General features: G+C 71.9%; 50 protein-coding genes (1 of these 50 running past the window's edge). 16 read left to right on the top strand and 34 right to left on the bottom strand.

Translation table 11 applies throughout. The features are described from left to right. Positions 1 to 119: 119 nt before the first annotated feature. Positions 120 to 506, bottom strand: a complete 387-nt coding sequence (locus tag ACIBH4_RS22870) for a helix-turn-helix domain-containing protein (protein ID WP_362511250.1) — start codon at positions 504 to 506, stop codon at positions 120 to 122. A 153-nt stretch (positions 507 to 659) separates the two neighbouring features. On the opposite strand from ACIBH4_RS22870, the gene ACIBH4_RS22865 reads away from it, so the two are divergent. Continuing rightward, positions 660 to 1,295 (top strand): NAD(P)H-binding protein, encoded by a 636-nt coding sequence (locus tag ACIBH4_RS22865; RefSeq protein ID WP_362511253.1) that lies wholly within the window; start codon positions 660 to 662, stop codon positions 1,293 to 1,295. Positions 1,296 to 1,384: 89 nt separating this feature from the next. On the opposite strand, the gene ACIBH4_RS22860 is transcribed toward ACIBH4_RS22865, so the two are convergent. Next, complete coding sequence (locus tag ACIBH4_RS22860; RefSeq protein ID WP_362511256.1) at positions 1,385 to 2,308, bottom strand: FAD binding domain-containing protein; 924 nt, start codon at positions 2,306 to 2,308, stop codon at positions 1,385 to 1,387. Between the two features lie 109 nt (positions 2,309 to 2,417). Then, positions 2,418 to 4,931, bottom strand: a complete 2,514-nt coding sequence (locus ACIBH4_RS22855; protein WP_362765415.1) for a molybdopterin-dependent oxidoreductase — start codon at positions 4,929 to 4,931, stop codon at positions 2,418 to 2,420. Positions 4,932 to 5,026: 95 nt separating this feature from the next. On the opposite strand from ACIBH4_RS22855, the gene ACIBH4_RS22850 reads away from it, so the two are divergent. Further along, positions 5,027 to 5,566, top strand: a complete 540-nt coding sequence (locus ACIBH4_RS22850) for a TetR/AcrR family transcriptional regulator (RefSeq protein WP_362511262.1) — start codon at positions 5,027 to 5,029, stop codon at positions 5,564 to 5,566. A 37-nt stretch (positions 5,567 to 5,603) separates the two neighbouring features. Here ACIBH4_RS22850 and ACIBH4_RS22845 read toward each other — a convergent pair whose 3' ends face one another. The 3 genes from ACIBH4_RS22845 to ACIBH4_RS22835 form a co-directional block, all read right to left on the bottom strand. Beyond that, positions 5,604 to 7,127, bottom strand: coding sequence for an SDR family oxidoreductase (locus ACIBH4_RS22845; RefSeq protein WP_362511266.1), 1,524 nt, complete (start codon positions 7,125 to 7,127; stop codon positions 5,604 to 5,606). A gap of 166 nt (positions 7,128 to 7,293) precedes the next feature. Beyond that, complete coding sequence (locus ACIBH4_RS22840; RefSeq protein WP_362511676.1) at positions 7,294 to 8,175, bottom strand: helix-turn-helix transcriptional regulator; 882 nt, start codon at positions 8,173 to 8,175, stop codon at positions 7,294 to 7,296. Positions 8,176 to 8,357: 182 nt separating this feature from the next. Beyond that, positions 8,358 to 8,594: a DUF397 domain-containing protein gene (locus ACIBH4_RS22835; protein ID WP_362511269.1), complete on the bottom strand. Its 237-nt coding sequence runs from the start codon at positions 8,592 to 8,594 to the stop codon at positions 8,358 to 8,360. 229 nt (positions 8,595 to 8,823) lie between these two features. Between ACIBH4_RS22835 and ACIBH4_RS22830 the strand changes: the two genes are divergently transcribed. From ACIBH4_RS22830 to ACIBH4_RS22820, 3 genes are all read left to right on the top strand, one after another. Beyond that, positions 8,824 to 9,327: an ATP-binding protein gene (locus ACIBH4_RS22830; protein WP_362511678.1), complete on the top strand. Its 504-nt coding sequence runs from the start codon at positions 8,824 to 8,826 to the stop codon at positions 9,325 to 9,327. Positions 9,328 to 9,467: 140 nt separating this feature from the next. Next, positions 9,468 to 10,283: an SAM-dependent methyltransferase gene (locus ACIBH4_RS22825; protein WP_362511272.1), complete on the top strand. Its 816-nt coding sequence runs from the start codon at positions 9,468 to 9,470 to the stop codon at positions 10,281 to 10,283. Between the two features lie 106 nt (positions 10,284 to 10,389). Beyond that, entirely contained in the window at positions 10,390 to 11,208 is an 819-nt protein-coding gene (locus tag ACIBH4_RS22820) for an SAM-dependent methyltransferase (protein WP_362511275.1), read from the top strand. Positions 11,209 to 11,278: 70 nt separating this feature from the next. Here ACIBH4_RS22820 and ACIBH4_RS22815 read toward each other — a convergent pair whose 3' ends face one another. Further along, positions 11,279 to 12,919 carry an ATP-dependent DNA helicase RecQ gene (locus ACIBH4_RS22815; protein WP_362511278.1) on the bottom strand — a complete coding sequence of 547 codons (1,641 nt, stop codon included), beginning with the start codon at positions 12,917 to 12,919 and terminating at the stop codon, positions 11,279 to 11,281. 393 nt (positions 12,920 to 13,312) lie between these two features. Then, a complete protein-coding gene (locus ACIBH4_RS22810; RefSeq protein ID WP_362511281.1) occupies positions 13,313 to 13,951 on the bottom strand; it encodes a fasciclin domain-containing protein in 639 nt (212 codons plus the stop codon). 213 nt (positions 13,952 to 14,164) lie between these two features. Between ACIBH4_RS22810 and ACIBH4_RS22805 the strand changes: the two genes are divergently transcribed. Further along, positions 14,165 to 14,626 carry a PPOX class F420-dependent oxidoreductase gene (locus tag ACIBH4_RS22805; RefSeq protein ID WP_362511284.1) on the top strand — a complete coding sequence of 154 codons (462 nt, stop codon included), beginning with the start codon at positions 14,165 to 14,167 and terminating at the stop codon, positions 14,624 to 14,626. Positions 14,627 to 14,676: 50 nt separating this feature from the next. On the opposite strand, the gene ACIBH4_RS22800 is transcribed toward ACIBH4_RS22805, so the two are convergent. Then, positions 14,677 to 15,900, bottom strand: a complete 1,224-nt coding sequence (locus ACIBH4_RS22800; RefSeq protein ID WP_362511286.1) for an NAD(P)/FAD-dependent oxidoreductase — start codon at positions 15,898 to 15,900, stop codon at positions 14,677 to 14,679. Positions 15,901 to 16,035: 135 nt separating this feature from the next. Beyond that, positions 16,036 to 16,671 carry a hypothetical protein gene (locus ACIBH4_RS22795; protein ID WP_362511289.1) on the bottom strand — a complete coding sequence of 212 codons (636 nt, stop codon included), beginning with the start codon at positions 16,669 to 16,671 and terminating at the stop codon, positions 16,036 to 16,038. 17 nt (positions 16,672 to 16,688) lie between these two features. On the opposite strand from ACIBH4_RS22795, the gene ACIBH4_RS22790 reads away from it, so the two are divergent. Continuing rightward, positions 16,689 to 16,904: a hypothetical protein gene (locus ACIBH4_RS22790; protein ID WP_362511293.1), complete on the top strand. Its 216-nt coding sequence runs from the start codon at positions 16,689 to 16,691 to the stop codon at positions 16,902 to 16,904. A 223-nt stretch (positions 16,905 to 17,127) separates the two neighbouring features. Here ACIBH4_RS22790 and ACIBH4_RS22785 read toward each other — a convergent pair whose 3' ends face one another. The 3 genes from ACIBH4_RS22785 to ACIBH4_RS22775 are packed head-to-tail and all read right to left on the bottom strand — an operon-like array spanning position 17,128 to position 19,985. Further along, positions 17,128 to 18,231: a Gfo/Idh/MocA family oxidoreductase gene (locus tag ACIBH4_RS22785; RefSeq protein WP_362511296.1), complete on the bottom strand. Its 1,104-nt coding sequence runs from the start codon at positions 18,229 to 18,231 to the stop codon at positions 17,128 to 17,130. Next, entirely contained in the window at positions 18,228 to 18,977 is a 750-nt protein-coding gene (locus ACIBH4_RS22780; protein WP_362511299.1) for a sugar phosphate isomerase/epimerase, read from the bottom strand. Before ACIBH4_RS22780 ends, ACIBH4_RS22785 begins: the two co-directional genes overlap by 4 nt. A gap of 60 nt (positions 18,978 to 19,037) precedes the next feature. After that, complete coding sequence (locus ACIBH4_RS22775) at positions 19,038 to 19,985, bottom strand: ROK family protein (RefSeq protein ID WP_362511302.1); 948 nt, start codon at positions 19,983 to 19,985, stop codon at positions 19,038 to 19,040. 282 nt (positions 19,986 to 20,267) lie between these two features. Between ACIBH4_RS22775 and pgm the strand changes: the two genes are divergently transcribed. Continuing rightward, positions 20,268 to 21,905 (top strand): phosphoglucomutase (alpha-D-glucose-1,6-bisphosphate-dependent), encoded by a 1,638-nt coding sequence (pgm, locus tag ACIBH4_RS22770; RefSeq protein WP_362765418.1) that lies wholly within the window; start codon positions 20,268 to 20,270, stop codon positions 21,903 to 21,905. Between the two features lie 96 nt (positions 21,906 to 22,001). Here pgm and ACIBH4_RS22765 read toward each other — a convergent pair whose 3' ends face one another. The 5 genes from ACIBH4_RS22765 to ACIBH4_RS22745 form a co-directional block, all read right to left on the bottom strand. After that, positions 22,002 to 22,877, bottom strand: coding sequence for a diacylglycerol kinase family protein (locus tag ACIBH4_RS22765; RefSeq protein ID WP_362511309.1), 876 nt, complete (start codon positions 22,875 to 22,877; stop codon positions 22,002 to 22,004). Between the two features lie 23 nt (positions 22,878 to 22,900). Continuing rightward, a complete protein-coding gene (locus tag ACIBH4_RS22760) occupies positions 22,901 to 23,449 on the bottom strand; it encodes a hypothetical protein (protein ID WP_362511312.1) in 549 nt (182 codons plus the stop codon). A 159-nt stretch (positions 23,450 to 23,608) separates the two neighbouring features. Continuing rightward, entirely contained in the window at positions 23,609 to 24,163 is a 555-nt protein-coding gene (locus tag ACIBH4_RS22755; RefSeq protein WP_362765421.1) for an NAD(P)H-dependent oxidoreductase, read from the bottom strand. A gap of 377 nt (positions 24,164 to 24,540) precedes the next feature. Next, complete coding sequence (locus ACIBH4_RS22750) at positions 24,541 to 25,233, bottom strand: DsbA family protein (protein ID WP_362511318.1); 693 nt, start codon at positions 25,231 to 25,233, stop codon at positions 24,541 to 24,543. 240 nt (positions 25,234 to 25,473) lie between these two features. After that, entirely contained in the window at positions 25,474 to 26,850 is a 1,377-nt protein-coding gene (locus ACIBH4_RS22745) for an FAD/NAD(P)-binding protein (protein WP_362511321.1), read from the bottom strand. Positions 26,851 to 27,127: 277 nt separating this feature from the next. Between ACIBH4_RS22745 and ACIBH4_RS22740 the strand changes: the two genes are divergently transcribed. Both ACIBH4_RS22740 and ACIBH4_RS22735 read left to right on the top strand, forming a co-directional pair. After that, on the top strand, positions 27,128 to 28,633 hold the full coding sequence (locus tag ACIBH4_RS22740) for a glycoside hydrolase family 3 N-terminal domain-containing protein (protein ID WP_362765424.1): 1,506 nt from the start codon (positions 27,128 to 27,130) through the stop codon (positions 28,631 to 28,633). 27 nt (positions 28,634 to 28,660) lie between these two features. After that, positions 28,661 to 29,560, top strand: coding sequence for a MurR/RpiR family transcriptional regulator (locus ACIBH4_RS22735; RefSeq protein WP_362511327.1), 900 nt, complete (start codon positions 28,661 to 28,663; stop codon positions 29,558 to 29,560). 172 nt (positions 29,561 to 29,732) lie between these two features. Here the strand turns inward: ACIBH4_RS22735 and ACIBH4_RS22730 are convergent, their stop codons facing one another. Beyond that, complete coding sequence (locus tag ACIBH4_RS22730; RefSeq protein ID WP_362765426.1) at positions 29,733 to 30,830, bottom strand: serine hydrolase domain-containing protein; 1,098 nt, start codon at positions 30,828 to 30,830, stop codon at positions 29,733 to 29,735. Positions 30,831 to 30,896: 66 nt separating this feature from the next. Between ACIBH4_RS22730 and ACIBH4_RS22725 the strand changes: the two genes are divergently transcribed. Then, the gene (locus ACIBH4_RS22725) at positions 30,897 to 31,388 is read left to right on the top strand and encodes a MarR family winged helix-turn-helix transcriptional regulator (protein ID WP_362511333.1); all 492 of its coding nucleotides are present in this window, start codon (positions 30,897 to 30,899) and stop codon (positions 31,386 to 31,388) included. 65 nt (positions 31,389 to 31,453) lie between these two features. Here the strand turns inward: ACIBH4_RS22725 and ACIBH4_RS22720 are convergent, their stop codons facing one another. From ACIBH4_RS22720 to ACIBH4_RS22685, 8 genes are all read right to left on the bottom strand, one after another. Continuing rightward, positions 31,454 to 32,536, bottom strand: coding sequence for a serine hydrolase domain-containing protein (locus ACIBH4_RS22720; protein WP_362511336.1), 1,083 nt, complete (start codon positions 32,534 to 32,536; stop codon positions 31,454 to 31,456). Positions 32,537 to 32,643: 107 nt separating this feature from the next. Next, the gene (gene murQ / locus ACIBH4_RS22715; protein WP_362511339.1) at positions 32,644 to 33,570 is read right to left on the bottom strand and encodes an N-acetylmuramic acid 6-phosphate etherase; all 927 of its coding nucleotides are present in this window, start codon (positions 33,568 to 33,570) and stop codon (positions 32,644 to 32,646) included. A 127-nt stretch (positions 33,571 to 33,697) separates the two neighbouring features. Beyond that, positions 33,698 to 34,639, bottom strand: a complete 942-nt coding sequence (locus tag ACIBH4_RS22710) for a GNAT family N-acetyltransferase (RefSeq protein WP_362511342.1) — start codon at positions 34,637 to 34,639, stop codon at positions 33,698 to 33,700. An 83-nt stretch (positions 34,640 to 34,722) separates the two neighbouring features. After that, positions 34,723 to 35,733 carry an ABC transporter ATP-binding protein gene (locus ACIBH4_RS22705; protein WP_362511345.1) on the bottom strand — a complete coding sequence of 337 codons (1,011 nt, stop codon included), beginning with the start codon at positions 35,731 to 35,733 and terminating at the stop codon, positions 34,723 to 34,725. Next, entirely contained in the window at positions 35,730 to 37,097 is a 1,368-nt protein-coding gene (locus ACIBH4_RS22700) for an ABC transporter ATP-binding protein (protein ID WP_362511349.1), read from the bottom strand. The genes ACIBH4_RS22705 and ACIBH4_RS22700 overlap by 4 nt, the downstream gene beginning before the upstream one ends. Before the next feature lie 4 nt (positions 37,098 to 37,101). After that, on the bottom strand, positions 37,102 to 38,046 hold the full coding sequence (locus tag ACIBH4_RS22695) for an ABC transporter permease (RefSeq protein WP_362511352.1): 945 nt from the start codon (positions 38,044 to 38,046) through the stop codon (positions 37,102 to 37,104). Positions 38,047 to 38,140: 94 nt separating this feature from the next. After that, complete coding sequence (locus ACIBH4_RS22690) at positions 38,141 to 39,148, bottom strand: ABC transporter permease (RefSeq protein ID WP_362511355.1); 1,008 nt, start codon at positions 39,146 to 39,148, stop codon at positions 38,141 to 38,143. Continuing rightward, positions 39,145 to 40,962 carry an ABC transporter substrate-binding protein gene (locus ACIBH4_RS22685; protein WP_362511357.1) on the bottom strand — a complete coding sequence of 606 codons (1,818 nt, stop codon included), beginning with the start codon at positions 40,960 to 40,962 and terminating at the stop codon, positions 39,145 to 39,147. Before ACIBH4_RS22685 ends, ACIBH4_RS22690 begins: the two co-directional genes overlap by 4 nt. Before the next feature lie 463 nt (positions 40,963 to 41,425). On the opposite strand from ACIBH4_RS22685, the gene ACIBH4_RS22680 reads away from it, so the two are divergent. After that, entirely contained in the window at positions 41,426 to 42,514 is a 1,089-nt protein-coding gene (locus ACIBH4_RS22680; RefSeq protein WP_362511360.1) for a cellulose binding domain-containing protein, read from the top strand. 101 nt (positions 42,515 to 42,615) lie between these two features. On the opposite strand, the gene ACIBH4_RS22675 is transcribed toward ACIBH4_RS22680, so the two are convergent. After that, positions 42,616 to 42,900 (bottom strand): ferritin-like domain-containing protein, encoded by a 285-nt coding sequence (locus ACIBH4_RS22675; RefSeq protein WP_362511363.1) that lies wholly within the window; start codon positions 42,898 to 42,900, stop codon positions 42,616 to 42,618. Between ACIBH4_RS22675 and ACIBH4_RS22670 the strand changes: the two genes are divergently transcribed. Both ACIBH4_RS22670 and ACIBH4_RS22665 read left to right on the top strand, forming a co-directional pair. Beyond that, on the top strand, positions 42,899 to 43,945 hold the full coding sequence (locus tag ACIBH4_RS22670; RefSeq protein WP_362511366.1) for a YihY/virulence factor BrkB family protein: 1,047 nt from the start codon (positions 42,899 to 42,901) through the stop codon (positions 43,943 to 43,945). The two genes, ACIBH4_RS22675 and ACIBH4_RS22670, sit on opposite strands and share 2 nt — an antisense overlap. Before the next feature lie 279 nt (positions 43,946 to 44,224). Beyond that, positions 44,225 to 46,324: a tetratricopeptide repeat protein gene (locus ACIBH4_RS22665; RefSeq protein WP_362511369.1), complete on the top strand. Its 2,100-nt coding sequence runs from the start codon at positions 44,225 to 44,227 to the stop codon at positions 46,322 to 46,324. 35 nt (positions 46,325 to 46,359) lie between these two features. Here ACIBH4_RS22665 and ACIBH4_RS22660 read toward each other — a convergent pair whose 3' ends face one another. Continuing rightward, complete coding sequence (locus tag ACIBH4_RS22660; RefSeq protein ID WP_362511372.1) at positions 46,360 to 47,220, bottom strand: hypothetical protein; 861 nt, start codon at positions 47,218 to 47,220, stop codon at positions 46,360 to 46,362. A 396-nt stretch (positions 47,221 to 47,616) separates the two neighbouring features. Here ACIBH4_RS22660 and ACIBH4_RS22655 point away from each other — a divergent pair, with 396 nt between their 5' ends. Continuing rightward, on the top strand, positions 47,617 to 48,630 hold the full coding sequence (locus tag ACIBH4_RS22655; RefSeq protein ID WP_362511375.1) for a LacI family DNA-binding transcriptional regulator: 1,014 nt from the start codon (positions 47,617 to 47,619) through the stop codon (positions 48,628 to 48,630). Between the two features lie 261 nt (positions 48,631 to 48,891). On the opposite strand, the gene ACIBH4_RS22650 is transcribed toward ACIBH4_RS22655, so the two are convergent. After that, complete coding sequence (locus ACIBH4_RS22650; protein ID WP_362511378.1) at positions 48,892 to 49,710, bottom strand: transposase; 819 nt, start codon at positions 49,708 to 49,710, stop codon at positions 48,892 to 48,894. A gap of 245 nt (positions 49,711 to 49,955) precedes the next feature. Between ACIBH4_RS22650 and ACIBH4_RS22645 the strand changes: the two genes are divergently transcribed. Then, positions 49,956 to 50,663: a neutral zinc metallopeptidase gene (locus ACIBH4_RS22645; RefSeq protein WP_362511381.1), complete on the top strand. Its 708-nt coding sequence runs from the start codon at positions 49,956 to 49,958 to the stop codon at positions 50,661 to 50,663. A 282-nt stretch (positions 50,664 to 50,945) separates the two neighbouring features. Here the strand turns inward: ACIBH4_RS22645 and ACIBH4_RS22640 are convergent, their stop codons facing one another. From ACIBH4_RS22640 to ACIBH4_RS22625, 4 genes are all read right to left on the bottom strand, one after another. Then, the gene (locus tag ACIBH4_RS22640; protein ID WP_362511384.1) at positions 50,946 to 51,857 is read right to left on the bottom strand and encodes a tetratricopeptide repeat protein; all 912 of its coding nucleotides are present in this window, start codon (positions 51,855 to 51,857) and stop codon (positions 50,946 to 50,948) included. A gap of 217 nt (positions 51,858 to 52,074) precedes the next feature. Beyond that, positions 52,075 to 53,490, bottom strand: a complete 1,416-nt coding sequence (locus ACIBH4_RS22635; protein ID WP_362511387.1) for a hypothetical protein — start codon at positions 53,488 to 53,490, stop codon at positions 52,075 to 52,077. Between the two features lie 259 nt (positions 53,491 to 53,749). Continuing rightward, complete coding sequence (locus tag ACIBH4_RS22630) at positions 53,750 to 53,890, bottom strand: hypothetical protein (protein ID WP_350946273.1); 141 nt, start codon at positions 53,888 to 53,890, stop codon at positions 53,750 to 53,752. Positions 53,891 to 54,087: 197 nt separating this feature from the next. Continuing rightward, positions 54,088 to 56,345 carry the 3' portion of an AAA family ATPase gene (locus ACIBH4_RS22625; protein WP_362511391.1) on the bottom strand. It continues 502 nt past the right edge of the window, so 2,258 of the gene's 2,760 nt are visible here — the last part of the coding sequence; the start codon falls outside the window, past its right edge; its stop codon occupies positions 54,088 to 54,090.

Below are 56,345 nucleotides of genomic sequence, written 5' to 3'. Positions count from 1 at the left end.
GTCCCGCTCATGATGCCGTTCCAGGAGTGGCCCATCCTGGCGTCGTGCCTCCGGGACGCTTCCCGGAGGCACCGACCTCGCCTGCCCGCGCCACCGGCCCCCCTGGATCCGCCGGGCACCTACCCCGTACGGCCGAGCCCGTACGGCGGAGCGGCGGAGGACGCCTCTCGGGCGTCGAGGAGCTCCTCCCAGTGCTCCTGCGCCCAGGCGCACGCGGCGTTCATCGGTTCGAGCAGGCTGCGGCCGAGCGGCGTCAGCGCGTACTCGACCCTCTGCGCGGGATGGGCGGTGCGCACGATCAGGCCATCGCGCGCGAGTGTCCGGAGCGACCGCGTGAGCACCTTCGCGGTGATGCCGCGCAGGGGGATGCGAAGCTCGGAGAACCGCCGCGGCCCGTCCTCGAGACAGCGGATGATCATCCCTGCCCATTTGTCACCGAAACGGATGGGCGTGAGATCGGACGGGCAGACCGGGTCGAACATATCCGGATCGAGGGGCTCTGTCACCGCTCCACCGTAGCCGGGGATCCCGTCGGGGAACACCGCCGACCGTCACACCGAACCACCCGGTGGCCGGGTATCCCGATGGTAACCAGCTGCCCGGTTACCCTCCCGGCAGCGGCCGGCGATCAGGTCCGGCCCTGGACGCGAGGGGTGCGAATGAGCAGGATCATCGTCTTCGGTGCCGGCGGCAGGGGCGGCCGGGCGGCCGTCCACGAGGCTCTCCGGCGTGGTCACCAGGTCACCGCGGTCGTGCGTGACCCGGCCGGGCACAGTGACCTGGCGACGGACGGCGTACGGCTCGTCGCCGGCGACGTCACGGACGCGAACGGCGTCGCGCGGCTCGCCGAGGGTCACGACGCCGCGATCAGCTCCGTCTACGACGCGGGCGCGGCGCACGAGGTCTTCTTCGCCGACGCCGCCCGCGCCCTGCTCGACGGGCTGACGAGGACGGGAGTGACCAGGCTGCTGGTGGTCGGCCTGGCGTCGGTGCTGGAGACCGCCTCGGGGACGCTCCTCATGGACACGCCCGGCTACCCGCAGGAGTACCGGTCGTTCTACCTGGGGCACGCGGCCGGAAACGAGGTGCTGCGCACCGCCCCCGCCGCGCTCGACTGGCTGGTCGTCAGCCCGGCCGGTGACTTCGACCACCGCGGCACCCGTACCGGCCGCTACCGCGTGGCCCCCGCCGAGGCGGCCGGCCGCATCTCCTACGCCGACTTCGCGATCGCGCTGCTCGACGAGATCGACGCCCCCAAGCACCACCGCACGCACCTCGGCGTCGAGGCGGCCTGACGGAAGAGGAGGTCGTCGAGCGTACGGGGGGAGGCGTCCCACCGGCGCCACCGCCGCGCCCGGACGGCACGGAGGGGCGCCGGCCCCACTCAGCGGGTCTCGCCGGTTCCGCTCGCGCGTTCCAGGACCTCCAGGACGGTCCCTGCGAGCAGCGCGATCTTGTAGTGGTTGCGGGCCGCCGGAGCGCACCGGGCGGCCGCCAGTCCGGCCGCCCGGTCGAGGGGCTCGCCCGCCATGAGTGCCTCCTCGACCTCGGGCAGGCGTACGGGGACGCGGGCGACACCTCCCACGGCCACCCTGGCGAAGGTGATCCTCCCGCCGTCGGCGCCCAGCCGCGCCGCGGCCTCCACCAGCGGCCACTCGGCCTCGGACCTGCCGATCGCGCGGTGGTAGGCGGCCCGCTCCCCGGGAACGGGCGGCGGCAGGACGACGGAGGTGAGGATCTCCCCCGGGTCAAGCAGGTGGTCCCGGGAGGGGTCGGAGCCGTCTCCGTACAGGTCGGCGATGGGGAACGGGGCCCTGCCGTGCGTCTCGGCGGAGGCGTCGCAGGCGAGCAGGGCCACCGCCAGCGACGACGGGTGCGGCGCGACGCACGGGCCGCTGTCGAGGATCGCGGCGTTCGGGGAGAGCCCGGCGCGGGCCGGGCAGTGGTCGCCGCCGTTCTGGTGGCAGGAGAAGGCCGGGTTGCGGAAGTACGCGCAGCGGTTGCGCTGCAGCAGGTTGCCCCCGACGGTGGCCACCTCCCGGATCTGGGGTGTGGCCAGACCTGCCGCCGTCAGCGCCAGGCAGGGGTGGGCGGCGCCGAGGCGCGCGTCGCGGGCCACCCGCGAGACCGTGGTGAGCGCGCCGATCCTGACGGAGCCGTCCGGCTGCCAGGTCACGCCGGACAGATCGGGCAGGCCTCGCAGGTCCACGTGCGGTCCGGCCGCCCGGCGGCCCATCAGGTCGGTGCCTCCGGCGCGGAACTCGCCCCCGCGCCGTACGGCTTCGCCGAGGTCGGTGAGTACGGTCATCGAACGCCTTCCAGTGTGGGGATCCGGGGGGTGTGCTCCAGGGAGGTGGCCGTCGGCCGCCCCCTCCCGGGATCCGGGTACGGGTCCGGCCACGTCCGCGCGGAGGGGGTCAACGGGTGATCCCTTCGAGGAGCCGGTCGGGACGAATGGGCAGGTCGTGGGGGCGCCAGCCGGTGGCGTTGTGGACGGCGTTGCCCACCGAGGCGGCCACGCCGACCGTGGAGATCTCTCCGACCCCGACGCCGTTGCCGTTGACGTGGTCCCACCCGTCGCGGTGGAAGTGCACGGTGATCTCGGGGGTGTCGCCGATGCCGGGGATGCGGTAGTCGTCGAGGTTGGCGGTCAGCACGTTTCCGGTGACCGGGTCGACCAGCCGCTCCTCGTACAGGGCGTAGCCGATGCCCTGCACGACACCGCCCTCGCACTGGCTGCGCGCCGGCCGCTCGGCGTAGATGTGACCCGCCGCGATCCCGGCCCACACCCGAAGCGGCCTGACGGTGCCGAGGCGGGTGTCGACCTCGACCTCGGTGACGTGGACGGAACCGCTGAACCCCCGGCCGATCGCCATGCCGCTCATCGGGAAGGGGGTGACGTAGCCGCGCCGGTCGCGGCGGCGCCCGCCCACGACCCTGGCGCCGTCGGTCATGCCCAGCTTCCGCAGGCGCCGCGCGGCGTCGCGCGCGGCGGGGGCCACCGAGGCCGTGGTGCGGCTGCCGATCGAGGGCGGCCCGTGCACGGTGCCCGTCCTGCCGATCTCGACGCGGACGCGCTCGGCGGGCAGTCCGAGCTCCTCGCACACGACGCCGGCGATGACGGTGCGGACACCGGTCCCGATGTCCTGGGTCGCGGTCGAGGCCACGACCACGTCACCCTCGACGCGCAGCTCCACCTCCGTGGCGGGGTCGACCATGTAGAGCCAGTTGGCGGCGGCCACCCCGACGCCCCGGCGGAAACGCCCCGTCTGGGAGCCGGTGGGCGGCCTGGACGTCCACTCGGGCAGGGCCGCGGCCAGGTCGTAGAGCGCGTGCCGTTTGCGGTTGCCGTCCCAGCGGCGCCGCAGCGCGATCGGGTCCTCGCCCCTGCGGTGGGCGGCCTCGTCCACCGCCTGCTCCAGCGCCCAGAGCATGGGGGGTGCCCCCGGCCCGCGGAACGGGGTGCCCGGCGGCTCGTTGGTGACCACGTCGTAGTCGCGGAGCCTGCGGGGCGCGGTGCCGTACACGAGGCGGGCCATCAGCGCGACGGCCGACCCGATGGCCACGCCGCCGTGCCCGTGGACGTCCATGGTGAGGGCGGCGAGGTCGCCCCGGTCGTCGGTGAGCAGTTCGACGGTGGTGCGGGTGCCTGGGCGGTTGCCCGCGTCGGTGAGCTCCTCGGCTCGGCTGAGCACCACGCGCACCGGCGCACCATGGGCCCGGGCGAGCTCGACGGCGGCGATCGTCTCGACGGTGACGCCGACCTTGGCCCCGAAACCGCCTCCGACGTGGTCGGCGACGATGTGGACCCGCTCGACCGGCAGGTCCCACCGCTTGGCGGCCTGCTCGGCGGCGATGGTCACGGTCTGGGTGGACAGGTGCAGGTGCAGGTCGCCCTCGGCGTCCCAGTGGGCGACGCAGGCGTGCGGTTCCAGCGGGGTGTGGACCTGCACGGCGGTGGTGAACGTGCCGGTCACCAGGCGGGGGTCGGCGTCGCGCCTGGCGGCCTCGATCCGCTTGGCGGCGGTGCGCCCGCGCCAGCTCGCCCTGGTGAAGGGACCGCGCACGTTGCCGTTCCAGGCACCGGGCAGTTCCATCCCCTCACTGGAGCTGGGGACGTGCTTTCTGGACTCCTCGTCGTAGACGGGCGGGGCGTCCGGCGCGTCGTCGAGCGCGGCGGGCCTCGGGTCGTAGCCGATCTCGGCGGCCTCCGCGATCGCCAGTGCCTCGCGGCGGGTGGGGGCGGCGACGGCGGCGACGGGCTGGCCCGCGTAGCGGACGGTGCGGTCGGGCGGCAGCAGGTCGACCACGTGGGCTGCGTCCACCGTGACCGAGGTGACGCGGGCGTGTGCCCTCCTGGAACGGATGACCACGCCTTCCAGCTGGCCTTCGAGGCGCACGTCGGTCGTGTAGCGAGCGCGGCCCGCGACCTTGTCCATCGCCTCCACCCTGGCGGGTGTCCCCGCGGCGCCGTCGTGTTCTCCCCGGCAGGCGGCGGCGATCGCGGCGTAGATGCCCTCGTACGCGCCACACCTGCACAGGTGACCGGCGAGGGCCGCGGCGATCCGCTCGCGCGGTGGCGCGACGTCGCCGTGCTCGGCGCGCCAGGCGTCGACGAAGGCCGCGCCCTCGACCGCGAACCCGGGCGTGCAGTAACCGCACTGCAGGCCGTCGTGGACGGCGAGGGCCCGCTGGACGGGGTGGTCGAGCCCTTCCGCGGTGGTGATCTCGCGATCCTCCAGCGCGGCGGACGGCAGCAGGCAGCTCGCCTGGGGCACGCCGTCCACCATGACCGTGCACGCGCCGCAGACCCCGGTACGGCAGGCGGCCTTGGCGCCGGTGAGGCCGAGACCGTCGCGCAGGACGTCCACGGCGGCGTCGTCGGGGCCGGCCTCCGCCGTGGCGGGCAGCCCGTTTACCGTTATCTTCATAACTCTCCAGTTGACGTCGTCAACATTATGTTGACAGTGTCAACCAGATACGTTGACGTTGTCAACACAGCCTGCCCGGAAAGGGGATCCACGTGGTGGACGGCACCAGGACCCGCCTGGTCGAGAGCGCGCTGAGACTACTGCGCGAGGAGGGCCTCGACGCCGTGACGCTACGCGCCGTCGGCGACCTGGCCGGCCTGTCCCGTACGGCCCCCTACCGGCACTTCGCCGACAAGACCGCCCTGCTCGCGGCGCTCGCCGTCCGGGTCATCGCCGATCTCAGCGCGCACGTCGCCGCCGCGGTCCTGGCGGCCGAGGCCCCGCGCGACCGGCTGCGGGCCTTCTACCTGAGCTACGTCGAGTACGCCGTCGCGCACCCCGAGGAATACCGGCTGGTGTTCGCCTCGGAGTTCGTCGTCGGGCACCACCCGGATCTGGAGACGGCGATCGACCAGGTGATGACCGCGCTCGGCATGGAGGGACCCTGGGAGGGGCCGGTGCCCAAGGCCAGGGTGATGGCCCTGTTCTCGACCGCCCACGGCCTCGCGGAACTCGCGGTGGCGGGACAGTTCTCCCACAAGGGGATCGGATACTCCGATGTCGTCGACGTCCTCGTGGATCCCGGCGAACGGTGACGAGCGGCCGCGGATGGCCAGAGGGGGGCAGAGAGGGTCAGAGAGGGACGGCGTCCCTCGGGTCGCCGTCACGGGGAGCACCGGCCGGGGAGGGCCGCGAGACGGACCGGCCGCCGCGCTCGGCGGCCCTCGCCACGTTGCGCAGCATCGGCCCGAAGACCAGGCTGTGGAAGGGCGCGACCGACCACCAGTAGAGGTGCCCGGCCAGACCGCGAGGGTGGAAGATCGCCCGCTGACCGTAGACGGTCTCACCCCGGTACGTGAGCACCCGCATCTCCAGCCAGGCGAGGCCGGGCAGGCGCATCTCCGCGCGCAACCGCAGCAGGCGCCCCGGCTCGATCTCCTCGACCCGCCAGAAGTCGACGGAGTCGCCCACCCAGAGCCGCCGGGGGTCGCGACGCCCCCTGCGCAGGCCCACGCCACCGACCAGCCGGTCGAGCAGACCGCGCAGGCTCCAGGCCAGGGGCAGGGAGTACCAGCCCACCTCGCCGCCGACGGACTCGATCACCGCCCACAGAGCCTCGGGGGAGGCGTCGACCCGACGGGCCCGCGCGTCGACGTACAGGCTGCCGCCCGCCCAGTCGGGGTCGGTGGGCAGCGGGTCACTCGGCGCCCCGGGGGTGGAGGCCGAGGACCAGCGGGTGACGACCTTGGCCTCCTTGACGCGCTGGAGGGCGAGTTCGACCGCCCGCCTCAGCCCGATCAGCCCGCCTGGCGGGTCCTCGACGTAGCGGGCGATGTCGTGCTCGCCGCAGACGGCCTCGTTGCGCAGCGACTCCACCAGCGGGCGGGCCAGGCTCGCCGGGACCGGGGTGACCAGCCCCACCCAGTGGCTGGAGAGGCCGGGGCTCAACAGCGGGACCGGGATGATCAGCCTGCGGGGCAGCCCGGCGACCTCCGCGTAGACCCGCATCATGTCGGCGTAGGTGAGCACGTCCGGGCCGCCGATGTCGAAGGAACGGTTCACCTCCTCCTCGACGGAGGCCCAGGCCACGAGGTAGCGCAGCACGTCGCGGATCGCGATGGGCTGCGTTCTGGTGCCCACCCACCGCGGCGTCGTCATCACGGGCAGCCGCTCGGTGAGATGACGCAGCATCTCGAAGGAGGCGGAGCCCGATCCGATGATGACCGCGGCCCGCAGCACCACCGCGGGCACCGAGGAGCGCAGGAAGATCTCCCCCACCTCGACGCGGGAGCGCATGTGCGGCGAGAGCCTCTCGTCCGGCGCGAGGCCGCCGAGATAGACGACCCGGCGAACCCCGGCGCGCTCGCACGCGGCGGCGAAGGTGGTGGCCGCCTCGCGGTCGGCGGCGGCGAAGCCGCTCCCCCCTCCCATCGTGTGGATCAGGTAGTAGACCACATCGATGCCCTCCAGGGCCTTCGCCGCCTGCTCGGCGTCGGCCGCGTCGGCCTGGGCGACCTCGACCCGGGAGACCCAGGGCTGGTCGCGCAGGCGGCCTGCCGACCTCACCATGCAGCGGACCTCGTGCCCCGCGTCCAGCAGTTCGGGAACGAGCCGCCCGCCGATGTATCCGGTCGCGCCGGTCACGAGACATCTCATGCGTACATTTTCGTACGGCGCCGCCCGGCGGTTGCGGCCGGACCCTTTCATGTGCCGCGCACGGGCTCACGGCCACGCGTTCACCGCGCCTTCGGCCCGCCGTTCCCCGGCCGACGTTTCCAGCCCACCGTTCCCCCGCCGCCGTTCCGTACCCGCCGTTTCCGGCTCAGAGCCTCCGCTGGAACTCCTCGCGGATCTCCAGGAGGATCTCACGGGTGCGCGTGGCCGGCTCGGCCTCGATGCACAGGCGCTCCATGACCTCCAGGTAGCTGTCGACGTCGTCGCGCTTCTCCAGGTAGACGGCGCTGGTGAGCTGCTCCATGTAGACGATGTCCGGCAGGTCGGGCTGGGAGAAGCGCAGGATGCTGAAGGGGCCCCCGGCCGCGGCGTGGCCGCCGACGCTGAAGGGCACGATCTGGACGGTCACGTTGGGCAGTTCGAGCGCGCGCAGGATGTGGTCGATCTGCTCGCACATCGCCTCGGCCCCGCCGAGGGGTCGGCGCAGCACGGCCTCGTCCAGCACGGCCCACAGATGGGGCGGGTCCGGGCGGTGCAGCAGTCGCTGGCGTGCCATGCGCAGTTTCACCCTGCGGTCCAGCTCCTCGGGGGAGGCCGAGGGGAAGCCCAGCCGGACGACGGCCCGCGCGTAGCCCTCGCTCTGCAGCAGGCCGGGCACGAACTGGACCTCGTAGTTGCGGATGCCGCTGGCCGACTCCTCCAGGCCCACGTACGTCTCGAACCAGGGAGGCAGCACGTCGTTGTAGTTGTGCCACCAGCCGGCGAGGTTGGCCTTCTCTACGAGGGAGAGGAACGGCTCACGATCGGCGTCGCTCGTCACCCCGTACAGGGTGAGCAGGTCGGCCACGTCCCTGATCCGGAAGCTGACCCTGCCGAGCTCCATGCGGCTGACCTTGGAGTGCGAGGCGCGGATGGAGTGCCCCGCCTCCTCCAGTGTGATGCCCCGCTGCTCGCGCAGGCGGCGGAGCTGTGCGCCCAGGACGATCCGCAGCACGGTGGAGCTACCCCGCGGTGCGGCCATGGAGGTCATGGAGGCCGCAGAGGGTGGACCGACCGGCCGGCCGTCGGCGCTTGGTGTGATCATCTGCAGTCCTTCGGGCGCGGAACGCGATCCTGCGCCCACTCTTTGTGGCGATCGCGAGCCTTCACGGTACTCCGCTCGCCGCGCTCAGACCATAGAAGATTTTATCTTTCAATCACAGTGGCGGATCTTCAATTGATCAGGTCGTCGAACTCCCCGCTCTTCACCCCGCGGACGAAGTCGTCGGCCTCGCGGCGGGTGTAGATCAGTGCGGGGCCTTCGGGGTCGCGGGAGTTGCGCATCGCGACCCTGCCGTCGGGCAGTTCCGCGAGTTCCACACAGTTGCCGCTGGGGTTGCTGAAGTGGCTCTTGCGCCACACGACACCGTGCATCAGGGCGGCCGACATGCCGTTGTACAGCTGGTTCATCCTCGCCTCTCACCGATTAGGGAGGGAAACAACACTCCGAGTGTAGGGCTTTTTGTGCAGATGCACGTGCATCTGTACTTGCCTATGCACATTACGGAGGGCAAGATGGCAGACGGATCAACCTCGCCACACGATCGTCCCCTCCCCAAGGTCGCCGATGACTGGTTACCGAAGACACGAAGCCACACCCATCCGAGCTGAGATCGGAGGGTGGGAACGGTGGTTGTCGATGCTTAATCACCTGCTCCCCCCGAGCGGCCTGCCCCCCTGGGCCGGTAGGGAGGACCACGTCGGCCAGTTACAGATGGCCGTCCGCAGCCTCCGCTACGACTCGTGCGCGGCGCGGACCGCCCGCGAGTTCACCACCAAAGCGCTGAGGACCTGGGAGCTGGAGCCGCTGATCGACGACACCGGCATCGTGGTCTCCGAACTCGTGACCAACGCCGTACGCCACGGCACGCGAGGTGTCGCGCACGCCCGCTCCTTCCCCGAGGTCAGGGTGATCCTCTGCCACACCGAGCGCTCGGTGCTGTGCGCGGTCACCGACCCCAGTGACCAGGGCCCCTGCCTGCGCGAGCCCGACTACGAGGCGGAGAACGGCCGGGGACTCCAGTTGGTCGACGGTGTCAGCGAGACGTGGGGCTGGGCGCCGCTGGAGAGCCGGGGCAAGGCGGTGTGGGCGGCCTTCGCCCTGCCCTCGGCAGGAGAACGCCACCTGGAAGCCTGCCACTGACGACACGCGAGAGCCCGTCACCGACGGTCGAGTGCCGGGAAAGTTACCCGAGTGGAAGGAGGCTCAGACAGAAAACACATCACCCTGTGGGCAGAAGGTCGATAATGTCCGCTGGAACCGCATGCCGGACGGAGGACACCATGGCGTCGTCACAACCTGAGCGCCTCAGGTTCGATCCCACGATCCCGAACGCGGGCCGGATATCCGACTACTTCCTGGGCGGCAAGGACAACTTCGCCAGCGACCGGACCGCCGCGCAGGTGGCGCTCTCCATCGCCCCCGAACTCCCTGCCATGTCGCGGGAAGGGCGCAGATTCCTCGACCGCGTCGTGCGCTTCCTGGTCGAGGCCGGCATCCGCCAGTTCGTCGACATCGGCTGCGGCCTGCCGACCCAGGGCAGCGTGCACCAGATCCTGCGCGGCATCGCGCCCGAGGCGCGGGTCGTCTACGTCGACAACGACCCGATGGTCGTCGTCCACGCCCAGGCCCTCCTGAAGGACGACAGCCCGGCCGTCGTCGTCGAGGCGGACATGCGCGACCCCGAGCGGCTCCTGGCACATCCCGGCCTCACCGACCTGATCGACCTCGACGAGCCCGTGGCGATCCTGCTCTTCTCGGTCCTGACCGACCTCTCCGACGACGTCGAGGCGATGCAGGCCGTCGTCGCCCTGCAGAAGGCCGTCGCACCGGGCAGCTACATGGCCCTCTCCCACGCGGTCTCCGATCTGTGCCCGGACAGGACCGCGCGGCTCGCCACCCTCTTCCAGGACAGCGGGTCGATCACCGGTCCCCGCCGTGCGAACCTGCGCACCAAGGCCGAGGTCGAACTCTTCCTCGACGGGCTGAAGCCGGTCGAACCGGGCGTCGTCTACATTCCCGAATGGCGGCCGGAGGGCGCGATGCCCCACCGGCCGGATGCCGTCTGGGTCGTCGGCGGAGTCGCGCGAAAAGAGTAGGCTTTTTTGGGAAACCGTCGAGTTTTGCCGGCATTCATGGCGCCTCGGCATCTGTTCACGCGACGCGCGATTCTCTAATGTCGCAGGCAACAGCGGAGGTGAGAACTTGAACGACACGTCCCGGCGGCCGGGGGCAGGCCTGGACACCAGCGTTCCCAACATCGCCAGAATGAACGACTACTTCCTCGGCGGGAAGGACAACTTCGCCGCCGACCGCAAGGCGGCCGAGGAAGTGCTCGCCATCGCGCCCGAGATCAGGACCATGACGCACGAGGCCCAGGCCTTCCTGCGCCGGATGGTGCGATATCTCGTCGAGCGAGGCATGACCCAGTTCGTCGTCATCGGCGCCGGTCTGCCCAGCCGCCGCAACGTCCACCAGGTGGCCCAGGAGATCGCGCCCGACACGCGCGTGGTCTACGTCTCCAACGACCCCGTGGTGCTCTCCCACGCCCGCGCCACGCTCGCCACCAACCCGTACACCACCGCCGTCGAGGGTGACGTCCTGCACCCCCGCGAGCTGCTCACCGACCCGGAACTACTGCGTCTGGTCGACCTGGAGCTACCGGTGGCCGTCCTGATCCTGTCGGCCCTGCAGTTCATCCCCGACGAGGACGACCCGCACAAGAGCGTGGCCATCCTTCGCGACGCGGTGCCGGTCGGCAGCCACTTCGGCATCGGCCACGTCGTCTTCGACACGCGACCGGAGGCCAAGGGCCCGCTGGTCGAGATCTTCCAGCGGGTCCTCGGCCGCACCGAGGACGCCTCTCGGCGGAGCGATCAGGTGCTGCGCTTCTTCGACGGGCTGGAACTGGTCGACCCCGGCCTGGTCTACATACGCCACTGGCACCCCGACAACCCGCTCACCGCGCAGGGCCGCGACAGGACGTGGACGATGGGCGGGGTGGCCCGCAAGGTCAAGGACTGACGAGCACCGCCCCCCGCACGCGACCGGCGGATCCCTCCCGCCCGCCTCCAGGAGATTCCGACAGGAGGACCTAACCCGCGACCAGGAGGTCGTCGCGTTCCACGGCCTCCAGCGAGAGCGTCTTGTAGCCGACCTCGTCGAACAGCACGGTGATCCGGTCGCTCTCCCTGCTCATCACCATCCCCGGCCCCCAGGCGCTGTGCCGCACCCTGGCGTGCATCGCGAAGGGCCCCTCGTCCGCGGCCTCCGGCTCCTGGGGCAGGCCCGCACGGCAGGTGTCGCAGGCCTCGCAGCCGTGCTCGCGCGGCTCGCCGAAGTATTCGAGCAGGAAGCGGCGGCGGCAGCCCGTGGTCTCCGCGTACGCGCGCATCATGTCGATCCTGGAGTCGTCGATGCGACGCCGGGTGTCGTCCAGCTCGACGGCGCGCGCCGTGGCCGCCTCGGGCTCGGGACCGCCGGACACCCGGCGCAGGTCGCCCTCGCCGGTGACCTCGATCGCGTTCGCCCGCTCCAGCAGGTTGACCAGCCGGGTGAGCCGGGTGGCGCCGACGTCGAGCAGGGCCCGCATCTCGCCCGCGGGTACGGTGCCGCCGTGCTCGTACACCAGCGTGGCGACCCGCAGCAGCAGCTCCTCGTCGGCACGTCCCCCGGCGAAGAACCTGCGCAGCCCGAGGTCCTCGGAACGGTAGAAGAGCACCGCGGCGGCGGGCTCGCCGTCCCGCCCGGCCCGGCCGATCTCCTGGTAGTAGGAGTCCGGCGACTCCGGCGGGGCGGCGTGCAGCACGAACCGCACGTCCGGCTTGTCGATGCCCATGCCGAACGCCGAGGTCGCGACCACGACGTCCAGCTCGTCGTCGCGGAACATCTCGTGGATCCTGTGCCGCTCGGCCGCCTTCATCCCCGCGTGGTACGCCTCGGCCCTGCGACCGGCCTCGCGCAGCGCGGTGGCGTACTCCTCGGCGGCGCGGCGGGTGGCGACGTAGACCAGCCCGAGTCCTGAGCGGGACGCCGCGTCCTCCACCAGCGCCCGCCTCAGGTCCTCCTGGGTGACGAAGCGGCGCACCTGTAGGTCGATGTTGGGCCGGTCGAAACCCCGCACGATCTGGCGGACGTTCCTCAGGCCGAGGGCGGTGACGATCTCGTCGCGTACCGCGGGGGCGGCCGTGGCGGTCAGCGCCACCACCGGCGGATGCCCCAGCTGCTCGATGACCTGGCCCAGCCTCAGGTAGTCGGGCCGGAAGTCGTGGCCCCACGCCGACACACAGTGCGCCTCGTCCACGGCGATCAGCGAGGGACGCGCGGCGCGCAGCCGCTCGACCGTCTCCGGCTTCGCGAGTTGCTCGGGTGAGAGGAAGACGAACTCGGCCGCGCCCGCGCGTACGGCCTCCAGGGACGCCTCGCCACCGGACTGGGCGGAGTTGACCGCGACCGCCCCGCCCGCGTCGGCCTCGGCCAGCCCGGCGACCTGGTCACGCTGGAGGGCGATGAGCGGCGAGACGACGACGGTGGGCCCGTCGAGCAGCAGTGCCGGCACCTGGTAGACGGCCGACTTACCGCTGCCGGTGGGCATGACCACGAGGGCGTCGCCCCCGGCGAGCAGGTGACGCATGGCGTCGAGCTGCCCGGGGCGCAGGTCACGCCAGCCGAAGACCTTGCGGGCCACGGCACGCAGCTTCCGCGCCCTCGGCCCGAACCTGTCCTTGATGCTCATGCCCTCCGCCTTCCCGCCGTGTGACGGCCAGGTACCCGCGGATCGGGGCACTAGTCGCGCGATGCCCCGTTGATCGAAGGAGGGCGCGGGAGGGACGGTAAGCGGGAGACGCCGATAAGGGGCGCCCCATCGCGGGCACCCCTCCCTCGGCCGGATCGCGGCCCGGCTGTCAGCCGTCAGGTCACGGCTCGGCCCACCGGGTCACCCCGGTCCGCCGTGTCAGGCCACCACGCCTGCCGCGTCGCGGCTCGGCCGGCCTGCCGGGTCACCGCGGGCCAGGTCGCGGTTCGGAGCGCCGGGGCACGGAGGCCGCCGGCATCGTGAACGGCCGTCGCGGTCGTCGTGACCGCGACGGCCGTCACGACCGCCGCGTGTTCACCGCTTTCGCCGCGGTCACTTCGGCATGAGCACCGTGTCGACGAGGTAGACGACGGCGTTGGAGGTCTGGATGTTGCCGCAGAGGACCTTGGCGTCGTCGACGGTGAAGTCCTCACCGGAGCCCGTGACGGTCAGCGTCCCTCCCTGCATCGTGGTCAGCGTGCCGGTCGTCAGGTCCTGGGGGGTCTTCTTCCCCTCGACGACGTGGTGGGTCAGGACCTTGGTCAGCTCCGCCTTGTCGGCCAGGAGCTTGTCGAGCTTGTCCTTCGGAATCTTGGCGAACGCCTCGTTGGTGGGTGCGAACACCGTGATGTCCTTGGCGGAGTTGAGTGTCTCGGTCAGGCCGGCCTGCTCGATCGCCTGGGCCAGCGTGGACAGGGAGGGGTTGGAGGCGGCGGCGGTGGCGACCGGCTGCGAGGCCATCGCGCTGAGGCTGCCCTCGCCCTCGGCGGGCAGGGACGCGCACCCGGGGCCGAACGGCTCCGTCATCATGCCCGAGGGCTCGGGCGAGGCGCCCTCGGTGGGCATGGTCGAGTCTGTCGGGACCGGTGTGGGAGAGGTGATCCACCCGGGGGCGGCGACCGCCTGCGCGGCGGGGGCCGCGGTCAGGGCGAGTACGGTCAGGGCCGATGCCAGAAGAGACTTCTGCTTCACGGTTTTCTCCTTGATTGGGCGGATGAGCCATCCGGGTCCGTCGGCGGGTTCCCGAGCCACTCATGTCCTGTATTGGAGATCAATTCCCTGAGATTTGAGGCTAAATGCCCCACTAGAGGACTCTTGACCACATATCTCCCGAGAGAGATAGCTATTTTCCGCTCGACAGGGCGTTAATCAAGGCCCTCCGCATCCCCCCGTAGAGTGGGAATCATGAGCCCGAAGATCGCAACCAACGAGGTCGTCTCCCGCGACCGGCTGCTGGATTTCCTCCGTGGCCGCCACCGTGCGCTGGTCATCACCGCGCGGCGCGACGGCAGGCCACAGGCGTCCCCGGTGACCTGCGGCGTCGACGCCGAGGGCCGCATCGTGGTGTCCACCTACCCCGAGCGCGCCAAGACCTCCAACGCCCGCCGCGACCCGCGGGTGAGCGTCGTGGTCCTGTCGGACGACTTCGACGGCCCCTGGGTGCAGGTGGACGGCACGGCCGAGGTCCTCGACCTGCCGGAGGCCCTCGAACCGCTGGTCGACTACTACCGGTCCATCTCGGGTGAGCACCCCGACTGGGACGAGTATCGAGCGGCGATGACACGGCAGGGCAAGTCGCTGTTGCGCGTCACCCCGGAGCGCTGGGGCCCCATCGCCACCGGCGGCTTCCCCGCCCGGTTGGCCTGAGGGGCCTGGCGCCCGGACCGGTCCGCCGGCCAGGAGACGACCTCCAAGGATCACCCCAGGTCGGCCAGGACGGCGTCGGCCGCCCTGCGCCCCGAGACCAGGGCTCCCTGCTGCGAGCCGGTGTCGCGGTGGTCTCCGCAGACGTAGCGGCCCGGCGCGAAGCGCACCGGGCGTCGCAACGAGAACGGCGGCACCATCGCGGGCAGCGCCTCCTTGACGGCGTACGTCGCCAGATGGTCCCAGTTCGAGGTGTCCGTCCCGTAGATCTGTGAAAGCCGTGCCCTGACCCGGGGCTCGTCCGCGTCGGAGAGGACTCCCAGCACCGACGTGGAGACCAACGCCCGGCCCGGCGGCGCGTACGCGGGCGCGGCGTCGCTGATGACCAGGGTGTCGGTGATGTGGCCCTCCGCGTCGACGATCTGCGTGGGGTCGTCCATGGGCGAGCGGGAGGCCACGTGGTAGAAGGTCGTCACCGAGCGCATCGCCGGAGTCTCCAGCCCCGGATAGAGTGCGGCGGCCATGGCGGGATCGGTGGCCACCACCACCGCGCGGGCCTGGATCGTCTCGCCCCCGGCCGTCTCCACCCCCTCCTCGGTCACGGCGAGGACCGGGGTCTCCAGCGCGAGCGCCCCCGGAGGAAGGCGTCCGGCGAGCTGTCGGGTGATCTCTCCCATGCCGAGCGCGGGCACCCCGACCGTTCCCCGGGCGAAGGCGCGCCAGATGAGGTGGAAGAAACGGCTGGAGGTCTCCAGTTCCCGCTCCAGGACGACACCGGAAAGGAACGGGCGGATCAGTTTCTCGACCATCCTCGGTGAGACGCCCCAGTGCCGCAGTTCCTCGCGCGTGGTGCGTTCGCGCCCGTCGCGCAACCGGCTCACCGGCAGCAGGAGGTCCCGTGCGGTCAGCGCCGCCAGGGCCGCCTTGTCACGCGGGGAGCCCACGTCGGCGAGGAGCCCGCTGAGCGCCTGGCCCGGATGGCGCCAGGGCAGCATGAACCGCTCCCGCCGCCCCCTCTCGAAGGAGATCAGGCCGGACGGGATCGGGCGCAGGTCCAGAGCCCCGACGTCGAGGACCCGCGCGGCCTCCGGGTAGGCGGTGTTGAAGACCTGGAAGCCGCGGTCCAGCCGGAAGCCGTCCACGACGTCGGTGCGCACCCGGCCGCCCGCCTCGTCCGCCGCCTCGACGACGCGGACCTCCATCCCCGCCGAACGCAGCCGCAGGGCGCATGCCAGACCGGCGAGACCCGCACCGACGATCACCACCGTGTCCGGCATGACGCACCCCCTCAAGGCGACGGCGGCACGAAACCTCAGGGGTCCGTGGAACCCCTCGGGTGAGGGAATCCGCCATCCTTGTCTTCGAGCGGCGGGTGCCGGGGGTTGCGCCCGCCGATCCGTTCGTCGTACGACCTACCCCAGCTTCACGGTGATCTCTCCCCCGAGCCGGAAACCTCCGGTCAGTTCCAGGTCGTCACCGCTCCAGAAACGGCCGGGGTCGTACCAGTTCGGCCGCCGCCCTCCGGGCAGCAGTCCCATGGCCTCGTAGGTGACCGCGACGACCTCCGCGCAGTAGGCGCTCTCCAGGGCGCTCTCCTCGGCGCCCCGCTTGAAGATCTTGGGCACCCGCCCCTTCATCCAGCGGCCGGCGAGCCTGGCCGTCGAAGGGAAGGGCGTGCCGTCCAGCCGGGCGACGGTGCGCAGGACGGCGTCCTCCATCTCGCGGGGTGCCTGCGGCTCCAGCTGCCTCAGCCAGCCGCGCTGGCCGTATCTGGTGGCCCAGACCGTCACCGCCTCGCGCAGGTCGTGCAGCTGGACGCCGCGCTGGTGGGTTCCCGACCACAGGTCGGGCAGGGAGCGACCCAGTTCGGCGTGCCACATCAGGGGCGGCATGTCGTCGATGACGACCGACATGCCGACGTGGTTGACGGGGCTGTTCGTCATGGTCTGGATCGCTCGATCGGGCACCGTTCGACCGCGGAACAGCCACACGTCGCCGGTGCGGGTCAGGTTGACGGCCTCATCGAGGCTGATGCTCTTGCCGGACATTCCGATAGCGTAGGCACATGCGATGGTGGAAGATACTCGGTCTGGCGGGTGTGGCGGGCGTCGCGGCCACGGGGGTCGTGATCGCGCGGGCCGAGCGCCGCCGGCAGGCGTACACCCCGGAAGAGATCCGCGCCCGCCTTCGCGCCCGCCTGGAGGAGTCCCCCGGTGAGCTCTCCCGGGATTCCTCCGAGCCGGTCCCCAGGGCCGTCGGCCCCGCCGACCAGGCGCCCTGACTCCGAGCCCTGTCCTGACGGCCCCCTTCCCGCCGACCGGACCGGACACCTGGAGCCCCGGCAGCGACGCGCCTGAGTCGCTGCCGTGCCCCAGGTGTCCGGCAGCGGCTCGGGCGCGTCATGCGAGGGCGAACCGTCGTCGCCGTCGCCCCTGAGGGCCGTTTCCCGGGCGAGTCGCGCGCGGGGGCGGGCCGCGAGACGGCCCGCCCCCGCCCTGCGGCCGTCAGTCGAAACGGATCGCGGCCGGGTCCCATCCCTCGGGCAGCGGTACGGGCACCGGGCAGGTGCTGCCGACCTCCACGAACTCGCCCCGCTCCGCGGACTCCGCGATGGCGATCATCGTGTCGAGGACGTGCAGGCCGAGCTCGCCGGTGGTCCGGTGCGGCCTTCCCTCGCGGATGGCCTGGGCCATGTCGAGCACGCCCAGGCCGCGACCGGCCTCGGTGCCCTTGATGGGAACCGGCGTCCACTCCTCGTCGGCGGCCCGGCGCAGCCGGACCTCACCGCCGAAGGTGTTGGGATCGGGCACCTCCATGGTCGCCTCGGTACCGGTGATCTCGACGAACCCGGTGCGGCCCAGCGGCGAGTCGAAGCTGAAGACGAGCGTGGCGGCCTGCCCCGCGGCGAACTCCAGGAGCGCGGTCGTGTGGGTGGGCACCGCCACGGGAACACGCGTCCCCGCCTTGGGGCCGGAGCCGACGACCCGCTCGTCCCTCGCCCTGCGGCTGACCGCGGCCACCCGCGCCACCGGGCCGAAGAGGGTCACCAGGGTCGTCAGGTAGTAGGGACCCATGTCGAACAACGGCCCGGCCCCGGGCTGGAAGAAGAACTCGGGGTTTGGGTGCCAGACCTCGGGACCCGGTGTCTGGAACAGGGTGAGGGCGGTGAGCGGGGTGCCGATGGCCCCCTCGGAGACGAGCCTGGCCGCGGTCTGCAGCCCCGCGCCCAGGAAGGTGTCGGGGGCGCTGCCCAGGAGCACCCCCGCCGCGGTGGCGGCCTCGACGAGCCGCGCGCCGGACTCCCTGTCCACGGTGAACGGCTTCTCGTTGTAGACGTGTCGCCCGGCCAGGACGGCGGCGAGCGCCACCTCGGCATGCGCGGCCGGGATCGTGAGGTTGACCACCAGTTCCACGTCGGGGTGCGAGATCGCTTCCTGCGGGGAGGTCGCCACCGGCACGCCGTAGCGCGCGGCGACCTCCTCGGCGCGGGCCAGGTCCAGGTCGGCGCACGCCACCACGCGCACGCCGGGGAAGGAGGTGAGGTTACCCAGGTACTGGTGGCTGATGTTGCCGCACCCGACGATCGCCACCCCGAGCGGGCCGGTCATGCGCTCACCCGCCCGGCGGCGACGAGACCGGTCAGGTAGACGTGACTGTCGTCCAGCGCCTGGAGCATGTCGGTGGCGCAGTGGTCGAGCTCCACGATCCGCACCGCGTCCGGCGCGGTGTTCAGCGCGTCCACGATGGGCACCTGGCCGGCGCCGACCGCGGTCATCGGGCCCTCCTGGGTGGCGGGGCCGTCCTTGACGTGCAGGTGGCTCACCCGCTCGCCCAGCCGGGTCAGCAGCCCCGAGGGGTCGACCCCGCCGGTCGCCGCCCAGTAGAGGTCGACCTCCAGCAGCACCGAGGGGTCCAGCAGTTCCGCCAGCACCTCCAGCGCGGGACGGCCGTCCACCCGTTGCTCCAGTTCCCACCAGTGGTTGTGGTATCCGAGCCGTAGCCCGTGGTCGGCGGCCTCACGGGCCGCCTCGCCGATGTTCCTCGCCGCCAGCTCGACCCCCTCCCTGTCGGCGAACCACTCGGCGGGGGCGGCGGGCACGATGACGGTCCGCGCGCCGACCGCGACGGCCCCGGCGAGCGAGGACGCGCGCCGCTCGTCGAGGAGCGGGGCGTGAACGCTGCACACCGAGAGCCCGGCCTCCTCCAGATCCTCGCGAAGACCTCCCGGATCGAGATGCGCGTCGAACGGCTCGACCGCGTCGTACCCCATGCCGGCGATGCGGCGCAGCACGGCGCGGCGATCGACGGCCGCCTGTTCGCGTACGGAGTACAGCTGGACGGCGAGTGAGCTCATCAGTTCTCCTTAGGCGTGGAGGACACCTTCGCCTGCGGGCGAAGGAGAGAACGCGGCTTCCTACCCCGCGACGGGGAGTACCAGGGCCGCGGCGCCGTACAGGCCGGCGTCGCGTTCCAGGGAGGTCCGTTCGACGGTCAGGCGGCGCAGGAAGGCGAGGCCCGCCCGTTTGGCGACCGCCTGGCGCAGCGGGGCGAGCAGGGTCTCTCCCGACCCGGACACGCCGCCCCCGATGACGACGTCGTCGATGTCGAAGAGCGCCGCCGTGGTGAGGATCGCCACGGCCAGCGCGTCGGCGGCCCGCTGGAAGGCCAGCTGGGCGGCGGGCACCCCGCGCGCGGCGTCGGCCGAGAGCGCGCGGGCGTCCGGATGCGCGCCGGGAGCGCTCCAGCCGTTCGCCAGCGCCCAGCGGACCATGCTCGGGCCGCTCGCGATCGTCTCCAGGCAACCGGTCGCCCCGCAGGGGCAGAGCTCTCCGTCGCGGTCCACGATGATGTGCCCGATGTGTCCGGCGTTTCCTGTGGGTCCCACGTACGGCGTCCCGTCGAGGACGAGGCCCCCGCCCACACCGGTGGACACCACGATGCCCAGCAGGGCGCGGGAGCGCGAGTGCCCGCCCCGCCACCACTCCCCCAGTGCCATGCACTGCGCGTCCCCCGCGAGCGCGACGGGAAGGCCGGGAAGGAGCTCGCTCACCGCACCGACCAGGGGGAAGCCTCGCCAGGCGGGGATGTTGACCGGGCTGACCGTACCGGCGACGGCGTCGAGGGGGCCCGCGGAGCCGATCCCGATCCCGACCGGATCCCCGGCGCCGGTGTCGTCGACGCCACCGGCGGTGTCTGCGGGGCGGATGTCCCGGGTACCACGGATGTCGTGGACGAGCGAGACCAGTGTCGCCTCGGGGTCCCGGCCGACCGGCACCTCCACCCTGCGTGTCACGGTCCCGTCCGGCCTGACCAGCGCCGCGGCGAACTTGGTGCCCCCGATGTCGATCGCGAGAGCGGTCACCGGCCGGCCCGCCCGGCATGCCGGAGCGCGGCTGGAGGGCAGATGACCATCGGTGCCACCGCGCGGCTGTGCAAGGGGATCCTCCGGTGATCGATGACACAAAGGGTACTTTTCCCAAGTGACCGGGCAAACAGGCTGAAGGTACGACGGCAATGACAACGTTGTCAACGGTATGCGGGGAGCACAGAGCCACCGGTTCACCCCAAGCCCTCATGAGTTGTGCAGCCTTATCCGATTTAAGGGCAGATACGGTTAGCCCAGGTGTGATGTGAGGAGACTGCGATGACGCACGAACACGCGGGACAGCCCGCCAGGCCGTCCGATCTGGTCGACGTGGCCCGCCTGGTGACCTCTTACTACGCCCTGCATCCCGACCCGGGTGAGATCGGCCAGCGGGTGGCGTTCGGGACGTCGGGACACCGGGGCTCCTCGCTGAACGTCGCCTTCAACGAGGACCACATCCTCGCGACCAGCCAGGCCATCGTGGAGTACCGGGCCGCGCAGGGGGTCGACGGCCCGCTGTTCCTGGGCGCCGACAGCCACGCGCTGTCGGAACCGGCCAGTGTGTCGGCGCTGGAGGTCTTCGCGGCCAACGGGGTGACAGTCATGATCGACAGCCGGGACGGCTACACCCCGACCCCCGCGGTCTCCCACGCGATCCTGGCCCACAACCGGGGACGTTCCTCGGCGCGTGCCGACGGCGTGGTGGTGACCCCCTCGCACAACCCGCCCGGCGACGGCGGCTTCAAGTACAACCCGCCGCACGGCGGCCCCGCCGACACCGACGCCACCTCCTGGATCCAGGACAGGGCCAACGCGCTGATCGCCGACGGGCTGAAGGAGGTCAGGCGGGTCCCGTACACCCGGGCGCTGGCCGCCGACACGACCGGCCGGTACGACTTCCTCGGCCACTACGTGGACGACCTGCCCTCGGTGCTGGATCTCGACGCTGTCCGGGAGGCGGGGGTGCGCGTCGGCGCCGACCCGCTGGGCGGGGCGAGCGTCGCGTACTGGGGGGAGATCGCCGAGCGGCACCGGCTGGACCTGACGGTGATCAACCCGCTCACCGACCCGACGTGGCGGTTCATGACGCTGGACTGGGACGGCAAGATCCGGATGGACTGCTCGTCGCCGTACGCGATGGCCTCGCTCATCGCCAACCGTGACGCCTTCGACGTCTCCACGGGCAACGACGCCGACGCCGACCGGCACGGCATCGTCACGCCCGACGGGGGGCTGATGAACCCCAACCACTACCTCGCCGTGGCGATCTCCTACCTCTACTCCCACCGGCCAGGCTGGCCCGCCGGTGCCGGGGTCGGCAAGACGCTGGTGAGCAGCGGCATGATCGACCGGGTGGCCGCCGACCTGGGCAGGCCGCTGATGGAGGTCCCCGTCGGGTTCAAGTGGTTCGTGCCGGGCCTGCTGGACGGCTCGCTGGGCTTCGGTGGCGAGGAGAGCGCCGGGGCGTCGTTCCTGCGACGCGACGGCTCGGTGTGGACCACCGACAAGGACGGCCTCATTCTGGCGCTGCTCGCCTCGGAGATCATCGCGACCACGGGCCGTTCACCGAGCGAGCACTACGGCGACCTGGTGTCCAGGTTCGGCGACCCCGCCTACGCCCGCGTCGACGCCCCCGCGACCCGGGAGGAGAAGGCGGTGCTCGCCAGGCTCTCGGCCGAACAGGTCACCGCGGGCAGCCTCGCCGGCGAGGAGATCACCCAGGTGCTGACCTCGGCCCCCGGCAACGGCGCGGCCCTCGGCGGGCTCAAGGTCTCCACCGAGAACGCCTGGTTCGCCGCCCGCCCCTCGGGCACCGAGGACGTGTACAAGATCTACGCCGAGTCCTTCAAGGGCCCCGAGCACCTGAAGCGGGTGCAGCAGGAGGCGCGCGACCTGGTCTCGGCTTCCCTGGGCTGACGGCGACGACGCACGCCCGGCGGGTGCGCCCGAGGGCAGGCACCCGCCGGGCGGCCCGCTCCCGGCGGGTGTCCTTGGACGAAAGCGGGCGCGGCCTCAGGTGAACATGCGCCAGGCGGCGGGCAGGACCGTCCAACGGCGCCGGGTGATCCGTCCCGTCAGCTCGCCGTCGGCGTTCACCGGGACGGAGTCGCCCTCCACGGTCACCTCCCTGCCACGGATGGTGATCACGTCGCGCAGGCCGGGATGGGTTCCCCTGCGAAGCCGGAGGGCGTAGGCGAGCCTGTCCAGCGGTCCGGTCGTCAGCGAGACGACGACGTCGGCCATGCCGTCGTCAGGCCTGGCCCGGGGAGCCAGCGGGGTGCCGCCGCCGATGGTGAGGCCGTTGCCGATCCCCACCATGAGCACCCGGCGCCCATCGCCGACGGAGCGGCCGTCCACCGTGACGCGCAGCCGCCAGCCGGGGCTTCGCACACCGGCGAGCAGCGCTCCCGCCGCGTAGGCGAGCCGCCCGAGCACCGGCTTGAGCGGCGTCGCGTCCTCGGACGCCTCGGCGCCGATGCCGAGGTGGACCATGTTGACGACGACCCCGTCCTCGTCGTCCACCAGCAGGTCGAGTGGCTGGGGCCGGCCCGCGAGCACGACGCGGGCGGCGACCGGCGGGTCCAGCGGGACGCCCAGGCCGCGAGCGAAGTCGTTGCCGGTGCCCAGCGGGACGAGCCCCACCGTGCGGGCCTCCAGTTCGCCGCGCCGGTGCAGGGCGGCGACCACCACGTGCAACGTGCCGTCGCCGCCCAGCACGACCACGTCCCTGCCCGGACAGGAGTCGAGCATCTCGTCCAGGTCCTTCTTCCCTGCGGGCGCCTCGATCACGTCGGCGCCACCGCCGCGCAGCGTTTCGAGTGCGGCGGTCCTGGCCTTCTCGTCGGCGCTCCCCGCGCTCTCGTTGTAGATCGCCAGCAGCTGGGCCATGTCGTTCCTCCACGTGGTCGTCCCTACGGCTCCTGCCCACCGGAGCCCCGATCACGCGGGTCCCGCCCCATCCGCCACCAGCGCAGGGACACCCACAACCCGGTCGCGACACCGATCAACACGGCCAGGACGTACACCGCGCGGATCGTCTCCTGTGAGGTGTAGCCGTTACCCGCCACGAGGATCGCCATGAGCAGCGCGGCCAGCAGTCCCACTCCCACACCCCCGGCGATACCGAGCAGCCCCACCTTCAGCGCGCGTGACAGACGGCCGCCGGGAGGCCGGGGCACCGGCGTCATGACGGCCATGATGCGGCCCACGACGAGGGCGGGATCGTCGTCGACCCCGCCGGCGACGAGCTGGACGGTCACCCCGCCGCGCTCGGGCTCGCTCAGGCAGATCCATTGGCGCTCGTCGAGGAAGACGGTGGCGCCTCCCGCACCGGGAACGGTCAGCCACAGGAACGGCGTGCCCTCGGGAAACGTCCTGACGCCGTGTCTGGCCGTCGGCGCGTGCACGTCGAGCGCCGCGCCGAGAGCCCGCAGCGCCACCTCCTGGCCGGATCTCCCCACGGCTGCCTCCCTTCCTCGTCCCTGTGTGGCGCGACCGGGCGCTCGCCTTCCGGCGGGGCGCCCCCGGGCCGAGGGGCGCCCGGAGGATCTGAGCCGTACGGCGGATCCCGGGGACCGGGCCCGGCTCCCGGCAGGGCCCGGCGAGCGGTCAGGCGGACCTCACACGGTGGACCTGCCGAAAGAACCGGTCTCGGCGAGGGAGAGGGAGCAGACCTCGTCCAGCACGTCGCGAAGCCGGGCCCGGTAGTCCTGGTCGGCGAGCCTGCCGTCGGCGTCGAACGGGACGGGGGTCGTGGAGACGGCCAGTTCCGCGCCCCGGACCACCGCGCCCGCCGCACCGAGCGCCCTGCGCAGCTGGATCTGCGTCCACATTCCCTCGTGGGCGCGCGGGCAGGCGGTCACCACACCCGCCGGCTTGCCCATCAGGACCGCGCCACCCCGCGCGGAGACGATCCAGTCGAGCGTGTGTCCCAGCTGCGCCGGGAGCGCACTGTGCGCCGGCGCGGTGATCAGCACGCCGTCCGCGGCGGAGAGGCGGTGCCACAGATCGGACACCGGCCGCGGGAGCCCGCCCTCCTCGAAGGGCGGCACCTGCTCCAGGCCCCGCCAGATCTCGAAGTCCACCGTCGCGGGCAGTTCCCGTGCCGCCGCCTCCAGGAGCCTCCAGACGTACGCCCCCGGGCGAAGGCTTCCCGCGATCCCAACGATCCTCATTCCCGGCCCCATCCTGTCGCCGTAAGGCGACGTTACGAGTGAGAGAGGTTCCGCCCTCGGTCACGCGGTCGCGGCCGTCAGCGGGGCGCTCCCTCGAACTCACCGACACAAACCGCTACTCGACATCACCGTGACGCGAAGAGGGAGGTCCGCTCGTGGTACGGGTCGAGCCGCCCCGCTCACGAACCCCGGAACGGCGATCACGCTTCCGCGAACCAGCGCGGCGACGGCGGTGCCGGCGAACCTCACACTCCATCACACTCGGGGCCTGCCCTCAGTGCAGGGGGACGAACATGATCAAGCGTATCCTTCGCGAAAAAGCAGGTTATTTCTCTGTCAAGGGCGGCGAGGGCGCTGGAGGAAAGGCCTGTCCCGCGCTATGGAGCCCCCGGGTAGGTGCGGGGAGCCGCCCGGTCGGTGACCCGCTTGAGCTCGAAGAACGCCTCCTCGGTGGCGAGCACCCTGAACGCGTCCCAGAGCCGCCCGGCCCGCTCGCCGGTCGGGACCTCGCTGACGACGGGGCCGAACTGGCCTGCGTGCCCGTTCACCGAGATGGTCGGGACGCCGATCAGCGCCTGGTTCCGCTCCCCCGCCGGCACCAGGGAGTGCGAGGCGTGGATCGCCTCGTCCCAGGTGTCGTCGCTCCTCGCGGCGAGCAGTTCTGAGGGCAGCCCGGCGTCGGCCAGCGCGGCGGCGATCACCGGCTCCAGCGACTCCATCGCGGCCCGCAGACTCGCGAGACCGCCGTCGGGCGTCGTGTCGCGGGTGCGCCGGAACAGGCCGTCCTCGCCGTGGTAACGGGTGCCGAGCGCGGTGTAGAGCTCACCGACGGCGGCGTCCCCGGCCGCCGCGCGTGCCGCTGCGAACACCCGTATGGTGCCCCGGCCGAGCTCGACGATCTCGCGGTACTCCTGGGGCATGTCCTGCTTCTCGTTGAGCACCGCCAGGCTCATCTCCCGCCAGTTGATCCTGATGGGGCGCACCTCGCGCACCTCCAGAATCCAGCGGGAGGTGATCCAGGCCCAGGGGCAGCCGGGATCGAACCAGAAGTCGACCAGATCCTCACTCATCGGAATCCTCTTTCCGTGGAAGTTCCTCACAGCATCGGACCTCAACCACGCTGAAGGTCAAGTTCGCCGACCGCACCGGGGCACGAGCCGTCGTCGCCGGCGTTCCCTGGGGCCGGATGCCGGCATCCCGCCCGTCCTGTGCCGCGCACGTGCCACCGATCACCCCTGGAGGTGGGCCCGCCACGCCGGATCAGCCGTGACCGCCGACCCGCCACGACGCGGCACCCGCGGGGGGCGGGGCTAACCGGCCGACGCGGCGCGCCGGGTGGCGGGGGCGATCGCCGCCACCAGACGCGGTGCGAGGGCCGCCGCCTGGGCGCGGATCTCCGGGATCGCCGTCGTCTCGTACAGGCTTCCGCGCAGCAGGGGGCCGAGCGTGAAGATCCTGTCATCCGGGTCTCCCGACGCGTCCAGGACCGCGCCGCCGGGATCGGCGTCCAACCCGAGCCGCAGCCGGTCCGGCCGGACCACGCCGTCGGCGACGAGGCGGGCGAGGAGGGGATCACCGGCGATGTCGGCGCCGGGCCCTGTGGCGTTGACCAGCCAGCCGACGTCGAGTTCGCGGACGGCGCCGTCGGTGCTCACCTGGGCGCGCAGCCCGCGAGGGCCGGAGGTGGCCCGGACCAGCCGGCCGCGGAGCAGGTGAAGGCGACCGCCGGCTCTGAGGTCGGCGATCCTGGCGGCCGTGGGGGGAGGGATCCGGTGGCGGTGAACCTCCCAGTGGCGGGCGGCCAGGCCCAGGAACCGCCTCTGGTCGTCAGGGGTGAGCCGGGCCCACAGTCTCTGGGCCTGTGGCCGCAGGCCGTCGACCACGCCGTACCAGTCGCCCCCGTTGTCCCGTACGGCCAGACGCACGGCGCGGAGCAGGTCACCGATCCTCAGCGGCCCGTCCGGGACCGGCGTCGGGACCGGTGGCGGCACGGGCCGGGGGTGCGGGCGCGGCAGCAGCGCGTGCCGCGACACCGCGTAGACCACGGTCTCCGGGTGTGCCCGGGTCACGCTGACCGCCACGTCCACCATGGTCAGCCCGGTCCCCAGCACGAGCACCGGCGCGCCGTCGCGGATCTCCGAGAGCGCGTCCGGCGCCCACGGGTCGGCGACGTAGCCGGGGCTTTTCTCGTCCACGATCGGCGGCCTGGCGGACTGCGCGCGGTTGCCCAGGGCGAGGACGACGGCCTCGGCGTCGATCCCGCCGCCGTCCGCCAGGTGGACCCGCACCCCCCGCTCCCTGGTCAGGGCGCTCACCGTGCCCTTCACCCTGCGCACCACACGGACGGGCCACTCCTCGGCGTCGGCCAGCAGGTCGCGAAGGTAGCGCCCGTACGTCTGTCTGGGCAGGTAGTCGGAGTCGGAGACGTCCAGCCCGTCGTCGAGGGCCCAGCGCAGGAAATGGCCGGGGTCGTCGTCCAGCCCGCTCATCTTGTTCGCGCAGGCGTTGAGGAGGTGGTGCGGATCGGTGGTCGAGTACGCCTGTCCCAGCGCGTACCGCCCGTACTGGTCGATCAGCACGACCTCCAGCGGCGTGTTCCGTGCCCGCGCCTCGCGGAGCAGGTGGACCGCCGCCAGCGTGCCGCTCGCGCCGCCGCCCACGACGGCGACCGATGGGTAACCTGACACGCGGTCCAGCATAACCCACTATTCCTACAGGGTATACGGGATAGCGAGAACACCGGCCACCTCATTCGCGATCTTGACGATTCCGGCGGCGAACACGACCCCGGGGCCACCGAGCCCTCCCTTCCGCCCTGGTGGGACGCGGGAGCGCGCACGGATGACAGAAAACTACTTTTGGGGCGTTGGAAATGAAGGAAATCATCATTGCTGTGTAGCCTGCCTTGAGACACCTTCCTCCGCCCATCCGCCACCCGACGCCTACCTCGATCAAGGTGACCGCATGCCCCATCGCAGCCCCGACCTGGCCCGGCTGGCCATGACCGTCCTCCAGCCGGGGTTCGATGGCACCGAGCCGCCCGGGTGGCTGCTGCGCGCGCTCGGCGAGGAGGGCCTCGGCGGAACCGTGCTGTTCGCCCGCAACCTCACCGGCCTCGGCCACACCGCCGATCTGGTCGCCCGGCTGCGCGCGGAGAACCCCGCCACGGTGATCGCGGTGGACGAGGAGGGCGGGTCCGTCACCCGCCTGCAGGCCTCGCGGGGCAGCTCGTGGCCGGGCAACCAGGCACTGGGCGTGGGCGACGACGTCGAGGCGACCCGGCTCGTCGCCCAGGAGATCGGCCGCCTCCTCGCCTCGGCCGACATCACCCTCGACTACGCCCCGGTGGCGGACGTCAACGCCAACCCGGTCAATCCGGTGATCGGCGTCCGCTCCTTCGGAGCCGATGCGGAGCTGGTCTCCCGGCACACCGCGGCCTGGATCTCCGGGCTTCAGGGGACCGGGGTCGCCGCCTGCGCCAAGCACTTCCCCGGCCACGGCGACACCCACACCGACTCCCACCACGCCCTGCCGACCCTGCACGCCTCCCCGCGTCTCCTCGCCGAGCGCGATCTTCCGCCCTTCCGCACGGCGGTGGCCGCGGGGGTGAGGGCCGTCATGTGCGGGCACCTGCTGATCCCCGCCCTCGACCCGGAGAATCCCGCGACGCTGAGCCGGAGGATCGTCACCGGCCTGCTCCGCGAGGAGATGGGATTCACCGGCATGATCGTCACCGACGCCATCGAGATGCGCGCCGTCGCGGCCCTCCATCCGCCAGGGGAGATCGCGGTCCGCGCCCTGGCGGCCGGAGCCGACGCGATCTGCGCGGGCATCTCCTCCCCCGGGGGCGAGAACGTCCACGAGCTGCGCGACGCCATCGTGGACGCCGTACGGGAGGGCAGGCTCGGCGAGGACCGGCTGGCCGAGGCCGCCTCCCGCGTCCTCGCCCTGTCCGGCTGGTACGCCTCGGACGCCGCCGCGCGGGCGCGGGCGGCGGGCATCGCCGCCAGGGACGCGGGGGGCGAGGGCGAGGAGCTCGGCCTGCGAACCGCTCGGGCGGCCATCCGCGTGACCTCCACGGCCGCTGCGGCCGTGCTCTCCGGGCCGCCGCTGGTCGTCGACATCGCCCCCCGGCTGAGCGAGGCGGTCGAGCCGGGCACGCTCACCGGTCTCATCGGCGCCTTCGCCGAGTTGCTGCCCGGCACCGTCGGCCACGTCGTCACCGTGGAGGCACCCGAGCTGCCCGACCTGGGTGACGAGAGCCGGCCGCTGGTGATGGTGGTGCACGACGCCGGGCGCCACCCCTGGGTCGGCGAGCTGCTGGCGCGGGCCGTCGCGCTGCGCCCCGACACCGTGGTGATCGAGACCGGGATGCCCGGAGACCCCACAGGAGCCGTGTACGTGACCACGAACGGCATCTCCCGGGCTTCGGCCCGCGCCGTGGCCCGCTGGTTGACCGGTGACCAATAGGCTGATTTATGACATGAAAGGCGCTTAATGAACGTCCTCGACGGCCCCACCCCCGTGAACCTGGTGGCCACGGTGAGGGCTGTCCTCCCCTCCCTCACCCCCGCCGCCCAGTCCATCGCGCGTCTCATCCTCGACGACCCCGGCGTCGTGGCCCGCAGCACCATCACCGAGTTCAGCGCGGCCTCCGGTACGAGCGAGGCCACGATCGTGCGCACCGCGAGGGCCCTGGGCTTCGCCGGATACTCGCAGCTGCGCTTCGCCCTGGCCGCGGCGGTGGCCAGGAACGAACCCGAGCGGCTGGTTCCCGGCGACCTCGGCCCCGACGACCCGCTGACCGACGTGATCGCGAAGGTGGCGAGGGCCGAGTCGGAGGCGCTGGCCGACACCGCGGCCCAGCTCAACCCCGACCGGCTGGGCCTGGTGGTGGAGGCGATGGCCGGGGCCCGCAGGGTCGACGTCTACGGGGTCGGCGCCTCCGGGCTCGTCGCGGTCGACATGGCGCAGAAGCTGATGCGGATCGGCCTGCCGGGTCACGCCTACACCGACGCGCACCTCGCGCTGACCAGCGCGGCACTGGTGCGAGACGACGACGTCGCGGTGGCGGTGAGCTGCACCGGCGAGACCCCGGACGTGCTCGCGCCCGTGCGCGTCGCGCGGCGCGCGGGCGCCACCACGGTGGCGATCACCAACAACCCGCGCTCCTCCCTGGCCGAGCTCGCCGACCACGTCCTGGTCTCGGCGGGCAGGGAGACCGCCTTCCGGCCGGGCGCCCTGGCCAGCCGGATCAGCCAGCTCCTCATCGTCGACTGCATCTTCGTCGGCGTCGCCCAGCGCACCTTCGAGACCTCCGACGCGGCCCTGAGGGCCACCAGAGACGCCATCGACGGCTTCAGGACCGACTACCGCCGCCGGAACAGGCCCTCCTAGCCCGTCCCGGCTTCGCAGGGGGCCGGCCCAGATTCGGATCACTCCCGGCCGCTTCTCCTCGTTTCACCTCACGAGGACGCGGGCCCGCCCGGTGCCACCCGGTCACGGCAGGGCACGGCGCGCGGTGATCTCACCGGCTCCGGGCCCATCCCCCCGCGCTCGGACGCCCCGATCACAGGCAGTCGTAGAGCGCCTCCAGGATCGGGGGCCAGCGAGGGTCGGGGCCGGCGGGGGCGATGATCGTGCGGCTCGGCGTGTAGCCGAACCCGACACCGGCCACCGGATCGGCGAAGGCGAGCGAGCCGCCCGACCCGCTGTGCCCGAACGCCTCCGCCCGGGGCGCGAAGGGACGCACCTCGTTGGGGAGCATGTATCCCAGGCCGAAGCGGGTCCGGCCGCGCAGGACCTCGTCGAACCCGTCGCTGTGCGCCGTCGTGGCGCGCGCCAGCATCCCGGGGGCGAGGAGATCGCCCGACAGGAGCCCGCCGTACAGGGTCGCCAGGGCTCTGGCGGAGGCGTGGCCGTTGGCGGCGGGGATCTGGGCGGCGCGCCAGCGCCCGGTGTTCGGCAGGCCGGGTACGAGCTGGTCCGCCGGATTGAGGAACGCCTTGGCGGTGACCGAGGCGGGGTCCGTCATCGCCTCGGCCAGCGGGGAATCCGTGGGCGTGGGCGGGCCTTCCGGCGGGAGCACGAACGCCGCCCGGTGCGCGTCCTTCCGGGGAAGCCCAATCGAGAGGTCGGGAACGCCGAGCTCTCCGGAGACCAGGTCCCGGATCTCTCTGCCGGTGACCCGGCGGAGCAGTTCGCCGACCAGCCAGCCGAACGTGACCGCGTGGTATCCGTGCCGCTCTCCCGGTGTCCACCATGGTTCCTCGACGGCCAGCGCGCCCGCCATGGCGTCCCAGTCGTAGAGGCTTCCCGGTGGCAGCGGCGAGCGGACCGCGGGCAACCCGGCGCGGTGGGAGAGCAGTTGGGCGACGGTGGCCTCCGAAGCGAACTCGGGCCAGTAGCGTGCCACGGGCGCGTCGAGGTCGAGAAGCCCGCGCTGCGCGCACAGCAGGGCCACGGTCGCGACGACGCCCTTGGAGACCGAGAAGACGTTGACGACCGTGTCGCGGCGCCATGGGTGAACGCCGCCCTCGTCGACCGTACCGAACCAGACGTCCACGACAGGACGGCCGCCCGCGGTGACGGCCAGGGCGGCGCCTCCGGGACCGAGCCCCTCCCTGAGCGCCTCGACGACCGGGGCGAACGCGGGATCGCAGAACATGATCTCCTCCTTCGATTACTAAACCTTAGTTGCGCAACCATGGTTGAGTATTGGATGGTGGGCCGCGTGACGTCAAGCCCGGTCGACCCCGGCGCAGCCGGGGACCTCTCCCTGCTCTTCACCGCCCTGGCCGCCGCCTGCGACGCCGAGGTGCGCGGGCGCATGGCCGCGGCGGGCCACACCGAGGTACGCACCGTCCACGGCTACGTCTTCCAGCACCTGCTGGGCGGCCCGGCCCGCGTCAGCGACCTGGCGGGACTGCTCGGCATGACACCGCAGGGCGCGTCCAAGGTGGTGACGGAAATGGAGCGGATCGGCTACCTCACCCGCAGGGCCGATCCGGAGGACCAGCGGGCACGCATCGTCGAACTGACCGGGCACGGCAGGGACGCCGTCGAGGCAGGCCGTGCGGCGCGCGCCGCCGTCACCGCCGAGCTTCGCGCGGTCCTGGGCGAGACGGCGACGGACGAGCTGGTGTCGTCCCTCGACCGGCTGGCCGACCACACGGGCGCCATGCGCGAGCTCCTCGCCCGCCGCCTCAGGCCCCGCCACGCGTGAGTCCTCGCAGCCCCGTCCCGCGGGAGTCGTCCCTGCCCGCGAGCCCCGCGCTTCGTCACGGGAGCTCAGGACAGGCGCAGGGCCTCGGCGGCGACCGCGTGGCGCAGGTCACGGATGCCAGCGCGGCCACGCAGGGGGTGGACGTTGTTGGTCAGCAGGACGACGGTGAGGGCGCGTTCGGGATCGACGACGAGCGAGGTGCCGGTGAAGCCTGAGTGGCCGTAGGCGCCGGCCAGCGGGCCGACGATCGCGGGATCGCCGATCCGCACGCCCAGGCCGTGGCGGAAGTCGGCGCCCCTCACGCCGTGATCGCGGGTGAGCTCCGCGACCGCGCCGGGCCGCAGGACCGGCGCTCCCCCGGTGCGCAACGCCTCGGCGAAGCGTACGAGGTCGTCGGCGGTGGAGAAGATCCCGGCGTGCCCGGCGACCCCGCCCAGGCCGTGCGCGGTCTCGTCGTGGACCTCGCCACGCACGCATCCGGGCCCCGGGCGCTCGGGTTTGTGCTCGGTGGCGACGATCCGGGGCAGCAGGGACGCGGCGGGACGATATCCGGTGTCGGGCAGGCCCAGCGGATCGATGACCCGGACGCGGACGAGCTCGTCCAGGCAGGCCCGGCCGGCGATCTCCGCCACCCTGCCCGCCGTGATCAGACCGACGTCCGAATAGAGGTAGCGCTCACCCACGGGACCGATAGGCGGCGTCGAGAGGATCCTTTCCATCCGCCTGGCGCGGACCTGCTCGCCGTCGCCGGGAATCTCCTCGTGGGCTCTGCGCCCCGGCGGCAGTCCCGCCGTGTGGGTGAGCAGGTGCCGCAGGGTGACCTCGGGCGCTCCGCCGTAACAGGCGGGCAACCGGTCCGCGACGGGCTCGTCCAGGCCGAGCAGTCCGTCCTCGGCCAGCGACAGGATGACGGCCGTGGTGAAGAGCTTGGTGATCGAGGCGAGGTCGAAGACCGCGTCGCGGAGGGCGGGCGGCCGGTCCTCGGCGAGCTCCTCCGAGGCAGACGAGTAGCGCACGGCCTCCCCCACCGCGGCGGCGGCCACCGTGACACCGCCCACGGCGATCGCGGCCACCGCCGCCGAGCAGACGCGCGGCACGGCCGCCCCGAGGATCCCGGTGAGCCGGGCACCCTCGTCACGCTCGGACATTGTTCCCGCCTCCGGTCCTCGGCCCCGGTCCCGGCTCAGCGCAGGAAGCCGACTCCGCGCCCGGCGCCGGTCTCACCTCCGGTGCCGGTTTCCCCTCCACCGGAGGTTCAGGCGCCCCTGGCCCGTCCAGCCTCCAGCGCCGCCTCGAGATGGTCACCGTGCCGCTCCAGCAGGACCCGGGCACCGTCGGCGTCGAGGCCGTGCTCGATCATCAGCACCGCGACCTTCACGTGCCATCCGGCGGCCTCCAGCGCGGAACGGGCGGCGGAGAGTGCCGCCCCGGTGATGTCACTCACCATTCTGGCCGCCCGGTCGGCCAGCTTGGAGTTCATCGCCGACACCTCGATCATCGTGTTGCCGTAGGTACGGCCCAGCCTGACCATCGCGATCGTGGAGATCATGTTGAGGACCAGTTTCTGCGCGGTCCCCGCCTTGAGCCTGGTGGAGCCGGTCACCACCTCCGGGCCGACGATCACCTCGATGGGATGCCGCGCGGCCGCCGACAGCGGGGTCGCGACGTTGCACGACAGGGCCACGGTCAGGGCTCCACGGCGGCTCGCCTCGGCCAGCGCGCCGAGCACGAAGGGCGCGCGACCGCTCGCGGAGACGCCCACCACCGCGTCGAGCGCGCCCACTCCCCGTTCCGCCAGAGCTGCCGCTCCCCCCTCCCGGTCGTCCTCCGCGCCCTCGACCGAACGCGTCAGCGCGGGGGTGCCGCCCGCGATGACACCCTGGACGAGCTCGGGGTCGGTACCGAAGGTCGGCGGGCATTCCGAGGCGTCCAGCACGGCCAACCGGCCTGACGTCCCCGCGCCCACGTAGAACAGGCGGCCACCCGACCTCATCCTGGCCACGACCGCGTCCACCGCGGCCGAGATCTCCGGAATCGCCTCGGCGACCGCCGCGGGCACCGCGGTGTCCGCGGCGTTCATCAGCCTGGCCACCTGCTCGGTGGGGAGCAGGTCGATCCGGCTGTAGCGCGGATCGCTCTGCTCGGTGGAAAGCGTGGACAGCGTGGCTACTTGATCACTCATGACGTCCCATGTCGTTAGTTGTCCTGTCTCACTGCCGTCAACCAGATGATCATCTGACAGCGAGGAAGTTACGGCCGCGTACCCGGCGGGAACCCGTACGTCGGGTCACCCCGGCGTGCCCAGGCCCTCATGACAGCCCACGGCGATAGAGCCAGAAGACCCGCTCGGCGTGCGCGCCGACCGTCCTGGCGTAGAAGCGCAGCGGCCCCACCCAGCCGATCTGGGCGCTCGACATGCCCGTGGCCCGCTGCTCGGCGAGACATCGGCGTACGAGCACGCGACCGACCCCCAGGCCCCGCGCGGCCGGCGCGGTGCCCATCGGGCCGAACCAGGAGGGCCTCGCGCCCCACGCGGCGAAACCGAGGATCTCGCCTTCCCTGACGGCGTAGTGGCAGCCGGCGGCCTGCTCCGCCTCCCACGCCCAGTTCGCGTTCCACTGCTCCTCGACGAAGGCCGACACGGCGGCGCGGTCCCCTGGGGCGACGGCGTGCACGGTGACCCCCAAGGCCGCCAGCCGCGTGAGGTCGTCGTCGACGGACAGGTCGCCGGCGAGGTCGACGGTCATGTTCCAGGCGACGTTGTAGCGCTCGTAGCCGAGGCTCTCGGCCAGGCAGGCCGCCGCGGTGTAGCGCACGTCGATGCCCGGCCAGGCGTAGCAGGGCGGGTTACCGGCGAAGCGCACCTCGGTCGCCCCCCGGTCGCGCAGCCAGTCCTCGGCCGCGGTGACCAGCGCCCGGCCCAGGCCCGCTCCCCGAGCCTCGGGACGTACCGCGAGCAGGTCGAGATGGCCCGCCCGCGGGTCACGCGCCGACATCGAGGCGAACACCACACCGTCCAGACCGCGCGTCACCAGCGCCGTCCAGGAGCGGTGCGCGGGCGGCGTGGCGAGACGGGCGACCAGGCTCGCGGACTCCCCCACGTCATGGGTGAGAGCGGCCCCGGCGATCTCCGCGAGCGCCTCCGCGTCGGCCGCGACGGCCTCCCGGATCCCGGACAGCTCGCGGGTTCCGGACAGCTCGCCGATCTCGGACGCCGCACGGGTTCCGGATATCTCGCGGATTCCCGGCACTTCCGGACTCCTCGACGTCTCAGTGGCCCTCGGCGCCTCGCCCACACTCCACGGCCCCGCCCCGGGTCTCTTTCTCAGCGGGTTCACGGGTGACCGACCGGCATCGCGACGACGTTGCGTGGAGCGGGGTGGAAGCAGGCGTGCTCCTGGGGCGTACCGCCGCCGTGGCCGAGCAGCGGGTGCTCGGACTCGCAGCGGCCGGTACGGAACGGGCAGCGCCGGGCGAACAGGCATCCCTCGTCGAGGCGGCTCTCGTCGAGCGCCCCGGTCGGCGTCACCGGCTCCTCGCCCGGCCGCTCCAGGCCGTGCAGCACGGGGATGGCCGACAGCAACGACTGGGTGTACGGGTGCACCGGGGCGGAGATGATCGTCTCGACGTGGCCACGCTCGACGACCTGCCCCCGGTAGATGACGTACAGCTCGCCGTCGTCGCCGATGTAGCGCGCGGTCGCCACGTCGTGGGTGATGAACAGCACGCTCACCCCGAGGCGTTCGCGAAGGTCCTTGAGCAGGGCGAGGATGCCCAGCCGCAGCGATACGTCGATCATGGAGACGGCCTCGTCGGCGACGAGCATCTCGGGGTCGACGGTGAGGGCACGGGCGATGACGACCCGCTGGCGCATACCGCCGGAGAGCTGGTGGGGGTAGCGCGGCAGCACGTAGCCGGGGTCGAGACCGACCAGTTCCAGCAGTTCCTGGGCGCGTCCGTCCGCCCACGAGCGTGATCGGCCGGTCTGCGCGGCTCGCAGTGCCAGCGGCGCGTCCAGCGTCTGGTGCACCGTGCGGGTCGGGTTGAGCGCCGAGTACGGGTCCTGGTGGATGAGCTGGATCCTGCGGAAGTGGGGCTGGCGCTGCCTCGGGCGCAGCGACGACATGGGCGTGCCGTCGATGACGATCTCTCCGGAGTCGTAGCTCTCCAGTCCGGCGATGATCCGCCCCAGCGTCGTCTTGCCGCAGCCCGACTCCCCGATGAACGACACCGCCCCGCCCTTGGGGATGGCGAAGTCGACGCCGCGCAGCGCCTTCACCTCCCGGCCGGCGAGTATGCCGCCCCGCTGCTTGAAGGTCTTCGTGACTCCCTGTCCAGTGATCACGCTTTCTCCCTCGCCCCGTGTGTCCCGGCGGACCTTCCGGCCCCCCGCGAAACCGCGTCCCGGTCCTCGTGGGCGTTCCCGTTCGTGTTCGCGGCCTCGTTCCCGTTCTTCGTCCCGTTCCCGGCGCCGCCGTCCGTCCCGTTCGCGGCGTGCGCGACGGCTCCGTCGCCGGTCCGGTGCGCGGTGCGCGCGGCGTTCGCGTCCTCGTCGTCCTCGTCCGCGTGGCGGGCGGCGACGGCGTGGCAGGCCACGATCCAATCGCCGCGCGTGACGGCGGGCGGCTCCTCGGTCTCGCAGACGTCCATGCGCAGCTCACAACGTTCCCTGAAGACGCATCCCCTCGACGGGACGGTCCCAAGCGTCGGCGGACGGCCGGGCAGTGCCCTCGCCTCCCCGATGTCGCCGACCAGGCGCGGGATGGCGCGGATCAGGCCCTGGGTGTAGGGGTGGCGGGGTGCGCCGAGCACCTCGGTGGTCGGTCCCTGCTCCACCACGCGCCCGCCGTACATGACGGCCAGCCGGTCGGCGACCTCGGCCACCACGCCGAGGTCGTGGGTGATGACGAGCGTGGTGAGCCCGCGCTCCTCGTGGACCTCCCTGATGATCCGCAGGATCGTGGCCTGGCTGATCATGTCGAGCGCGGTCGTGGGCTCGTCCAGCACGACGAGATGGGCGTTGAGCACCAGCGCGAACATGATGCCGACCCGCTGGCGCATCCCGCCGGACAGCTCGTGCTGGTGGGAGTCGAGCACGCGCGCGCCGTCCAGGCCCATCCTGCCGAGCAGGTCCTTGGCGTCCCTGACCAGCTCCCTCAGATCCTGGATGTCGTGCGAACGGCCCAGGTCGAGGAGTTGCTTGCCGACCGTCTTGAGTGGGTTGAGGGAGTTCTGGGCCGCCTGGAAGACGTACCCGATGTGCCGTCCCCGCGCCCTGCGCAGATCGTCGCCCCGCAACTCCACGACGTTGCCGAGCCCGTCGATCTCCACGCGGCCCGAGCGGATCCTGCCGGGAGGCTGGACCGCGTTCAGCAGCGACAGCGCCAGGGTGGACTTGCCCGACCCCGACTCGCCGACCACCCCGGTGATCGTCCCCGGCGTCAACTCGATGTCGATCCCCGACACGGCGGGCAGTTCTCCCGCCGACGTCCGGTAGACGACGGACAGGTCGTCGACGCGCACCCCGGGCGGGCCGCTCCTTCCCGCCTCGCGGGAGTTCGCCGCGCCTTGGGCGCTCGCGGCGCTCGCGGTGCCCTCGGTGCCCTCCGGGTTCCGGGCACCCCGGGTGCGCCGGGCGCTCAGGGTTCTCACGGCGGCGGCCAGCCGCTCGCCGGGTGTCACGGACACCTTCTCCGAACGTGCGAACATCTGTTCAGTCCTCCCGCAGCCGGGGGTTGAAGATCTCGTCCATGGCGTCGACGACGAGGACGATGCCCAGGGTGAGCAGCAGGATCGCCAACAGCGGCGCCAGCATGTACGGCAGCGCGGTGGTCGTCGTCAGCGCGCCGCCGCCGAACACGGCGAGGTTGAGCATCACGCCCCAGTTGTTGGCGTCGAACGGCAGGACCCCCAGGAAGAACAGGCCCACCTGCGCGTACACCGCGCCGGTCACCGCGATGAGCATGTTCATCGCGATGAAGGGAGCCATGCTGGGCAGCAGTTCCCTGCCGACGATGTGCCTGCCGGACAGACCGAGCCCTCTGGCCGCCTCGATGAAGCCGCGCTCGCGCAGCGAGAGGGTCTGCGCCCGCACGGCGCGCGCCACACCGCCCCAGCCGAGGAGTCCGAGCACCAGGCCCATCTCGAGCGCGCTGGTGAACTTCCAGACGGTCGACAGGACGAGCAGCAGCGGGAGGGCGGGGATGGTGAGCTTCATGTCGGTGATCCGCATGAGCACGGAGTCCCAGCGTCCGCGCCGGAACCCCGCGAAGAGCCCGACGGCGGTGCCGACGGCCACCGTGATCACGGCGGTGACCAGCGCGGTCAGCAGGACGTACCGGGCGCCGGTGACCACCAGGGCGAGCACGTCCGTGCCCTCGAAGTCGGTGCCGAAGGGGTGCGCGAGGCTCGGCGCGGCGTAGAGCGCGTTGTCGTCGCGCGGCAGCCGCGCGGGGTAGAGCAGTGGCCCGAAGATCCCCATGAACGCGAACATGGCCAGGATCGCCACGCCCACGATCCGGCTGGGCTTGCGCCGCAGGACCCGCCAGACGCCGCGCCGGAAGTTGCGCCGCAGCGTCGCGCGGGTGCCGGAGATCCCCGGAGTCCCCGGGGTGCCGGGGGCGCCGGGGGCGCCACCCGTGATGACCGGTGCCGTCACGCGATCACCCCCGCGGTGCGGGTGTACGGGCTCGTGAGATCCGCCGCCCGCGTGCCGGAGAGGCGGTTTCCCGCGGCTCCCTTGATTCGTCCGGTCATGACGCCTCCTGTCCGGAACGGACCCGTGGATCGATGGCGGTGTAGAGCATGTCGGCGACGATGTTCGCGATGACGATCGCCACGGTGATCAGCAGGAAGGCCCCGCCCATCAGCGCGTAGTCGCGGTCGGTGATGCTGTTGAGCAGCAACAGGCCGAGCCCCGGGTAGGTGAAGATTCGCTCGATGAAGATCGCGCCGCCGAACAGCAGACCCAGCGAGAGCGCGAGGATGGTGAACAGCGGCAGGATCGCGTTGCGCGCCACGTAGCGGAAGATGACGCCGCGCTTCATGCCGCGCAGCTCGGCGGCGAGGATGAAGTCGTCGCCCAGCACGGTGACCACGCTCGACTTCATCGCCAGGATCCAGCCCCCGTATCCGGCCAGCGCGTAGGTGAGGATCGGCAGCGTGGCGTACTGGATCAGCGAGCCGATGTAGGGGGCGTTGAGGCCGGGTTCGAGCGTGACGTCCGCCGTGCCGCTCGCGGGGAAGATCGGCAGCAGTGTCGTGAAGACCGCGCTCAGCAGCAGCGCGAGGACGTACTGCGGCAGGCCGTGCAGCAGCGAGCCCGAGACGGCCAGGATGTCCCCCAGCTTGCTCGACCGCTTGATCGCCGCGTAGACGCCCAGGATGATGCCGACCGCGAAGCTGAGCAGGGTTCCGATGAGCACCGGCAGGATCGTCCACGTCGCCGCCGAGGCGAGCAGGGTGGTCACCTCCGCGCCGGGAACGCTCAGCGACTGGCCGAGGTCGAGGTGGAGCAGACCTCTCATGTAGTCGACGTACTGCTCCCACATCGTGCCCTTCGGCATGAACCCGTACAGCACCGCGACGGCGCGTTCGGCCTGGTCCGGCGACATGCCCTGCTCGACCAGCTTCTCGTAGCGGGCCCGCATGGGGTCCCCGGGGATGTTCCTGATGATCACGAAGCTGATCGTGGTGACCACCAGGATCATGGCGAGCCCACGGACGAGGTGGCCCGCGAGGCGGCGTGCGATGACCCTCATATCTGGCTCTTCCTCTTGATCATGCCCAGCTGGAGCCAGACCCCGGAGGTAAGGCGCAGCGCGTCGCTGTCGTCGCCGGGGAATCCGGTGAAGCGGGTGGTGTTGACGACCTGGGTGTTGACGTAGTCCCACAGCTGAATCACCGGGAGGTCCTGGTTGGCGGTCCTGGCGAGGGTCGAGACGATCCCCCGCTGCTCCGCCTCGGGCACGGAGTTCAGCTTCACCGCCAGCTCGCCGGGATTGACCCTGCCCACGCCCTTGACGTCGATGATCTCGGCGCCGCCCATCCAGTTGCCCTCCGTGCCGGGGGCTACGTGCTTGAGCCTGCCGCCGAAGAGCTGCCAGCCGTTCTGCGCGCCGTACAGGCGCTGGAAGATGTTGTACGGAGCCGGGCCGAGCGCCACCAGCCAGAAGCCGAGGTCGTACTTCCCTGCCGCCATCTCCTCCAGGTAGAGCGGGTAGTCGGCGGTGGTGACGACCTCCGCGTCGATCCCGGCGTCGTTGAGCTGGCTGGTGACGGCCTTGGCGCCCGCCAGCCAGTCGGAGAAGGAGGCGGGCACGTTGATGGTCATCTTCCAGGGGCTGCCGTCGGGCATCGTCCACCTGCCGTCGACCTTTCTCATCCCCGCGGCCCGCAGCTCGCTCTCGGCCCTGGCGGGGTCGTGCCGGTAGGGGTCCAGAGCGGCGAGGCCGTCGCCCAGCCACGCCTTCGCGGCCTCCTCGTGCAGGCCGGAGGTGGTGACCGAGGCGGCGCCACCCTCGGGGGAGGCGACCTTGGTGACCTGCGCACGGTCGATCAGGTACGCCAGTGCCCGGCGTACGTGCACGTTGTCGTAGGGCTTCCTGGACTGGTTGAACGCGAGTCCCATGCTGACCGGCGAGTATCCCCTCACGATGGTGTTTCCCGGGGTCTCGGTGATCCGCCGCATCACCCCCGCGGGGACCGCGGTGAACGGCGCGTTGTCCAGCCTGCCGGAGACCAGATAGTTCCAGACCTGCTCGTTGCCGGTGTAGTTGAGGATGCGCACCTGGTCGGCGGCGACGTTGGCCGCGTTGTAGAAGTTCTCGTTCTTGACCAGCAGCGCCTCGCCCGGGTTGACGCGCTTCAGCACGAACGGCCCGGCCGAGACGTCCCTGGGCGGGGCGAAGGAGATCACCTTGTCCGCAAGGCTGGTGATCCCCGCCCGTGCCACCTCCGCACCGGGGGCGTCGCTCTGCGCGAGCTTCAGCTTCTGCCAGAAGTCGGCGGGCAGCACACCGCGCCAGACGTGTTCCGGGACGATGACGGTCTCCATGACGCTGCGGACGAAGGAGGAACTCGGGTTCTTCGCCGCCTGGGTGATCTTGATAGTCCGATCGTCCACGATCTTGATGTCGGAGGCCGTACCGGCCGCGGAGGGGTCGAGGGCGTAGGCGGTGCCACCCTGGGTGTAGGCCAGGCCGATGGAGAACCTCACGTCCTCCGCGGTGATCGGCTCGCCGTCGGACCACTTGCCGTCCGGGCGGAGTTTGAGGGTGATCGAGGACTGGTCGGAGGGGATCTCCCAGCTCTGTGCGACCCCCGGGTAGAACCGGTTCGGATCGGTCAGGTGATTCTTGGTCCACCCGAGCCACTCGGCGTTGAATCCCCGGAAGGCGTTGCCCTTGGGGTTGTACGGGTTGACCGGCGCGTTCGCGTCGATGCCCGGCTTGAGCGCGTCGATCGTGGTGAAGACCTCACCGGCGGAGCTGGCGGAGTCGGCTGTGTTGCCGCCGCACGCCGCGGTGGCGGCTGCGAGGCAGAGGGAGACCGCTGCCGCTGCTAGTCGCTTCATGAACGCTCCGTTGGGTGTTCTTCGAGGTCAGGGCACTAATACCGAGGTGTGGCGTTGTCCGGACAATACGTTCGCCCTGCCGTCGGCGTCAATTATCTCCACTCTTGTGATGCTCTCTGTAGCTTTCCTTCACCGGCTGCCCGCCGAGGCTTCACCCCGCGCCGATCATCGTCGGCCCCGTGTGGAGCGGGCGATCCGGTCCGCACGGCGAAGATCCGGCCCGCGTGGGGAGGGGGGGCGATCTCACCGGGGCGTGAGGCCGCCCAGCGGCCCCGGACACGGCCCCGCCCGGAAGGCACGAAGGACACAGCAGGCCGCGAGACACCAGAGCGGGGTGAAAGTTACACCCTCTCGGCGAGGATCGCGCAGGTCAGGGCCCTGCGGATACGGATGGCTTCCGGCCCCCCGCCCGGGACACCTAGCATCGGCCCGCAGCCAGGCGAGACCGAGGCGGGAGCAGAAGATGCGAAGAACGGCACGCGGAGGCGGCACGATTCTCACGGTTCTGGCGACCGCGATGGCGGCGGTCGTGACCCTGGGACTCCTGCTGGCGGGCACCGCGGTCCCCGCACAGGCGGCGGCCACCAGGATCATGGCACTCGGGGACTCCATCACCGGCTCCCCCGGATGCTGGCGCGCCCTCCTGTGGAACCGCCTCGTGAACGCGGGGCACACCGGCATCGACTTCGTCGGCACCCTGCCGCCCCAGGGCTGCGGCGTCGCGCACGACGGGGACAACGAGGGACACGGCGGGGCGCTGGTCACCAACGTCGCCGACCAGAACCAGCTTCCCGGCTGGCTCTCGGCGACCAGACCCGACATCGTGATGATGCACTTCGGCACCAACGACGTCTGGAGCAACCGCCCGACCGCCACCATCCTGTCCGCGTACGGCAAGCTGGTGGACCAGATGCGGGCGAGCAACCCCGACATGAAGGTCCTCGTCGCCCAGATCATCCCGATGAACCCCGGCACGTGCGGTGAGTGCGCGCAGCGGGTCACCGCGCTCAACGCGGCGATTCCCGGATGGGCCGCGAGCAAGACCACCGCGCGGTCACCGGTGATCGTGGTCGACCAGTGGACGGGCTTCACCACCGGCTACGACACCTACGACGGGGTACACCCCAACGCGTCGGGCGACCAGAAGATCGCCGACCGGTGGTTCCCCGCGCTGGCCGCCCTGCTCGGCTCCGGGCCGACCACCACCCCGACCCCGACGATCACTCCGACGCCGACCGTCACTCCCACGGCGGGCGGTGGTTGCACCGCCGTCTACCGGACGGCCAACCAGTGGTCGGGCGGCTTCCAGGGCGAGGTGACCGTCAAGAACACCGGCCTGGTGGCCATCAACGGCTGGACGGCGAACTGGACGTTCACCGGGCGGCAGATCAACCAGGCGTGGAACGCGACCGTGACCCAGCCGGGAGTCGCCGTCTCGGCGCGGAACGCCGCCTGGAACGGCTCCCTGGCACCGGGCGCGACCACGGTCTTCGGCTTCCTCGCCTCGGGGCCGGGCTCCCCCGTCCCCGAGGTGTCCTGTACGGCCGACTGACCGGCGGGCCCCCGCGGCCCCTCGCGAGGGGCCGCGCAGGACGCCGACCGGCGCGAACACGAGCGGGTCCCCGGCCTCGGGTGCCCGCTCGTGTTCGCGCCCTACGCGTCCCGGCCCTGGCTCAGGGCGCCGGGAAGCCTCTCCAGCAGGCTCTTCAGATCGTCGGCGTGCTCCTCTTCCTGCGCCAGCAGGTCCTCGAAGACGCGCCTGGTCGTCACGTCGTCGTTGCCGAGCCAGTTGACGATCTCCGTATAGGAGGCGATCGCGATCCGCTCCGCGACCAGGTCCTCCTTGACCATCTCGATCAGGTCGAGGCTGTCGTCGTACTCGGCGTGCGAGCGCGCCGCCAGCGTCTCGGGGACGAAGGTCCCGCAGACGCGGACCATGAACGGTGAAGAGCTCTCGGCCGACCACGCCTGGGCCGCCCTGCGCGAATACGGCCGCTGGCATCTGGTCCGCGACTCCTTCAGCAGGTTCAGATACGGCGAGGGCATGACCAACGCCAGGGCCCTGGCGTTCCAGATCTGCCTGTCGATCATCCCCGGCGCGATCGCGCTGGTCGGGCTGAGCTCGGTGATCAAGCAGGAGCATCCCGGCGAGGTGCTGGAGCTGGTCCTGAGCAAGCTCGCACCGGGGGCGGGGGTGGAGGCGGTCAAGGACGTGCTCTCCGACAGCCACCGGCAGGCGGGCCGTACCGGGGGTGCCATCGCGCTCTGGCTCGGCCTGGCCACCGCCGTTTCCTCGCTGACCAGCGCCATGGCCCAGGTGGAGCGGGGGGCGAACCGCATCTACGGCGTAGAGCGGGACCGCCCCTTCCACCGCAAGTACGGCAGGGCCCTGCTGATGGCGCTGACGGCCGGCGCCTTCATGACCGCCGGTTTCGTGGTGATGGTCGGAGGCGGCGCCATCGGCAGGGCCCTGGCGCAGGTCTACGACTGGAGCGACGGCGCCAGGGAGGCGTTCGACCTGGTGCGCTGGCCGCTCGGCTTCCTCCTCGCATTGCTGTCGACCTCGGTGTTGTTCCGCGCCGCGCCGCGCAGGAGACAGCCCGGCCACACCTGGCTGGCGTTCGGCGCCCTGGTCTCGCTCGTCCTGTGGACGGTCTTCACCCTCCTGCTCGCCTTCTACACCGAGAGCAGCGGCACCTTCGGTGCCACGTACGGACCGCTCACGGCCGTCATGGCGCTGCTGCTGTGGTCGTTTCTCAGCTCGATCGCCCTCTTCCTGGGGCTGGCGTTCGCCGCGCAACTGGAGGCCGTCCGCGCCGGGCGGGCGGATCCCGTACATCCCGACCCCGGCCCCACCGCGGCCGAGGAGCGAGAACCCCTGGTCGGCGCGGCGGGTACGGCGGCCGTCACGATCGCCAGGACGCTCGTGGGAGCCCTGCGCGGGCGCCGGCGGGAATCCGGGAACGGGCGCCCCCGCTCGTAAAGGCCCGTCCGTAGAGGCCCGTCCGTAGGCGACCCGTTTCACGACGACCGGCCGCTCCGCCCTCTCGCCCCACTCCGGCCTCGTCCGGGGCACCACGCGATCACCTGGGGATCTCGCCGCTCCCACGGTGCCCCATGTGGCGGCGTCTCCGGATGCCCGAGCGTGATCTGCAATGCCAGGCGTGACATCGGGATGCCCACTGCGATAGTCAACTCATCAATCAAGAGCCTCCTCAACCATAGTGAGATATATTCATGTGCGGATCCGAAGGGAGCGAGGGTGTCGGCACAGGAACGCAGGCTCGCGGCCATCGCGGCGGCATCGGCCGACGCCTTCCGGGGCGGCGACTACCACCAGGTGAGGGCCGAGGACGTCGCCGAGCGGGTCCGGCTGCCGCGGGGCACCGAGGGCGACAGGGGCCGCAGCGCCGTCTGGCTGTACAACGAGGTCAGGAGCCGGCGGGTGCTGGTGGCCCTCGCGGTCAAGCACGCCTTCGACGAGTTCACCTCGGGCGACGTCGCGCCCGAGCCGCCGCGCTCCCTGCTCGACGCGCAGCGCCTGGTCACGGCGGCACTGCGCAGGGTGGCGCGCTTTCACCAGGTGGAGCGCCTCATGCTGGCCCAGGTGCGCCTGGGCATCGGTGACATCTCCACCTCCGAGAAGCGCCCGTCGGCCGGGCAGAATCAGCCGGTGTGGGAGACGGCGGAGGTCTACGGCGCCACCGCCGCCACGGGGTGGGAGGGCCGCGTCACCGCGTACGCGCGATTTCTGGAGCCCCGGCTGGAGCTCGCCGCGCTCACGGTCGCCGTCCCGTCCGCGGGGTGGGCCGCGGCGAGTGCCGAGCGCCTGTCCGAACTCGCCTTCCGGTCGATGGCCGACGACCCCGAGGGAGCGGTGGAGCACCAGGCGACCGCGCTCTGCGCGCACTGGTTCGCCCGCGACCTGTTCCCACTGGCCGGGGAGTGGGCCGAGCGGCTGCACACCGCCGAACGGTCCGCCGAGCTCACCGAGCGGATGGACTCCGGCGGCCGTGCCAGGAGCCGTGCTCTGGAGGTGGTCCTGCAGGTGCTGCTCGACGGCAGCCCTCTGCTGGCGCGGGCGGCGGAGGTCGGCGGCGAGCTGGCCGACCTGCTGGCGGCCGGTGACTTCGACCCGCGCACCCTGTGCGACGTGACCAGCAGGCAGGGCATCGCCCTGCTGCGCCTGGGCGACCTGCCGGGCGCGAGGTCGTGCTTCGAGCGGTCGCTGCGGGTGGCGGGCGAGCTTCCCGCCTCCGCGGACGCGACGTCGCTCGGCGCGCGGGCCCGGCACAACCTCGCGGAGGTGCTGGTGGAGGCCGGCCGTCCCTGCGAGGGCCTGCGCGAGCTGACGAAGGTGAGCGAGCAGCGCGTCAAAGGTGTCCCCGCCACCGGGGTCGCCCCGGCGTGGCGGGGGTTCACGCTCACCCGGCAGGCGATGGCCAGGGCCGCCTCCCGCGCGGGCCGGATCGTCACCGGCGTGACCCTGGCCGAGGCGACGCTCGCCGACCGCGAGCAGCGCCTCGGTCCCGACAACGTCAACACCGCCTCGGCCAGGGTGACCCTCGCCGAGGCCCTGCTCGCGGCGGGCCAGCCCGCGCAGGCGCGTCACCACCTGACCGAGGCGCTCCGGCTGCGGACGCAGCACCTGCCGCCCGAGGGCTACTGGCCCCAGTACGACACGGTGCTTCTGGCGGAGATCGAGCTGACCTCGGGGTTCCCCGCACAGGCGGTGCGGCTGCTCACCGGGGTCACCGTCACCACGGAGTGGTTCGCCCGGCAGGTCTCACCCCGGCTGGGCGCCGAGGCGACGCTGGTCCGCGCCATGGCCCTCACCGCCTCGGGCGAGCCCGCCCAAGCGCTCGCCGCCCTGCGTACGCTCCCGGCCGAACGACCGGTGCGTCGCGCCCAGGCCGCCGCGCAGCTGGCCCTGGGCGACGCGGCCGGGGCGGCGCGGGTGCTCGCCTCCCTCGCGAAGGACGAGCGCGACATGGACGACGACTTCCCCGGCCAGGCCGAGCGGCTGCTGCTCGCCGCCCGTGCCGCGTACGCCCTCGGCCTGGAGGACGAGGCGGAGGCCACGAGCGCGGCGCTCGTCGCCATGGGAGAGGACGTGCTGGACGCCTCACACCCGCTGGTTCTCGCCGGGCGCCTGGAACTCGCGCTGTGCCGGATGGGCTCGGGAAAGGTGGAGGAGGTGGCGCCCCTGCTTGCCCCCCTGCTCGACCGCCGCCCGCTGGCTCACGGCCGCCCGCCCCTGGGCGACGGGCACCCGCTGCTGGCCGAGGCCCGGTCCGTGGCCGCGCGGGTTGGCGAGCCCACGTCAAGCACCCCGGAGGACCGCCTGTGGGAGGATGACTGACCGTGCCGTCCCGGCCTGTCCGGTGGACCCGTCGGTCACGGTTCTCCACGACGGGTGCCACGCGACCCCGTACGGTGGACTCGCCTTTCCCCACGGCTGGACCCAGCGGGTCGGCCAAGGTGGGTGAGCGTGCTGGCCAGGTCGTCCGCCGCCTTGGGCCAGAGCGGGTCGTCGTCGGAAACGGCCTCCAGGAACAGGCCGAAGTGCCCCGCCGCCCGCTCCAGGTCGGCGGCGCTGCCGTTGGCGATCCCCCTGCTCCGCAGGAGCCCGCCCAGGGCGAACGTCGCCTGGTGTGTGGCCGGGTCGCCCTCCGGCAGGTGGGGAAGCACGTCTTCGAGCAGGGCGACGGCCTCGCCGAGATCGGTGCCCGCCCCCGGCCGGGTGGCGCGCAGAGCCAGCGTCGTGCCCAGCCGGTAGCGCAGATAGAGGGCCGACCACCTGTCGTCGCACTCGCGCAGGGCCGCCCTGAGCCTGTCTACCGCGAGGTCCAGGTCGTAGGGCACGCCCCGGTCCGCGTGGCGGCTCAGCAGCAGCTCGGCGAGGGCCTCGTGGTCGGCGGCGCTGAACCAGGCGTTCTCCTCGCGAAGGTCGTCCGCCTCACAGAGCATGGTGATGGCGACGTCGCGATCGGCGGGATCCCCGAACTCCTCCCAGCGGATCTCGTGCACCCGTCCCACCAGGGCGAAGGACCATTGGTCGCAGTCGTGGGCGAGGAGCCAGCCCGCGTGTTCGGCCGCCTCGTCGAGATCCGTCCGGCTCGCGGTGCCCGGGAAATTCTCGTCCGCGCACCGGCGCAGGATCGCCTGGGTGAGCTCCTGGCGCCATCCGGCCTCGCCATAGGTGCCGTCCATCTTCGCCCGCAGGGCACGCAACCGCGTGACCTCATCCCCAGCCATGCCGGATCTCCCTTCCAAGCCTGTATGAAACTATATAAAAAGAATCCTCTCTTCCTTGTGGTAAGTAAATAACTGTCGCCGAAGGGGAAGCCGGACGGTGACAGCGCGGCGCGACCGGCTCCTGCGGGCGCAGGCCCTGTGCCATGCCCCTGTTCGCGCAGGGCGACCACGTCGACCGGCTCCTGCAGGCACGGGCCCTGTGCCGCGTCCGGCTCGCCCGATCGGCCCGGCCGCCCGACGGCGGCGAAGAATATTTCCGGCCGTCACAAAAATTTTCCACCCTCCGATAACGATCAGGCTCCGGAGGGGTATCGCGCGAGAGTCCGTTAGGAGACGAAGAAGCGTATTCCCAGGCCACCGGCCGCACTCCGAAAGGTTTCGGATATGCTGCCGGGCATGCCAGGTAAGCCCCGGGTGACGATCGCCCGCATCGCCGAGGAGGCAGGTGTCTCCGCACCGACGGTCTCGAAGGTGATCAACGGCAGGGCCGAGGTGTCGCCCGAGACCCGCAAGCGGGTCGAGCGGCTGCTGCGCGAGCACGGCTACATCCGGCGCACGACCGGTTCCGACGGCCCGGCGGGCCTGATCGACCTGATCTTCGCCGAGTTGGAGAGCCCGTGGGCGATGGAGCTCGTCCGCGGGGCCGAGAAGGCGGCCGCGGAGGCAGGGGCCAGCATCGTCATCTCCGTCCTGCACACCCACGCGGGCCCCGGTCGCGACTGGCTCGACCGGCTGGCCGCCCGCCGCACCGACGGTGTGATCATCGTCGGCTCCCACCTCTCGGCGCAGCGCTACGACCGGCTCAACTCCCGATCGATCCCCTTCGTGGTCGTCGATCCCGAGGGCGAGCCCGCTCCCGGGGTGGCCTCGGTGGGCGCGACCAACTGGCAGGGCGGCCTGACCGCCACCCGGCATCTCCTGGAGCTCGGCCACCGCAGGATCGGCATGATCGGCGGTCCGCCCGACGTGCTGTGCAGCCGTGCCCGCATAGACGGCTACCGTGCCGCGCTGGAGACGGCGGGGGTCGAGGTCGACCCCGCGCTGATCCTGCACGGCGACTTTCTCGTCGGCTCCGGCCACGACCACGGCCACACCCTGCTCTCACTGCCCGACCCGCCCACCGCCATCTTCGCCGGCTGTGACCTGCAGGCCTTCGGCGTCTTCGAGGTCGCCAGGCAGCGCGGGTTGCGCGTCCCCGACGACCTGAGCGTCGTCGGATTCGACGACCTTCCTCTCTCCAGGTCCGCCTGGCCGCCGCTCACCACGGTCCGTCAGCCTTTGGAGGAGATGGCCTTCGTCGCCGCCCGCATGGCCCTGGGCATCTCCCGTGGTGAGTCCCCCGAGCCCCGCCGGGTCGAGCTCTCCACCGACCTCGTCATCCGCGAGAGCTCCACTCCCCCGGCGGGCTGACGCGACCTCTCGCAGGTTCCCGCCGTCCGCCGGGCCCGGTCGCGGACCGTCGTCCCCGTCGGGGGAGCGATCGTCTCCGCTTGGGAAGCATGGTCGCGGGAGGGGCGCCCGGGATCTCCTCGCGATGATTATGACGTGCCTCTAATTCATCGAATCCAGAGATGAATTAGCACGATATTTCATATGATCTCGCGATAATGCCTCTCCTGTATTACCTTTCCTCGTGTGACTCCTCCGCTCCCTGAAGGGAGCGGCTTCTCGTTAAGCCGCTTGCGCGACATCGCGAAGGGCAAGCCCTGCCCTGAGAATGTTCTTGGCCGCGTTCACGTCGGCGTGCGCGACGTGTGCGCACCGCCGGCAGTGAAACTCGGCCTGGGTGGGGCGGTTCTCCTTCGCAACGTGGCCGCAGGCGGTGCACGTGCGGGAGGTGTTGGCGGGATTCACCGCGATCAGCTCTCGACCGGCGCTTTCAGCCTTGTGCGACAGGATCGTCAGGAACACCCCCCAGCCCGCGTCCAGGATGCTGCGATTGAGACCGGACTTGGCCGCCACGTTGCTGCCCGGTGCTTCGAGCGTGCCGGAGGCCGAGCGGGTCAGGTTCGCGATCCGCAGGTCCTCGTGCACGATCACGTCGTAGTCGCCGACCAGCGCGAGGGCGGCCTTGTGCACGCCGTCCAGGCGCTGGCGGCGGACCGTCCCGTGCAGGGCGGCGACGCGGGCCACCGCCTTGCGGCGCCGCGCAGAGCCGCGTTTCTTGCGGGCGAGGTCGCGCTGGGCGGCGGCGAGACGGTCGGCGCAGGCAGCCAGGTGGCGCGGGTTGGCCAGGTGCTCACCGTCGGAAGTGGTGACCAGCGACGCCACGCCCAGGTCGATCCCGACGGAGGCGCCGGTCGCGGGCAGAGGCTCGGCGGGCACGTCGTAGCGGATGCTCGCCTTCGCCTTCGCCTTCGCCTTGGCGTAGGCGGTGCGGCGGTGCTCCAGCGCGGCGTTGTACAAGGCACGGTGATCATCCAGGCAGGCCGTCAACGCGACGGCCTGGCGGGCGGTGGGGCGCAGCAGGAACTTCAACGACCTACGCACCACACCCCCCTCGCTCGAACCTTTGTTCCCACCGTATCGAACACCGGAAAGAGGCGACGCGGAATGCGTGAACCCGTCAGGCCACTACACGCTCGGGTCTGGGTGGCCCTCCCGCTCCCGATTCCCCCGTCGCCTGAAGACGACGGTTTCTTCGGGAGGAACTGATGGTGACGCTGCCCTGCGAAAAAACCCGGCGATAGACCATTACATCCGGTATGTGGCTGCCAGCGACGGGGGAGAAGCCCATGGCCGCTTCACGATGGAGAACCACCCGCCTCGCGCTCGCCGTACTGCTCACCGGCGTGCTGCTCGCGGGCATCGTGGGCACTGCGGGCACCGCGACCGCCACGACAGGCGCGAACATCCCGGTGGGTGCCTCCGCCGCGAGAAGCCTCGACGACATCAACGAGGACATCCGCAGCGCGCGGTACGTCATCAACCGTTTCTGGGCGACACACTGGTCGGATTTCTTTCCCGGCGGGTATTCGCCTCCGCGCGTTCTCGGCGCGTACGACGGCGCGTGGGGCAACACGCCGACATGCCGGGGATACCCCCTTCCCGATGACAACGCCCTGTACTGCTGGCCGCCCTACGACTTCGTCGCCTGGGACGTCGACCTCATGCGAATGGGATACCGGCAGGGCGACGCCTGGGTCTATCTGATCATCGCGCACGAATGGGGTCATGCCGTCCAGGCCCGCATCCCCCAGCGCCTGCTGTCCCGGCAGCTCGAACTCCAGGCCGACTGCCTCGCCGGAGCCACGCTCTTCGGAGCCGCGGAGGACGGCATCCTGTTCTTCGAGACCGGCGACACCGAGGAGATCGCGGCGGCCCTGCGGGCACACGCCGACGACACCCCCTGGACCGACGTGAGCGACCACGGCACCGCCGCGCAACGCCTGGGCGCTTTCAACCGGGGCGCACGCCAGGGCGTGGGGGGATGCTTCGCGTGACGGGGATGCTTCGCGTGACGAGGGCGAGGACGATCCCGGCTCACGACCACCACAGCACCCGGCTCACCGCCGGGTAGGACCCCGGCCCGGATGACGGAGGGGTCATCTGGGCCGGGGTCGTGAAGCTCACCCCCCGGTCCGCGTGCGGGTCTCCCCTCCCGCACGCGGACCCCGGCCCGCGCGAGTCCCCTCCTCCCCGCGCGGGACGCGAATCCCGCCCCCACCACCGCGCTCCCCTCCCCGAGGGAACCGGCCTCCCGGTTCCGTACGGGAAGCGAAGGCTCAGACGCGGATGCTCGCACGTTCCATCAGGGCGGCCAGACGGCCGGCCCGTTCGATGTCGCCGGCGTGCACGGAGGCGGCTCTGGCGATCTCCAGCGGTTCCATGGCCGCCGGGAGGCGGCCCGCGTCCATGAGAAGGTCCGCCCACTCCCCCGCCACGGCGGCGAGGTAGCCGTGGTCGGCGGCCTGGACGTCCTCCGACAGGGTGAGCCGGCGGCGGATCGTCACCGACTCCGCGTAGGCGGCGATGGCCTCCTCGCGTCTGCCCAGCGCGGCGAGCAGCCACCCGAGGCCGTGCAGCGCGGTGGCGAAGGCCACCGCACCGGCAGGCGGGTTCTCCGTGGCGAACCTGCGCCGGATGGAGACGGCTCTCGCGCTGTGGAGCACGGCCTCCTCCAGCCGCCCCAGCGACGCCGTCCGCTGGGCCAGGGTGTGCAGCGCCATGGCGAGACCGGGCTCGTGCGCGACCGGGTTCCGCGCGGCGAGATCCCGGTAGATGTCGACCGCCTCGCGGGCGGCGTCCAGGGCGGCCTCCGGCCTGCCGATGCGACCCAGGTCGCAGGCGAGGCCGTTCAGCGAACCCGCGAGATGGGGCAGGTAGTCGTCGGGACGCGCCAGCGCCAGCTCGCGCCTGACGGCCACCGCCTCGCAGCCCACCTCGACCGCCTCGTGCCTGCGGCCCAGCCTGACGTACCGCGTCGCCGCCCCGGCCAGGCACAGGGCCAGGTCGGGAAGGTAGGTGTCACGGTCGTCCGCGGCCAGCCACCGGACGACCGCGAGGGCCTCCTCGCTCGCGGCGAGCGCCTCCCCATGACGCCCTGCCGCTCCGAGCACGCTGGAGCGGCGGCTCAGCGACAGGGCCCGACGGCGCTCGCGCTCTGCGGACGCACCGCCGTCCTCCACCTTCACCACGGTCTCACCGGGGTGCTCCGGTCCGCGGACCGGAAAGGGGTGACGTCCATCCCTTCTCCTTGAGCATGAGAACTCTCCTTGAACTTGAACGGTGTCAACGGGATCCACCTCGCCTCCTTTCATCGAACCGAGCCCGTCGGTGACGATGACCAGATCTTCAGCTGTTTTGGAACGCTCCGATTTCGGGGGTGACGACTCCCCGAGGGGCTTCTCGCCCCTAGACGAGACCTCGCGCGGAAACCCACCTCGTCCCGGCGGGAAACCCTCTGTCCCGGAAGTCGAGGAGGGCCCCGAGCCCTTTCTTCCCCGGAAGCGTTTCCGCCTCCCGCGGGCCGTCCGGCAGCACCTGCCAGACGGGGTCGCGCCGGATGACCGGCCGCTCCCTTTCCGTCTCCCCTTCGGCGACCGGTGTCCAGAGCGTGCGGACGCCGTGGTCGTTGACGAACCGCAGGTGGGTACGGCACCCGGGGCAGCGGATCCCTCCCGCGCCGAGGTCCTCGCGGCGGGCGGTGAAATAGCCGTACTGGTCCACCCCCCGTTCGTTCCACGACAGGTCCATGTGCCGGTCCCAGTCGACCTTCGTCGCGCGCCTGCCCTTGGGAGCGCAGATCGGGCAGGGCACTCGCACCTCGTCCCAGAACCGTGAGGACGCCAGGTCGGGGTCGCGGTGGCCGACGTTCCTCACCACCCCGGTGACGGTTCTTCTCCCGCCCCCGAGAGGTCTCCGGACCTGCGGGACGGTGGTGATCGGATCGGCGTGGTTGACGAGCCTGGCGAAGCGGTCGGCGTGAGCGTCGCTCAGGAGGGGGACGCCCAGGACGGCACGGGCGGTGAGGTGCTCCATCCGCCGGATGCCACCCGAGGGGCGGGCGGCGTACGCGGAGGTGATCATGGGAGGTGTGGAACCGCGCGGCAGCAGCCACAGCGTGGCCAGCAGCTCGCTCACCGTCCAGAACGATGCGAAGTAGTCCGGGGTGGGATGGACGATCGCCCTGCCCGTCGTGACGATCTCGTACATCAGCCGCGCCACGCCCTCCCACATCTGCTGCCGCGTGACCACCTCGGCCGGGTAGGAGTACTCGCGAGGCGACACCATCCGCACGGTGACCGAGTGGGCCTTCTCGAAGGCCTCGCGCCACTCCCCCGCCTCCCGCCGGCGCTCGCCGTGGAAGCTGAGGAAGTAGTCGGCCGGCTCGTCGAACATCCAGTAGTGCGCCCGAGGTTCGGGCAGGCGTGGCGCGGGTGTCCTGACCGCGCCCAGCACGCGGCGCAGACGCCGCTCCAGCCACACGCCCAGCTCCGGGTTTTCCAGAATCTCACCGTGGACGGGGGCGTGGCTGGCGCGGGTCAGCACGTTGCGCGGCAGCGGGGTGCGGCTGAGGACGATGCTGCCGGGGTCGAGTTTGGCGCGCATGTTGAAGGCCGTGTAGACGTCCTCCGGCCCCTCGACCGAACAGTCCCACACGACGAAGGTCGACGCCCGCTGCGCCGCGAGCGCGGTGGTCTGGCCTGCGCCGGGAAGAGCGACCGCGAGGCGAATCCCCAGCCTCGCGCAGATCGGCCGTATCCAGTTGTCCAGCAGGTCGTGACCGCCGTCGGTCGGCGGCACGAAGGCCGTCATGGTGGCGTTCACGCGACCGCCCCGGCCGATCCCACGCGACCGTCCCCCTCGGGACGCACGACCGGCACGTTCTGTGCGTCCCGTACGGCGAGAAGTGCCCGCGGTACCGTCCCGGCCCGCGGCCGGCGGTGCGCCCGGCCCGGCTCAGGTCCGTGGCGCCGGTGTCCTCTTCCGAGGTGCGATGTGATGCCCATCCGATGTTCTCCCCCTGGCGTGCACTCCATGGACGACGATCTCCAGCCCCGCAGGGCCGCGGCATCCCCTCGTGCGGTCATCCGTCCAGGTGGGTTTCCAGGAGGGTGACCAACTCGATGACACCGTGGAAGGGGACGGGCTGCGCGGAGTCGTCGGACGCGACCGTCCCGGCGATGTGACCGGTGGCGGTCCTCTGGACGTCGATGGTCAACCGCATTCCGGCCTCCTTCTGCGGCACCGCTCTCCCGGCGCTCTGGCGGCGCCCACGGTAGTCGCCGGGAGAGCGGAAGGCGTCCAGGTACCACCCCTACGGATGGCACGACGGACCTTGACATGCCCGCTTCACCCACACCGGCCCGGCCGCGCCGCCGGTATGCCGCTCCCGCGAGCCGGGTGCCCGGTCCCGGCTGCCGGTCAATCCCCGGGGTCGGACAGGACGGCGCGGAGCTCGATCCGGTTGGTCACGTTCAGCTTCGCGTAGATGCGGTTCAGCTGCGTCTCCACGGTACTGATCGTCACCGAGCGCCGCTGCGCGATCTGACGGGTCGTCATGCCCTCGCAGACCATCGCCACGACCTCGCGCTCGGCCCCGGTGAGGCTGCCGAAGGCGGCGTTGGGGCCGTCCACGGAGAGCCTGAGCTCCCCGGCCGTCTTCAGCGCGAGGGCGGCGTAGGCCGCGGCGCCGGTGCGGTTGAAGGCGACCAGTGCCCGCCGAAGCAGCCGTTCCGCCTCGGCGTGACGCCCCCTGGCGTGCTGGGAGCGCGTCATCACCAGGTCGATCCTTCCCGCCTCGATCGGCAGACCCACCTCGCGGGCGAGCGCGAGGGCCTCCTCGCACTCGCGTACGGCGCCCGTGTGGTCTCCCCTCGCCGCGGCGATCTGGCCCCTGACCCTCGCGATGGACATCAGGGTCGAGCGGCGCCCGCTGGAGGCGGCCCTGTCGCTGAAGACGCCCAGCGCGGCCTCGGCCTCCTCGACCCGGCCCAACTGGGAGAGCGCGTCGGCGCAGACCGGGCCGAACAGGTGGGTTCCCGGCTCCAGGGAGTCGTAGTGCGACTCGATGGCCTCGGCCGCGCCGAGCAGCCGCCGGGCGTCCCCCTGGGCCTGGGCGATCGCCGCACGCGCACCCGCCGCGTAGGCGAGGCTCACCCTGCTCTCGACGATCGGCGCCCACTCCGCGGCCTGGCGGGCGTGCTCGCGCGCCTGGTCCCACTCGCCCCTGGCCGCCTGGGGGAAACACGCCAAGGAGTGCAGGAGCGCGTAGTCCCAGACCCGCTCGTTCTCCTCGGCATCACCGACGGCGAGCCTGGTGAACTGGACGGCGTCGTCGAGCCTGCCCCGGCGGTACTCGACCTCGCCCAGGAAACCGAGTGCCTGGCCGACCCGCAGCGCCTCGCCGCGCGTGGCCCGCGCGACGCCGTCACGCAGGTCGGCGGACGCGCCATCGAGATCGTCGGTCCACAGCCGGATCATCCCGCGGGCCACCAGCCCGTCCAGCCCGGCCACCGACCCCGGCAGGTCGGCGTCCGTCAGGGACGCCAGCGCCTCCTCGGCCCGTCCGGCCAGGGTCCAGCCCAGGGACCGGGCGAACCAGGCGAACGCGCGCACCCATGGCTCGTGACTGCCCGCCGCGACGGCGGCCGTGCCGTACTCGACCATCTCGGGGTAGGAGATCTCGACCACCCCGATGATCGCGAGCTGGGCCGCGATGCGCGCCCGCAGGTCGGCGGGCGCGTGCGGGTTCTCCGCCCCGTCGCGCTCGGCGGCGCCCAGCGCCTGGACCAGCAGCAGCTTCGCCTCCGCGACGCGCCCGGAGATCAGTGCCTGGTAGCCGGCGACGTAGTCGCGCCAGGGACCCCGTGGCGCGACGAGGATCTCGCTCTCGTAGCGCCGGGCGACGGTGGCGTCGCCGGAGACCAGCAGGGTCTCCACGGCCGTCAGCAGGCGGGCCACCCTGTCCGGTCCCGGCGGTGTCAGTTCCACCGCGTGGCGGGCGTACACCGCGGCGAGGGGAAGCCTGCCCCGCGCCAGCAGGAACCGGGCCTCCTCCTGGGCCAGCTCGGCGAGCTCGCCGTCCGTACCGCCTCCGGACGCCGCGATCCCGTGCCACAGCGCGCCGGGGCCACCGAGCAGTGCGGCGCTGCGGTGCAGGGCGCGGCGGCGCTCGATGCCGGAGTCGTAGTAGATGCCGTCCCAGACGAGCAGGGTAGTGAACGCGAACTCCTGCCCCGCCGTCCCGGGGATCTCCTTCACCAGCCCGGCGCCGACGGCCTCCGCGAGGGGGGTCGTGGCGTCGGCGACGCCGGCCAGGGCTCGCAGGTCGGTCAGGCCGAAGCGGCGGCCGAGCACCGCCGCCGCACCGACGACCTCGCGGGTACGGCGGTCACACGACGCCAGCCTCGCCACGACGGCCTGCGTCATGCCCCGAGGGGCGGGCAACGGGCCGTTGCCGAAGTTGATCGAGTGCATCTCCACCTGGTCCAGCAGGAGGAGTGAGTGCAGCGCGTTGCCGTCGGTGTGCTCGTGCAGCCTTCTCGCGCCGGAGGGGGTGAGCCCGTCGTGGCCGGTCGCGACGGCGAGCCGCACGAGATCGTCGGCGGGGAGCCCTTCGACCTGGAGCAGGCGCCCCTGTGGCGAGTCGAAGATGCGGGCCCAGCCCTCGTGGAGTTCCA

It is taken from the genome of Streptosporangium sp. NPDC050284 (assembly GCF_044459525.1).
GTDB lineage: Bacteria > Actinomycetota > Actinomycetes > Streptosporangiales > Streptosporangiaceae > Streptosporangium.
Note: the sequence above shows the minus strand (reverse complement) of the source record. Positions and strands in the feature narration are given on the sequence as shown.

Excerpts from the sequence above, each read along its gene's own strand:
- ACIBH4_RS22830 (WP_362511678.1), top strand. The coding sequence starts at position 8,824 with ATGCTTAATCACCTGCTCCCCCCGAGCGGCCTGCCCCCCTGGGCCGGT.
- ACIBH4_RS22750 (WP_362511318.1), bottom strand. The coding sequence starts at position 25,233 with ATGAGTGAGGATCTGGTCGACTTCTGGTTCGATCCCGGCTGCCCCTGG.
- ACIBH4_RS22865 (WP_362511253.1), top strand. The coding sequence starts at position 660 with ATGAGCAGGATCATCGTCTTCGGTGCCGGCGGCAGGGGCGGCCGGGCG.
- ACIBH4_RS22795 (WP_362511289.1), bottom strand. The coding sequence starts at position 16,671 with ATGTCCGGCAAGAGCATCAGCCTCGATGAGGCCGTCAACCTGACCCGC.
- murQ (WP_362511339.1), bottom strand. The coding sequence starts at position 33,570 with ATGAGTGATCAAGTAGCCACGCTGTCCACGCTTTCCACCGAGCAGAGC.
- ACIBH4_RS22735 (WP_362511327.1), top strand. The coding sequence starts at position 28,661 with ATGAACGTCCTCGACGGCCCCACCCCCGTGAACCTGGTGGCCACGGTG.
- ACIBH4_RS22815 (WP_362511278.1), bottom strand. The coding sequence starts at position 12,919 with ATGAGCATCAAGGACAGGTTCGGGCCGAGGGCGCGGAAGCTGCGTGCC.
- ACIBH4_RS22670 (WP_362511366.1), top strand. The coding sequence starts at position 42,899 with ATGAACGGTGAAGAGCTCTCGGCCGACCACGCCTGGGCCGCCCTGCGC.
- ACIBH4_RS22860 (WP_362511256.1), bottom strand. The coding sequence starts at position 2,308 with ATGACCGTACTCACCGACCTCGGCGAAGCCGTACGGCGCGGGGGCGAG.
- ACIBH4_RS22835 (WP_362511269.1), bottom strand. The coding sequence starts at position 8,594 with ATGAACCAGCTGTACAACGGCATGTCGGCCGCCCTGATGCACGGTGTC.
- ACIBH4_RS22785 (WP_362511296.1), bottom strand. The coding sequence starts at position 18,231 with ATGACCGGCCCGCTCGGGGTGGCGATCGTCGGGTGCGGCAACATCAGC.
- ACIBH4_RS22825 (WP_362511272.1), top strand. The coding sequence starts at position 9,468 with ATGGCGTCGTCACAACCTGAGCGCCTCAGGTTCGATCCCACGATCCCG.
- ACIBH4_RS22730 (WP_362765426.1), bottom strand. The coding sequence starts at position 30,830 with ATGTTCTGCGATCCCGCGTTCGCCCCGGTCGTCGAGGCGCTCAGGGAG.
- ACIBH4_RS22675 (WP_362511363.1), bottom strand. The coding sequence starts at position 42,900 with ATGGTCCGCGTCTGCGGGACCTTCGTCCCCGAGACGCTGGCGGCGCGC.
- ACIBH4_RS22700 (WP_362511349.1), bottom strand. The coding sequence starts at position 37,097 with ATGTTCGCACGTTCGGAGAAGGTGTCCGTGACACCCGGCGAGCGGCTG.
- ACIBH4_RS22765 (WP_362511309.1), bottom strand. The coding sequence starts at position 22,877 with ATGGCCCAGCTGCTGGCGATCTACAACGAGAGCGCGGGGAGCGCCGAC.
- ACIBH4_RS22630 (WP_350946273.1), bottom strand. The coding sequence starts at position 53,890 with ATGCGGTTGACCATCGACGTCCAGAGGACCGCCACCGGTCACATCGCC.
- ACIBH4_RS22840 (WP_362511676.1), bottom strand. The coding sequence starts at position 8,175 with ATGACCTCCATGGCCGCACCGCGGGGTAGCTCCACCGTGCTGCGGATC.
- ACIBH4_RS22805 (WP_362511284.1), top strand. The coding sequence starts at position 14,165 with ATGAGCCCGAAGATCGCAACCAACGAGGTCGTCTCCCGCGACCGGCTG.
- ACIBH4_RS22845 (WP_362511266.1), bottom strand. The coding sequence starts at position 7,127 with ATGAGATGTCTCGTGACCGGCGCGACCGGATACATCGGCGGGCGGCTC.
- ACIBH4_RS22645 (WP_362511381.1), top strand. The coding sequence starts at position 49,956 with ATGGCCGCTTCACGATGGAGAACCACCCGCCTCGCGCTCGCCGTACTG.
- ACIBH4_RS22680 (WP_362511360.1), top strand. The coding sequence starts at position 41,426 with ATGCGAAGAACGGCACGCGGAGGCGGCACGATTCTCACGGTTCTGGCG.
- ACIBH4_RS22660 (WP_362511372.1), bottom strand. The coding sequence starts at position 47,220 with ATGGCTGGGGATGAGGTCACGCGGTTGCGTGCCCTGCGGGCGAAGATG.
- ACIBH4_RS22755 (WP_362765421.1), bottom strand. The coding sequence starts at position 24,163 with ATGAGGATCGTTGGGATCGCGGGAAGCCTTCGCCCGGGGGCGTACGTC.
- ACIBH4_RS22720 (WP_362511336.1), bottom strand. The coding sequence starts at position 32,536 with ATGTCCGAGCGTGACGAGGGTGCCCGGCTCACCGGGATCCTCGGGGCG.
- ACIBH4_RS22685 (WP_362511357.1), bottom strand. The coding sequence starts at position 40,962 with ATGAAGCGACTAGCAGCGGCAGCGGTCTCCCTCTGCCTCGCAGCCGCC.
- pgm (WP_362765418.1), top strand. The coding sequence starts at position 20,268 with ATGACGCACGAACACGCGGGACAGCCCGCCAGGCCGTCCGATCTGGTC.
- ACIBH4_RS22740 (WP_362765424.1), top strand. The coding sequence starts at position 27,128 with ATGCCCCATCGCAGCCCCGACCTGGCCCGGCTGGCCATGACCGTCCTC.
- ACIBH4_RS22790 (WP_362511293.1), top strand. The coding sequence starts at position 16,689 with ATGCGATGGTGGAAGATACTCGGTCTGGCGGGTGTGGCGGGCGTCGCG.
- ACIBH4_RS22800 (WP_362511286.1), bottom strand. The coding sequence starts at position 15,900 with ATGCCGGACACGGTGGTGATCGTCGGTGCGGGTCTCGCCGGTCTGGCA.
- ACIBH4_RS22655 (WP_362511375.1), top strand. The coding sequence starts at position 47,617 with ATGCCAGGTAAGCCCCGGGTGACGATCGCCCGCATCGCCGAGGAGGCA.
- ACIBH4_RS22690 (WP_362511355.1), bottom strand. The coding sequence starts at position 39,148 with ATGAGGGTCATCGCACGCCGCCTCGCGGGCCACCTCGTCCGTGGGCTC.
- ACIBH4_RS22780 (WP_362511299.1), bottom strand. The coding sequence starts at position 18,977 with ATGAGCTCACTCGCCGTCCAGCTGTACTCCGTACGCGAACAGGCGGCC.
- ACIBH4_RS22855 (WP_362765415.1), bottom strand. The coding sequence starts at position 4,931 with ATGAAGATAACGGTAAACGGGCTGCCCGCCACGGCGGAGGCCGGCCCC.